We start from the raw sequence: 56,327 nt of genomic DNA, 5'->3' as shown, positions 1-56,327 counted from the left end.
CCGACGAACGTCGGGACGCCCAGCTCCGTCAGCCACGCACGTAACGCGTCGGGGCCGAACGCGTCGAGGAGCGGCGCGATCTGCTCGCGGCGCGCGCCATAGCGGCCGAGAAACGGCGTGAGCGGCTCCGAGTGCGTGATGTTCATGCCGCCTTTGCCGGCCATCAGGAACTTGCGGCCGACGGAAGGCATCGCGTCATGGACGTCGACGCACACGCCGCGCCGCGCGAGCGCCTCGGCGGCCATCAACCCGGCCGGGCCGCCGCCGATGACGGCAACAGAAACTGAATCGTGCGAAAGGGGCATGCGGCAGGCGCGAAGAAGAGGGAAGCGTGCAAAGACGCGAGGTGCGCCATTTTCACACCCACGGCGAACGGGAGCAAACGCGCACGCTGAAGCAGCGAGTCGACCTCACCACACAGTTCAAAAGTACCCAGCAGCGCCGCGCCGTTTCAGGTCACGACACCGACCTGCCACGGCACGAACTCGCTTTGTCCATAGCCGTGCAGTTCGCTCTTCGACGGCCTGCCGGACGCGCAGTCGAGCATCATGCGAAACACGGCTTCGCCGAGTTCATCGATGCTCGCCGTGCCGTCGATCACACCGCCGCAGTTGATGTCCATGTCGTCTTCCTGGCGTTCCCACAGCGGCGTGTTCGTCGCGAGCTTTAGCGACGGCGACGGCGCGCAGCCATACGCGGAACCGCGTCCGGTCGTGAAGCAGATCAGGTTTGCACCCGACGCCACCTGGCCGGTCGCCGACATCGGGTCATAGCCCGGCGAATCCATGAACACGAAACCTTTCGCGGTGACCGGCTGCGCGTATTCGTACACTTCGACGAGATTTGTTGTGCCGCCTTTCGCCACGGCGCCAAGCGATTTTTCGAGGATCGTCGTGAGGCCGCCGACCTTGTTGCCGGCCGACGGATTGTTATCGAGCGCCGCGCCGTTACGCTCGCAGTAGTCCTGCCACCAGGCGATGCGTGCGAGCAGTTTCTCGCCGACTTCGCGGCTCACCGCGCGCCGCGTGAGCAGATGTTCCGCGCCGTAAACTTCAGGCGTCTCCGACAGGATCGCCGTGCCGCCGTTTCGCACCAGGCGGTCGACGGCCGCGCCGAGCGCCGGGTTCGCCGAGATGCCGGAATAGCCATCCGAGCCGCCGCACTGCAAACCGACGACGATATGCGATGCCGGCAGCCGCTCGCGCGTCGCGCGGTTCGCGTCGGCCAGCATTTCGCGCACCATCGCGATGCCGCGCTCGATTGTCTTGCGTGTGCCGCCGCTATCCTGAATCGTGAAGCTGCGCAGACGCGGTTTATCGTCGCTCAATCCGCCGGCTTCGAGCACGCCGCCAATCTGGTTCGTCTCGCAGCCGAGGCCGACGAACAGCACCGACGCGAAGTTCGGATGCATCGCGTAACCCGCGAGCGTGCGGCGCAGGATCCGGATGCCTTCGCCTTGCATGTCGATACCGCAACCGAGCCCGTGCGTGAGCGCGATCACGCCGTCGACGTTCGGAAAATCCGCGAGTTCCTCCGGATGCACATCGCGCCTGAAATGATCTGCGATCGCGCGCGCGACCGTCGCCGAGCAGTTCACGCTCGTCAAGACGCCGATGTAGTTGCGCGTCGCGACGCGTCCGTCGTCGCGGCGAATGCCCATGAAGTGCGCTGGTTCACTCGCGTATTCCGTGGGATGCCGGTCGACGCCGAACGCGTGATCGCGCGAGAAGTCCGCCATGCCGAGGTTCTGCACATGTACGTGCTGACCGCGCGCGATGTTCTCCCGCGCGACGCCGATGATCTGGTTGTAGCGTTTGACCGGTTCGCCTTTCGCGATCGCGCGCGTCGCGATCTTGTGGCCCGGCGGAATCAGCCCGGACACGACGAGATCTTCCGCGTCGATCCGCGTGCCGGACATGAGCTGACGCGTCGCGATCACGACGTCGTCGTTCGGATGCAGACGGATCACGGCGTGCGCGGCGACGGTGTTGGGCGTTGCAAGTGTTGGGCTCGACATGGAAAACCTCTGTTCTTTCGTCTATGCGGGTGACGGTTCGCTCAGGATTCGCTCAGGCCCGACGCGTCGTCTCGCCGAGCGCGGCCTTCAGGCGTGGCTGGTCGGGCGTGATGCGCAGTTCGCGCGCGAGCTCGATGACCGGGCGCAGGCGGCGACGTTTCTTTTCCTCGTGATTGCGCGCGATATCTGAGAGCCGGTGGTCGAGAAACGGATTCCCGAAACGCTCGCGCACGTCGGTGAGATAGGCGCGCGCGGTGTCCGCTTCGCCGAGCGCATCGAAGACGGGCAGCACTTCGTCGCACCAGAGTGCTTCGAGGTCGGCGCGCAGCCTCGTGTCCTGCATCGCGTGGCGCGTGTTTTCATCGGCGGGACGGCGCCCGGACAGCCAGCGCTCCGCCAGATACGTGTGCCCGAGGTTCAGCAGCATCAGCTTGAGTCGCTCGTAGTGCGGCAGGTCGTCGGTGACGACGATTGCCGCGTGCCCGCACGGCAGCACCATGCCCGCGCGACGCTCGACGGCCCACAGCGCATACGGCTCAGCAATTGCGCCGACCGGATGGATCGGCTCCGACACGATCCGGTCGACGAGCGAATTCACCCAGATACAGCCGTGCTCGATGTACTCGACGAGCGCCGCATCCGCGTTCCATTCACGCGCGATGCCCGCGACCAGATCGCGCAACGTGTCGCCGTTACGCGTGATGAGTTCGCACGGAAAAATCGACAGCGGCGCGGCGCCCGCGAGAAAACGCGCGTGCAGCAGCACGACGAGCTTCGCCGCGAAGCCTTGCGGCGGCGTGGCGATACCGCGCAGCAAAGCGGCGGTGTCGGCGGGAAAGCGCGCGAAGCCGGCCTCGCTCGTGTTCGAGATCACGACGCGCGCGTCATGCGCGAAGCGCTCGACGACGAGCGGCCAGTCGGTGCGGGCGTCGAGCGCTTCGGTGATCGCGTCGCATTCGATCGTGGTGTCGATCACGTCGCCGTGCCGCATGCCGCGAACGCGCACCGGATAACGCGCGTCGGCGCGCAACGCTTCGATGCGCGCGCGGCTTTCGGCGCTGGACGTGGTCTGCACGACGGTGATGTTGCCGGCCGCGGCGTGACCGTCCTTAAGCGCCTGCGACACGAAGAGATCGATATGCGCCTGCAGGAAGCGGCTGGTACCGAATTGCAGAATGGAATTCGCCATCCGTCAGCGCTCCGGAAACACGGTCGTGCAGGACGAAACAGATGAGACAGGATTCATCGCGGGAGGGACGTTCTGAAGTTGGGGGGCGCCTTGCCGGCTTCACGACATGGTGTTATTTCGGCCTGACCAGTTGCCGATCATAGAAGTATATTGCTAATCTGGTCAAGCCAGTTTGGCCCACATGCACGTTCGATGGCAAAACGTCGGACCGTCCGTGGGTCTCGCTGATTACAATTCACGCTTTGCCGGGCGCGCAGCCTGGCGTCGCCGCCATCGAACCGTCCAGCCGCCCGGAGCCACGTTTGCCAGTCAAACCCGTCGAAACGCGTCGTCTCTATCTCCAGATCGCCGACAAGCTGCGCGAACTGATCGGCCAGCAAGGCTTCGCGCCGAACGGACGCCTGCCGTCCGAGCGCGAACTGGCGCAGATGCTGGGCGTATCGCGGCCGTCGGTGCGCGAGGCGCTTGTCGCGCTGGAACTGGAAGGGCGCGTGGAGATCCGCATGGGATCGGGCGTGTATGTGAGTTCGCGCCCGGCATCCGCCGCGGCCGGCGCGCCATCGCCCGATTCAGGCACGCTCGGCGAAAGCCCGCGCGAAATCATGGACGCCCGCTCGCTGATCGAAGGCGCGATCGCGGCGAGCGTCGCGCCGTTCGCGAAGCCGAAGGCGCTCAAGGCGCTGCGCACCCTGTACGAACGCATGGCAGCGGAAGTCGCCGCCGGCCAGATTCCGATAGCCGCCGACCGCCAGTTCCACCTGTGCGTTGCGCAGATGTCGGGAAACGACGTGCTGGTGAAAACAATCGCGGACCTGTTCGACGAGCGGCACAGTCCGTTGTCGTCGAAGCTGCGGGTGCATTTCGAAGGGGACGATACCTGGGCGGCGGCGCTCGATGAGCATCGCGCCATTCTGGAAGCGCTCGAGGAACGGGACCCCGTGCAGGCACATGCGGCAGTCCAGCGGCATCTGAAAGCGTCCTACGCGCGTCTGATGAGACGCGTCAAACCCTGAAAGCCGGCCGCTGCCGGCGGCCGGCAGCGTGCATCGCCTTCAGGGGCGGATCGAATCGGCCGATTCGATCAACCCGGGTACTCCTCATCGACCTTCAGACCGGCGAGCTTGAAGATCACGCGTAGCGTCTGGGGCTTGATATCACGCCGCGAAGCCAGCGTCGTCATGACGAAGTCGAGCACCTTTGCGTATTTGAGCAGCGTGAGACAGGTTTCCATGTCGACGGCGCCATCACGCATCAACTCGGCAATCCGCAGCATCTCCACCGAGATGTCGCGCGCCATTTCGAGTTCAATCTGCTGCTTTTCGGTCCACGCGGGCGTGGTGAGGAGTCGCGTCAGCATCTCCTGGAACTTCTGCTCCGCGTTTCCGTTCGGTATCGCGTCCATTGCCGCCTCATTTTCGTCTGAGCGTGCTTCTTGTCCGGTCACGGCGCGCTGCAGGTTACGTAACGTTCGGCCCGATGTTCCGGTGCCGACCTCCCACACGCTAGCTGCTCCTCTCAGAGCAGCTGCTTGTGTTGATGGTGTGTGCCGCTCCCCGTAAGGGCGAAGCGGAATTGCCGTCCGTTTGCGACCGGCGCTTTCCGCGCGCGCCGCGTGACATTCAGCATGAAATGTTCCAGGTGCATGGATGTGTCTCCGGCGGTTTTCTCGCTCTTCGCGCGGACGCACCCGGTTCCTCTCCGCGCTTTTCGGTAAACTGGCAGTATCTTTTCAATCGTTCCGTCATCTGTCGCACGTTCCCGGTGCGGTTGGCGCTGCACAAATTCGATGTCCACCCGATCCGCCAGTCCCGCAAAGCCGCCGAAAGCGGCGAAAACCTACGAAATCCGTCCGAATCAGTCGATCGAGCTGCTGAAGGAGCTGCACATCCTCACGCGCGACGGCACGATGAATCAGGACAGCCGGCGCAAGCTGAAGCAGGTCTATCACCTGTTCCAGTTCATCGAGCCGCTGCTGAAAGACCTGAAGGACACGCAGGGCAGCCTCACGCTCGTCGACCACGGCGCGGGGAAGTCCTATCTGGGTTTTATCCTGTATGACCTGTTTTTCAAGGAGCAGCACGACGCGTCGCATATCTACGGCATCGAGACGCGTGAGGACCTCGTCACGAAGTCGGAAGAACTGGCGGCGCGGCTGGGTTTCGGCGGGATGTCGTTCGTGAATCTGTCGGTGGCGGAATCGATTACGTCGGAGCGTCTGCCGGCGACGATCGACATCGTCACCGCGCTGCACGCGTGTAACACCGCCACCGACGACGCGATCCGCTTCGCGCTGGAGAAAAAGGCGAAGTACATCGTCGTGGTGCCGTGCTGCCAGGCGGAAGTGGCGGGCGTGCTGCGCAGCAACAAGAGCCGCTCGCTCGGCCACGCGCTGACGGAAATCTGGCGCCATCCGCTGCATACGCGCGAGTTCGGCAGCCAGATCACGAACGTGCTCCGCTGCCTGCAACTCGAAGCGCACGGCTATCAGGTGAGCGTGACGGAACTCGTCGGCTGGGAGCATTCGATGAAGAACGAACTCATCATCGCCCAGTACAAGGATCTGCCGCGCCGCCGGCCGGCGGAACGGCTCAACGAGGTGATGGAGACGCTCGGTCTCGTCGAACTGCGTGAGCGGTTCTTTGCGCCAGAAGTCGTGTGATTCGCGCGGCGGTTATTTCGGGCAGGTGCGTCGAACGCCTGCCTTCAGGTGATGCGCGCCTGTGTGACGTCCAGCGTCAGTCTTTAGCCGGCTCGCTCATCCATTTCCGCCAGCCATCCAGGCCAAGCCGCTGCATCGTTTCCTGATTGCGTTCGTAGATATCGGCTGCGTCGGGGAACGCATCGACCGCACGTTCGATACTCGCTTCGCGCAACAGATGCAGGACCGGATACGGCGCGCGGTTGGTGTAGTTCTCGATGTCGTCTGGCCCGGTGCCGTCGAACTGATACCGCGGATGAAAACTCGCGATCTGCAATTCGCCTTCAAGACGCATCTGCTTTAGCATCCGGTCGGCGAAGAACAGGCAGTCGTTGTACTCGAGGAAATCGGCCAGCGCGTCCGGAATGATCAGGAGCGTCGTGTCGATATCGGCCGGATCGGCGTCGGCGAGCGTCTGCAGTTCGGTTTCGAGATCGGCCAGCACGCCTTCCATGTTCGTCGCTTCGCTGATCGCGTAGCGGATCTGGTCTTTCACATGCACGCTCTTCGCGAACGGACACAGGTTCAGTCCGATGACCGCGCGCGTCAGCCAGTGACGGGTGGCGGAAAGGATCGATTCGCGGGTTTCGGCGGACAGCGGCATGACGGAAGGGCGACGTGGAAAGCCGTATTTTAACGGCCTTGCCGGCAACGGTCGTACAGGCGTTGCAGCGCTGGACCGTTTTCCCGTTGCTCGGCGCGCAAGCGGCGGCGGCCGCCGTGCCTTCAGCCCGGCGCGCTCCCGCAGGCTGCCGCGATCAGCTGTGCCGCGACGCGCGGCGCGGCGCGCACGGGCCCGCAGCCCGGACCATACGTCTGGCTTGCTGCGTAGACGCCTTCGATCAGGAGGCCGAGTGCGTCGGCGAGCGCCTCGGGATCGTCCGCGCCCGCTTCGGTTGCAAGCGCAAGGATTCGCGCCATCAGCCGCGCCTTGTTGTCGATGACGAACTGGCGCGCGGGGTGCGTCACGTCGGGAAACTCGACGGCGATATTCACGAACGGACAGCCCCGATAATCCTTCACCGAAGCGCGCACGGCCAGATCGTCGAAGTACTGTTGCAGCTGCCTTGCGGGCTCACCCGGATACTTCGCGAAGCTCTTCTCGACGTAGCTGAAAAACTGCCCGTCCTTGCGTTCGAGGTAGGCCAGCACGAGATCGTCCTTGGACGAGAACTGCCGGTACAGGCTCATCTTGTTGACGCCAGCGCGCTCCACGACCGTATCGACACCCACCGCCCGCACGCCGTCGCGATAGAACAACTCGTCCGCCGCGCGCAGCAGATGCGCCTGCGCGTCGGGACCCGCCGTCTGCGTGCGTGCGCGGCGATGCGCGGTGCGTTTTTCAGTTTCGCTCTGTGCCATGGACGTTCCACCTCCGGTTACCGACGCTTGACATGTTACCGACCAGTCACTAACATCGCAACACACATTGTGACTGATCTGTCACAAGTCCTTTACTGTATCGGTAACAATTCGCGCGAGCGGCGAAAAAACGGACGCCGCGCGCCGGCTGGAGAGACGATGAACTGGGCTGCGAGACTGATTGGCGGACGCTTCCACTATGGATGGCTGACCGTGGCGGTGGTGTTTCTGGTGCTGCTGGCCGCGGCGGGCACGCGCGCCACGCCGAGCGTGATGATGGTGCCGCTCGAGCATCAGTTCGGCTGGAGCCGCGCGACGGTCTCCCTCGCGATCTCCGTGAACATCGCGCTGTACGGCTTGATGGGGCCGTTTGCGGCAGCGGCGATGCAACGGTTCGGCGTACGTCCCACGCTCCTTATCGCGCTCGCGACGATGGCGGGCGGTGTCGCGCTTTCGTCGCTGATGACGCATCCGTGGCAGATGGTGCTGATCTGGGGCGTGATGGTCGGCGGCTCGACGGGGGTGGCGGCGTTGTCGCTGTCGGCGACGGTGGTGACGCGCTGGTTCACCACGCATCGCGGTCTCGTGATGGGCATCCTGACTGCGAGTTCGGCTACAGGTCAGCTCGTGTTCCTGCCGCTGCTCGCGGCGATCGCGGAGCATCACGGCTGGCAACCGGTTGTGCTGGTGGTGGCGGGCGCCGCCGCGATCGTCCTGCCGCTGGTTGCGTTCCTGTTGCCGGAGCGACCCGCCGACATGGCGCTGCGCCCCTATGGCGAGCCGGCCGACGCGCCTGTCGCGTCGAATCTCACGAAGCAGAATCCGCTGGCGATCGCCTTCGGCACACTGTCGATGGCAAGCAAAACGCGCGACTTCTGGCTGCTCTTCTTCAGCTTCTTTATCTGCGGTGCGAGTACCAATGGCTACGTCGGCACCCATCTGATCGCGATGTGCGGCGACTACGGCATGACCGAAGTGCAGGGCGCGTCGCTGCTGGCTGCCATGGGCATCTTCGATCTGTTCGGCACGACGTTGTCCGGATGGCTGTCGGATCGTTTCAACAGCCGCGTGCTGCTGTTCTGGTACTACGGGTTGCGCGGGCTGTCGCTGATTTACCTGCCGCACGCGTTCGGAATCGACTTCTTCGGGTTGCCGCTCTTTGCCGTGTTCTATGGTCTCGACTGGATTGCCACCGTGCCACCGACCGTGCGTCTTGCCACCGACGTCTACGGCAAGGAATCGGCGCCGGTCGTGTTCGGCTGGGTGGTCGCCGGTCACCAGCTCGGCGCGGCGTTCGCGGCGCTTGGCGCCGGCATGCTGCGCGCAAGCCTTGGCACTTATACGGTGGCGTCGATGATCTCGGGCGGATTGTGTCTCGTTGCCGCTGTGATCGTGCTGCGGATCAACCGCGGCGGGCGGCCGGTCGCCGCGCAGGCGGTGTGATACCGGCGGCCGGTTGCGCGGGTTTTGTTCCTTCGGCGGCACAGCGAGCGTGGATTGAGCGCTTCGCCCGCGCGACAGCGGACATGGCACAAAGGAAACCGGAGCGATGATCGTATCGCTCCGGTTTTTTTCCGGATGCGATGATCGCGCTTATGCGCGGGCGCAAGCAGCGCGCGGCGTAAAGGCCGGTTATGCTATGTGACCCCGGGCGTCCGCCCGTCGACTGGATTTCGATCGAGAGAAGCGCATGATGACAAAACCCGCTCCAACGACTGTCCCCATCCACGAACTTCTTGCTGGCCGCTGGAGCCCGCGCGCGTATTCGAGCGAACCGGTGAGCCGCGAGCAGTTGCATTCGGTGCTCGAAGCGGCGCGCTGGGCGCCTTCGTCGTATAACGGGCAGCCGTGGCGTTTCGTCGTGTTCGACCGCACCACCGACGAAGTCGCGTTCAAGCGCGCCTTCGCGACGCTGGTGCCGTTCAACCAGGGGTGGAACGGGCCGGCACCGGTGCTGATCGCGGTCACGACACAGACGTTGACGAGCAAGGGCGAAATCAACCGCTGCGCACCGTACGATGCGGGCGCGGCAGCGATGGCGCTCGTCCTGCAGGCGCACGCGCTCGGTCTCGCCGCGCACCAGATGAGCGGCTTCGATGTCCCCGCGTTTCGTAGCGCGTTTGCGATTCCCGCCGACGTCGAAGTCATCGCGATGATTTCGCTCGGCCATTACGGCGATGTCGACAAACTCGATCCGGTGCTGCGCGAGCGCGAGAAGTCGGTGCGCCAGCGTCAGCCGCTGGGCGAGATCGCCTATGGCGGCGCGTGGAAGAAGGCGTTCTGATACTGGTATTTGCCTTCACTCCCAGCTTTGCCATTGAAAAACGCGCGACCTCGATCGCGCGTTTTTCGTTTTCGGAAGAGTTCTTGTAGTCGTTGGCCTTAATGGTCCGCGTCGAGCGCGGAAAGCGGCGACGCGACGCTTTCCAGCGATTTTCTTTCCGCGTCGACGCCCCAGATCGCCGCGATCACCGCGGCGGCAATCATCAGCACCGCACCGACGAGATACCCCGTGAACACCTGCGCGCGCTCGTGCGTATCGATCAGGCGCCCGAAAAACGCGGGCCCGGCGATGCCGCCGAGAGCCGTGCCGAACGCATAGAACACGGCAATCGCGAGCGCGCGAATTTCGAGCGGAAACGATTCGCTGACGGTCAGATATGCCGAACTCGCCGCCGCCGATGCAAAGAAGAAGATCATCATCCAGGCGATTGTCTGCGTGGTCACATCGAGCAACTGCTGCTCGAAGAGATAGCCGCTCACCGCGAGCAGCACGCCCGAAATGGCATACGTCGATGCAATCATCCTGCGGCGGCCGATCACGTCGAAGAGCCGGCCAAGCAGCAACGGACCAAGAAAGTTGCCGAGCGCGAACGGCAACAGATACCAGCCGATGCGATCGCCCGGCACCCCGTAGAAGTCGGTCAGCACGAGCGCGTAGGTGAAGAAGATCGCGTTGTAGCAGAACGCCTGCGCGGTCATCAGCGACATGCCCACCAGCGCGCGCCGCCGGTGCAATGCGAAGAGGGTGTGAAACACCTCGCGCAGCGTCGTGCGTTCGCGCGAGCGGAGGCGCAAAGTCTGAAGACCGTCCTGCGCGAGCGTATGGCCTTCGCGGCGAAAGCGGGTTTCAATGCCTTCGACGATCGTCCGCGCTTCGTCGTGCTCGCCGTGTGTCATGAGCCAGCGCGGACTCTCGGGAATCCACGCGCGCATCGGCAGGATCACGAGCGCGAGCGCGGCGCCGATGAAAAAGCAGGCGCGCCAGCCCCAGTCGGCCGGCAGCAGGCTGTTGTCGAGCAAAACCAGCGAGCCCGTCGCGCCGAGCGCGGCGCCGATCCAGAACGTGCCGTTGATGCCGAGATCGGTCCAGCCGCGCACGCGAGCTGGAGTGAACTCCTGAATCGTCGAATTGATCGCGGTGTATTCGCCGCCAATGCCCGCGCCCGTCAGAAACCGGAACACAATGAAGCTCGCCAGATTCCACGAAAGCGCGGTTGCCGCGGTGGCGGCCAGATAGAGAGCGAGCGTGATGAAAAAGAGCTTCCGGCGTCCGAGCCGGTCGGTGAGCCAGCCGAACCCGAGCGCGCCGAGCACGGCGCCGGCGATATACGCGCTGCCGGTCAGACCGACGTCGGCGTTGGAAAAATGCAGCGCCGGGCTGGATTTCAGTGCGCTCGCCACGGCGCCGGCCAGTGTCACTTCGAGCCCGTCCAGCAGCCAGGTGACGCCGAGCGCGAAGACGATCAGCGTGTGGAAGCGGCCCCACGGCAGCCGGTCGAGCCGCGACGGCAGATCGGTTTCGATAACCGGTGGCCGCCCGGCGTGGGTTCCGGGCGCGCCGGATTCGTCGCCGGGCGACGTCGGGCTGGCCGGCGAGGCGGGCCGCTCGTGGGTCGAGGCGGAGGACGGCTCGGTCATCCCTCAAGATCTCCCGAAAATTGACGACATAACCTGCTTGACCAGGTTCACCTGGGACACTGCGGCAGCAAATTCCATTCCGTGCGAAGTCGCGCGGCCCCGGTTGATACTGCGAGCGCTTCGTGTTACAAAGCCCGTCCATTTCCGTCTTTCCGTGCGCGCCAACCGTGAGCGATTCCTGCCATGACCTACTGCGCGATTGACTTCGGCACCTCGAATTCGGCTGTTGCGCTGCCTGACGGCGCGACGTCGCGCCTGGCGCCGGTCGAGGGCGACTACACGACGCTGCCGACCGCTGTCTTCTTCAACACCGACGAGAACACCCGCGAATTCGGCCGCGCGGCGCTCGAAGCCTACATCGACGGCTTCGACGGCCGGCTGATGCGCTCGATGAAGAGCATTCTCGGCTCCGCGCTCGCCGATACGACCACGGACCTCGGCGACGGCTCCGCGATCCGCTATACCGACGTGATCGGCATTTTCCTCGACCACCTGAAACGCAAGGCCGAAAAGGTCGCGGGCGCGTCGATCGACCGCGCCGTGCTGGGCCGCCCGGTGTTTTTCGTCGACGACGATCCGCGCGCCGACCAGCTCGCCCAGCAGCAGTTGGAAGCGGCGGCGCGCTCGGTGGGCCTGCGCGACGTCCATTTCCAGTATGAGCCGATCGCGGCGGCTTTCGACTACGAATCGCATCTGACCGGGGAAGGGCTGGTGCTCGTCGCCGACATCGGCGGCGGCACGTCGGACTTTTCGCTGGTACGAGTGGGGCCGGACCGGATGCACCGTATCGAGCGCAAGGACGACGTGCTCGCGCATCATGGCGTTCACGTCGCCGGCACCGATTTCGACCGGCGCGTCGAACTCGCGACGATCCTGCGCGAGCTCGGCTACCAGTCGCTCGATCCAGAAGGGCGCGAACTGCCGAACCGCGTCTACTTCGATCTCGCGACGTGGCACCTGATCAACACCGTCTATTCGCCGAAGCGGGTGAGCGAGCTTGGACTGATGCGGCACCTTTATACGGAGACGCGCCAGCACGACCGGTTGATGCGCGTCGTCGAGCGCCGTCTGGGCCACGCGCTGGCCGCGCACGCGGAAGAAGCGAAGATCGGCGTGGCAGCGGGCGGCGAAACGGTGATCGATCTGGACGAGGTGGAAGACGATCTGCGTCTCGCCTTCGACGAAGCGCAACTCGTACAGGCGGGCAACGACGACATGCAGCGCATCGTTCAGGCCGCGCGCGACACCGTGCAGGCCGCGGGCGTTGCGACGCGCGACGTGACGGCCGTGTATTTCACGGGCGGCTCGACGGGCCTCGCGTTTCTGTCGAATGCATTGGCGGCGGCTTTTCCTGGCGCGCAAGCCGTATTCGGCGACCGGCTCGCCAGTGTGGCGACCGGTCTCGGGATTCATGCGCGGCGCATCTTTGGATAATCGGCGCTACGTTATTAAAATCGCTCACGCATGAAATTGCGGACATAAAAAAACCCCGCCGAAGCGGGGTTTTTTGCATCCAGAAGGAAGCGCGTTGCTTACACCGGCTTGATGTTAGCAGCTTGCTTGCCCTTCGGGCCCGTCTTGACTTCAAACGTGACCTTTTGGTTTTCTTGCAGCGACTTGAAGCCTTCTGCACGGATTTCCGAGAAATGCGCGAACAGATCTTCGCCGCCGCCGTCCGGCGTGATGAAGCCAAAGCCCTTTGCGTCATTGAACCACTTGACGGTACCGGTTTCCATATTACTTGTTCCTAAAGATGGTGAATAAGGCCGAAGCCCGGGTGTGCATGAAAATCAAGGAAGGGGCAATGGGACCAACCGGAGTACCGTTGATGGGCGAACTACGAAAGACCTTCACTCGCCGCTTGAAATCCTGCCCGAACGTTATACGGCGATTTCTTACGAAGGTCAACCCAATTCCCCTATTCTTTACAGGTTTTTTCGGAATGGTCTGCTTGTTGCTGTCCAGATAATCCTGCTTGCATTGGCGTTTGCCGGGGCCAGAACATTTGACACTGCGCTGACCGGGTGCAACCGGTAAACTACGCGCCCGCGTAGAGGTTGCACTTTCTGTCGACCAACCGGGCTGCGCGCGTGATGAAGCGTATATGTTCAGCTGTCAGGCTACCTGCACAGCGCTTCACACGCTTTCGATATAGGAGAAGACGTGAAAAGTTCTATTCAGAGGAACATCGGGCCAGTCGCGCTGCTGCTGACCGGCCTCGGATCCATCATTGGATCGGGCTGGTTGTTCGGCGCGTGGAAGGCGGCAAAAATTGCAGGCCCGGCGGCAATATGTGCATGGGTAATTGGCGCCGTCGTAATTCTGGCCATCGCGCTCACCTATGCGGAGCTGGGTGCGATGTTCCCCGAATCGGGCGGGATGGTGCGTTACGCGCGTTATTCGCACGGCGCGCTGGTCGGCTTTATCAGCGCGTGGGCAAACTGGATCGCGATCGTCTCGGTGATTCCGATCGAAGCCGAAGCATCGATCCAGTACATGAGCACCTGGCCATACGACTGGGCGCACGCGCTGTTCGTGAACGGCTCTCTGACGACACCAGGTTTATTGCTGTCGGCGGCGCTGGTGATCGTGTATTTCCTGCTGAACTACTGGGGCGTGAAGCTTTTCGCGCAGGCGAATTCGGCGATCACCGTCTTCAAGTTCATCATTCCTGGCGCGACGATCCTCGGCTTGATGCTGACCGGCTTCCACAAGGAAAACTTCGGCGACGCCGGTTCGTTCGCGCCGTACGGCTGGTCGTCGGTCCTGACCGCGGTCGCGACCAGCGGCATCGTGTTCGCGTTCAACGGCTTTCAGAGCCCGATCAACCTTGCCGGCGAAGCGCGCAACCCGTCGAAGAGCGTGCCGTTCGCGGTGATCGGCTCGATCCTGCTCGCGCTCGTGATCTACGTGCTGCTGCAGGTCGCGTACATCGGCGCGGTGAATCCGTCCGACGTGATGAAGGGCTGGAGCCACTTCAATTTTGCGTCGCCGTTCGCTGAGCTGGCGCTCGCGCTGAACCTGAACTGGCTCGCGTTCCTGCTGTACGTCGACGCGTTCGTGAGCCCGAGCGGCACCGGCACCACCTATATGGCCACGACGACGCGCATGATCTACGCGATGGAGCGCAACAACACGATGCCGAAGATGTTCGGCAACGTGCATCCGTTCTACGGCGTGCCGCGTCAGGCGATGTGGTTCAACCTGCTGGTTTCGTTCATCTTCCTGTTCTTCTTTCGCGGCTGGAGTTCGCTCGCCGCGGTGATCTCGGTCGCCACGGTGATTTCGTATCTGACGGGCCCGATCAGCCTGATGTCGCTGCGCCGCTCGGCGACGGACCTCGAGCGTCCGCTGCATATTCCGGGGATGCGGGCAATCGCGCCGTTTGCGTTCGTGTGCGCATCGCTGGTCCTGTACTGGGCGAAGTGGCCACTGACGGGCGAAATCATTCTGCTGATGATCGTCGCGCTACCGGTCTATTTCTACTTCCAGGCGAAGTCGGGTTTCGGCGGTTGGGGACGTGACCTGAAAGCCGCATGGTGGCTGGTCGCCTATCTGCCTGTCATGGCGCTGCTTTCGCTGATCGGTAGCAAACAGTTTGGCGGTCGCGGCATCCTGCCGTACGGCTGGGATATGGTGGTAGTGATCGCGTTCGCGCTCGTGTTCTATTACTGGGGCGTGCACACTGGCTACCGCACCGGATACCTCGACGAGCGCGAATCGCACGACGAGATTCTGGAAGGCATCGGCGCGTAACGCGGTTTCTTCAGGTCCCGGGGTCCCGAGGTCCGGCGCGCGATGTGCCGGACCGCGACGCAAAAAAGCCCACTGAGTCTGCTTCAGACGACAGTGGGCTTTTCTTTTCCCGCCGGCGAAACGGCGTCGGATCAGACGTTACCGAACACGTAGTTCGTCATCGCGAGCGAGCGCTGATACGTACCGAGCGACTGGATCGACAGCGTGAAGTCGTCGTCGGCGGCACCGAGCGCCGAGAAGACGGGCAGCAGGTGCTCGTCGGTCGGATGCATCAGCACGGCATGCGGCGCCTGCGCGCGATAGTCGAGCAACGCATCGATGTCGCGCGCAGCGAGTTTCGATTCGAACCAGTCGGTGAACCCGGCCACGCGCGGATCGGCATCTTCCGGGCGCGCCGAGAAATCGGCGGTGCGCAGATTGTGCGTGATCTGGCCGGAGCCGATCACCATCACGCCTTCATCCTTGAGCGCCCGCAGCGCGCGACCGACCCGGAAGTGGTGCGCCGGGTCCATGCGCGGCTGGATCGATAACTGCGCGACGGGCACGTCGGCTTGCGGAAAGAGCAGCAGCATCGGCACCCAGGCGCCGTGATCGAGCCCGTGCGGCTGCGTCGTCGTTGCGATGCCGTGTTCGCCGAGCAGGGCTGCCGCCTGACGGGCGACATCCGGTGCGCCGGGCGCCGGGTACTGAATCTCATACAACTGCCGCGGGAAGCCGTAAAAGTCGTGGATGGTTTCGGGCGCGTCCGATGTGCTCGCAACCGGCTGCGCCGTGCCCCAGTGAGCCGACAGCATCAGGACGGCCCGGGGACGCGGCAATTGAGCCGAAAGCGTCGCGAATTCGGCGGACGGAAGCGCCGGATCGATCGGCAGCGTAGGCGCGCCGTGCGACAGGTACAGCGTGGGTAAGCGGATCATGGCAGCGAAGCCGCGTGGTCAGCGGCCAGAAAGTTTCGTTACTACCACTATAGAGGTGCACTGCCGTTTGATAAACGGCACAAAACGGATTTGATTGTCTCGCGAATGTAGGTAATCGCGAGATTAAACGCGTTGATGATCACGTGGTCTCGATTCGCGCGGCGATTTCGCACCGGTGGGGCAAATCGCGCTGACGGCAGATTCAGTCGTGCGTTCCGCGCAGGCCCGGCCACGCGGGCGCGAGCGCTGGACCGAGCGCGAACAGATCGAGCACACGCGCGACGGTGTGGTCGATCATTTCGTCGATCGATGCCGGCTGGTTGTAAAACGCCGGTAGCGGCGGAAAAATCACGCCGCCCATTTCGGTCACGGCCGTCATGTTGCGCAGATGCGCAAGGTTGAACGGCGTTTCACGCACCAGCAGCACGAGCCGGCGGCGCTCCTTGAGCGTGACATCGGCGGCGCGGGTGATCAGGTTATCGGCGAAGCCGTGTGCGACGCTCGCGAGCGTTTTCATCGAGCAGGGCGCGATGATCATGCCGTCGGTGGCGAACGAACCCGACGCGATGCTCGCGCCGACGTCGCGCACCGAATGGACGACGTCCGCGAGCGGATGTACGTCGTCCTTGCCGAGCTGGAGTTCGTGCTGGACGTTGAGCCAGCCGGCGCTGGAAATCAGCAGATGGCTCTCGACGCCGCCCAGCCGGCGCAGCGTCTCGAGCAGCCGGATGCCGTAGACGGCACCGGTCGCGCCGGTGATGGCGACGATCAGCCGGCGCCTGGCCGGCGCGGGCGCAGCCTCAGTTTCCATGGCGTGCGCCACGCGAGCGGGATTACGCAGCCGCGAACAGTTGCTGCAGTTCGCCGGACTGGTACATCTCCATCATGATGTCCGAGCCGCCGACAAACTCACCGTTCACGTAAAGCTGCGGAATGGTCGGCCAGTTCGAGAATTCCTTGATGCCCTGACGGATGCCTTCGTCGTCGAGGACGTTGACCGTCTTGAATTCGCCGACATTGCACGCTTTCAGGATCTGGATGGCGCGGCCCGAAAAGCCGCACATCGGGAATTGCGCGTTGCCCTTCATGAAGAGCACGACGTTGTTTTCGTCGACGATTTGCTTGATGCGTTGTTGCGTATCCATGACTGACCTTGCGGTTTTCGGAAATTGCGGGATAGACCCAGATGATAGCGGAATTCGATTGCGCAGGCTGGGCGTTGCCCTGCTGGGCAGGCGTGCGGTTCGTGCGCCCGCAATACGGGTTCAGGTCGCCGCGCGCCGGCCGCCGCTGATGCGTTCGATGCCCGCGAGATCGCACGCCGAACGGACTTCGTCGAAGCCGCCGGCTTCGAGCAGCGCGCGCACGGCCTGCGCCTGATCGTAGCCGTGCTCCATCCACAGCACGCCGCCGGGCGCGAGCCACGCGGGTGCGCCGGACACGATCGCGCGGATCGCCGAGAGGCCGTCGGCTTCGTCGGTGAGCGCGCCGCGTGGCTCGAAGCGCAGATCGCCCTGCGACAGATGCGGATCGCCGCTCGCGATATAAGGCGGGTTACTGACGATGACGTCGAAGCGAAGTGCCGGGCCGGCGTCCAGTGCGTCGTACCAGTTGCCTTCGAAAAACGCGGGCGCGCCGCCAGGCCGCGCGGCGTCGAGCAGCTTGCCGGCGTTTCTGGTTGCGACAGCGAGCGCCTCGGGCGAACGGTCGACCGCCCAGACCTGCGCATCGGGCCGCGCCGACGCAATCGCGACGGCAATCGCACCCGTGCCTGTGCCGAGATCGAGCACGCGAGGTTGCTTCAGGCCTTCCAGTGCTTCGAGCGCGGTTTCAACCAGCAATTCGGTTTCGGGTCGCGGAATCAGTACATGCGGCGTGACATCGAACTCAAGCCCGAAAAATTCACGCGCGCCGACGAGTTGCGCAACCGGTTCGCCCGCGAGGCGCCGCGCTTCCAGCGCCCGATACCGCGCGATTAGCGCCGCGTCTAACGGCTCGTCGCTACGGGTGATCAGCTCTGTCCGCCGCCATCCCAGCACGTGCCCGAGCAGGATGCGCGCTTCGAGCGCCGGGAGTGCGGCGGCGCGCAACAGGGCAGCGGCGGTGTCGGCAAGGTCGGCGTTGTGCATGGCTGGGGTGCGTGTGTCAGTCGGCGTCGCCGAGCGAGGCGAGCAGTTCAGCCTGGTGCTCACTCACCAGCGCCGCGATGAGTTCGCTGAGATCGCCGTCCATGATCGCGTCGAGGCGGTAGAGCGTCAGGTTGATCCGGTGATCGGTGAGACGCCCTTGCGGAAAGTTGTATGTGCGGATGCGCTCCGAGCGGTCGCCCGAGCCGATCAGGCTCTTGCGCGTGGCGGCTTCCTTCGCGTGCCGTTCCTGCGACTGCCTGTCCATGATGCGCGCGGCGAGCACCTTGAGCGCGCGATCCTTGTTCTTGTGCTGCGAGCGGTCATCCTGACATTCGACGACGATTCCCGTCGGCAAGTGAGTTACCCGCACAGCCGAATCGGTCTTGTTGATATGCTGGCCGCCCGCGCCGGACGCGCGGAACGTGTCGATGCGCAGATCGGCCGGATTGATCTGGACTTCGGCGATTTCGTCGGCTTCCGGCATGACCGCGACCGTGCACGCCGACGTGTGGATGCGGCCCTGCGTTTCGGTGGCGGGCACGCGCTGCACGCGATGGCCGCCGGACTCGAACTTCAGCTTCGAATACACCGCTTCACCGGCGATCCGCATGATCACTTCCTTGTAGCCGCCGAGATCCGACTCGCTCGCCGACATCATCTCGACCTGCCACTTGTTGCGTTCCGCGTAGCGCAGATACATGCGCAGCAGATCGCCCGCGAACAGCGCTGATTCGTCGCCGCCCGTGCCCGCACGGATTTCGACGAAGATGTTGCGGCTGTCGTTCGGATCCTTCGGCAGCAGCATGGTCTGCAGTTCGCCTTCGAGCTTCGCTTTCTGCTCGCGCGCGGCGCGGATTTCTTCTTCGGCGAAGTCGCGCATCGATGCGTCGGACAGCAGTTCCTGCGCGGTGGCTTCGTCGGTGAGCGCCTGGCGCCACAGCGCATAGTGCTCGACAACCGGCCCGAGCTCCGCGTGTTCGCGCGTCAGCTTGCGGTACTGGTCGAGATTCGCGGTGATGTCCTCGCGGCTCAACAGGTCATTCAGTTCGGCCAGCCGGGTGGTGAGCTGGTCGAGCTTGCTTTGCATGCTCGTTTTCATCGGACGGATCGGAGCGGGCTCCGGAAAGGACGACTGCTAATGGGAAATTCGGGAAATTCGCGGATGCCGGGCGTGAAACGTGGCCGACACGCGGCGGGTGTGCTGCCGGCAATACCGCGGCGAGAGCGACAGCGTCGCTAACGGTCCGATGAACCGGACGGGTCTGACGGGTCCGACGGGCCGGGGGCGCCGCCGTGATGATAGAAGCCGCTCATCAGTTCGATGAGCTTGTCGCGATTTTCGCTGCTGGCGCGGTTGAGTGCGTGCGTCGGACCGTGGATCAACTTGTTCGTCAGCGCCTGCGAGAGCGCTTCGAGCACGACGGCCGGATCGTCGCCGCGCGCGAGCATTCTGTGCGCGCGTTCGAGTTCGGCGCGGCGCAGCGAGTCCGCCTGCGTGTGCATGTGACGGATGACCGGCACGATGCTGCGCGCGTCGAGCCACTGCATGAAGTTCTGCACGCGCGTTTCGATGATCGCTTCGGCCTGCGCGACGGCTGCCTGACGCGATGCGTTGCCTTCGCGGACGATCGCGCCGAGGTCGTCGACGGTGTAGAGAAACACGTCTTCGAGCTTGCCGACTTCGGGTTCGATGTCGCGCGGCACGGCCAGATCGACCATGAAAATGGGCCGGTGACGGCGCGCCTTCACCGCGCGCTCCATCGCGCCGAGGCCAATGATCGGCAGCGTCGACGCCGTGCATGACACGATGATGTCGAACTCGTGCATGCGCGCGGGCAGGTCGGCCAGCGGAATCGCGCGGCCGTTGAAGCGTTCGGCAAGCCGCGCGCCACGCTCGGCGGTGCGGTTGGCGACTACGAGCTCGCGCGGCTGCTGCGCGGCAAAGTGCGTCGCGCACAGTTCGATCATTTCACCCGCGCCGATGAACAGCACGCGCTGGTTCGAGATTTTGTCGAAGATGCGCTGCGCGAGCCGTACGGCTGCCGCGGCCATCGAAACGGACTGCGCGCCGATTTCCGTCGTGCTGCGCACTTCCTTCGCGACGGCGAACGTGCGCTGGAAAAGCTGGTTCAGGTACGTGCCGAGCGCACCGGCTTCCGACGCGGTGCGCACCGCGTCCTTCATCTGGCCGACGATCTGCGTTTCGCCGAGCACCATCGAATCGAGTCCCGATGCAACGCGAAACGCGTGGCGCACGGCCTCGGACTGCGGCAGCGCGTACACATGCGGCGCCAGCTCGCCAACCGGGAGATTGTGATAGCGGGACAGCCACTGGATGGCGGCTTCGCGCGCCGCCTGATCGTCGGTGGCGCAGTAGAGCTCGGTGCGGTTGCAGGTGGACAGAATGGCGGCTTCGGGTGCCGAACGGGAGGCCGGGCCGAGCCAGATGTCCTTGAACGTCGCGAGCGCCGGCTTGATCTGGTCGAGCGGAAACGCCACGCGTTCGCGCAAGGCGACAGGCGCGGTGTGGTGGTTGATTCCGATCGTTAGAAGCTGCATGGGGCGCGATTGTGGGCGGCGCTATGGTGTAGCGCAATATTATAGCGTTTCCAGGGATCTTTCATTGAGCGCGCCTGATACCGGGATGAAGTTCTGCCGCAGGGTCAGACCGCGATCCTGTCGAGCTGGTATCCGTAGCCGTAGAGCGGCGTGAGCGCATAGCCGAGTTCCGGGCGCAGCTGAAGTTTCGAGCGCAACCGCGACGCATGCGTGTCGAGGGTGCGCGACCTTACGTCGCGGCCGCGCGTCCAGACCGTTTCGAGGATGTGCGCGCGCGAAACCGGCCGCGACAGGTTGGTGAAGAGCAGCAGGGCGAAGCGGAACTCCTTTGGCGTCAGCTCGACGCGCTGGCCGCGGAACGTGACGACGTCGTGCATCGTCTCGAAAACGTATTCGCCGAAGACGTTGCGCAGCCGGCTGCGCGGCCGGCGCACGCCGGCCCGCCGGAGCAGCGCGTCGACGCGCGCCAGCATTTCGGGGCCGCGTACGGGCTTGGTCAGACAGTCGTCGGCACCGGCGTGCAGGATCGAGACGATTTCGCTTTCGCGCGGCGCCGTGATCAGCACCATGACGGGCAGGCCGGGCAGCACCTCGCGGGCGAGCGGAATGACGTCCCCGGCGGCGAGGTCGCCGGACCAGACATCCGCCAGAAGCAGGTCGAAAGTCTGGCTGGCGGCGCTCTCCAGAAACGGGGTGCTGGCCTGGAAGTGCTCGCAGGCATGGCCGCCGGCAAGCAGCAGACGGCCAATCAGATCGGCCTGGCGGCGGTCGGGCTCGACGAGCGCAATTCGCATGGGGGAAGCACGTTCAGCACATTCGGCGCGTTCCGCACGCCCAGCGAGTGGACGTTCGGAGGTCGGGTGCGTGGCCGGGTACCGGGGTGGAAATCCGGCGGGAAATCGCCCGGACATCGGACCGGATATCCGCCTGGGCAAGACCTGCGGCTTGCCTTGCGCTACCCCGGCCCCTAAACTCAACCGCTACACGCAAGGCGCCGTGCTGATCTGTTAGTTAACGAGACAAAAATGCTAGCTGTGCAAACGCTTCGACCCTATAAGAGCGGTCTTAAATCATTCGAGGCCTGTCGCTGATGGGTTGGGCAGGAATCGTGATACTCGGCGCGGTGGTGGGGCTGGTCGGCGGATGGCTGCATCCGTTGCGGCGCGCGGGCCGTGCGCGCATCCCGGTGGCGATGGTTGCAGGCGTCGCCGGGGCGGTCGTCGCCGCGATGGCCGGGAACGTCGCTGGTATCTTCCATGATGGTGATACGCTCGAATGGCTGGCCTGTACCTCCGTCGCCCTGATTGCCGTCGCCGTGACGGTCGGCCTTTTATCCCGTCGATAAGATGAATTCCCCGCAGGTGAAACAATGAACGCCCGACTCCCCGAAACCTCTTCCATTCCCGAACGCATCGCGGTGCTGCGCGGCGCCATGAAGCGCGAAAACCTCGCCGCTTATCTCGTGCCGTCCGCCGATCCTCACCTCTCCGAATATCTGCCGGGACGCTGGCAGGGGCGCGAGTGGCTCTCCGGTTTCACCGGCTCGGTGGGCACGCTGGTCGTCACCGATGATTTTGCCGGCCTCTGGGTCGACAGCCGCTACTGGGTGCAGGCCGAAGCGCAACTCGCCGGCACCGGCGTGCAGTTGATGAAGATGATGGGCGGCCAGCAGAGCGCGCCGCACATCGACTGGCTGGCGCAGAACGTCGCAAGCGGTGCGGCGGTCGGCGTCGACGGCGCGGTGCTCGGCGTGGCGGTGGCGCGTGCGTTGAGCGATGCGCTCACGGCGCGCGGCGTCGCGTTGCGTACCGACATCGATCTGCTCGACACGATCTGGCCGCAGCGCCCGACGCTGCCGGTCGAAGCCGTCTACGAACACGCCGCGCCGCACGCGAGCGTCGCGCGCGCCGACAAGCTCGACCAGATTCGCCGCGAGATGCAGCAAAAGGGCGCGCAGTGGCATTTCATCTCGACGCTCGACGACCTCGCGTGGCTGTTGAACCTGCGCGGCGCGGACGTCAGCTACAACCCCGTGTTCGTCGCGCATGCGCTGATCGGGCTCGACAGCGCGTCGCTCTTCGTCGCCGGTGGCAAGGTGCCGCAGGCACTCGCCGATGCGCTAGGGCGCGACGGCATCCAGGTGAAACCATACGTGGAGGCGGCCGATGCGCTCGCCGCGCTGCCGTCGGGCTCGACGCTGCTGATCGATCCGCGGCGTATTACTTTTGGTCTGTTGCAGGTCGTGCCGTCGAACGTGAAAATCGTCGAAGCGGTGAATCCCTCGACGTTCCTGAAGTCGCGCAAGACACCGGCCGAAGCGGAACACGTTCGCGCGACGATGGAGCAGGACGGCGCGGCGCTCGCCGAATTCTTCGCGTGGTTCGAGGGCGCGCTCGGCCGTGAAACGATCACCGAACTCACCATCGACGAACGTCTGACGGCGGCGCGCGCGCGTCGTCCGGGCTTTGTCACGCTGAGCTTCGGCACGATCGCCGGCTTCAACGCGAACGGCGCGATGCCACATTACCGCGCGACGCAGGCTTCGCACGCCACGATCGAGGGCGATGGTCTCCTGCTGATCGATTCGGGCGGCCAGTACCTGAGCGGCACGACGGACATCACGCGCGTCGTGCCGATCGGCACGATCAACGCCGGGCATCGCCGCGACTTCACGATCGTGCTGAAGGGCACGATGGCACTCTCGCGCGCACAGTTTCCGCGCGGCATCCGCTCGCCGATGCTCGATTCGATCGCTCGCGCGCCGATCTGGGAAGCGGGCGCGGACTACGGCCACGGCACGGGTCACGGCGTGGGTTACTTCCTGAACGTGCACGAAGGCCCGCAGGTAATCTCGCACTACGCGCCGGCCGAAGCGTGGACGGCGATGGAAGAGGGCATGATCACGTCGATCGAGCCGGGCATTTACCGGCCGGGCAAGTGGGGCATCCGGATCGAAAACCTCGTGCTGAACCGCGAGGCGGAAAAGACCGCGTTTGGCGACTTCCTGAAGTTCGAAACGCTGACGCTGTGCCCGATCGATACCCGCTGCGTCGATCTCGCGCTGCTGCGCGACGACGAACGCGCGTGGCTCAACGCGTATCACGAGACGGTGCGCGCCCGCGTTTCGCCGCATGTGACGGGCGCTGCGAAGGCGTGGCTGGAAACACGCACGCAGGCGATCTGACGCGCGGCATACGAGCGGCGCAGGCACGCGTGTCATAACTGGAGCCGGGCGACTGCGTCGCAGTGCGCCCGCTTTCCGACAGACTTCCCCGTACAACTGGCGATGGAGTGTGCATGGCGATCAAGGCAGTCGTTTTCGATTTCGGTGGCGTGCTGATCGACTGGAGCCCGCAGTACGTCTACCGCACGCTGATTCCGGATGAAGCGGAGCGCCACTGGTTTCTCACGCACGTTTGCGCGATGGACTGGGTCATCCAGCAGGACGGCGGGCAGACGATCGAAGCGGGCACAAACGAGCTGATCGCGAAATTTCCCGAACACGAAGCGCTGATCCGCGCGTTCTACGAGCGCTGGCACGAGATGATCCGCGGTGTGCTCGAAGACGGCATCGCCACGCTCGAAAAACTCGACGCGGCCAGCGTGCCGCTCTTCGGGCTGACGAACTGGTCGGCCGAGACGTTTCCTTACGCGTGGGACAACTTCCCGGTATTGCGGCGCTTCAGGGACATCGTCGTTTCGGGGCGCGTGAAACTCGTGAAGCCCGATCCGGCGATTTTCTCGGAGATGGCGAAGCGCATCGAGTCACATCTGCCGGGCGTCCAGCCGGCGGAACTCGTCTTTATCGACGACAACCTGAAAAACGCCGAAGCCGCGACCGCGCTTGGCTGGCACGGCGTCCATCACACCGACGCTGCCCGGACCGAAGCGAAATTGCGCGAACTGGGCTTGCCGGTCTGATCGCATCATGACGCCCGCGGCGTGCCGCGCGCGTCATGCGCCAGACAGCTACGGCGATGAGCGAGGCGGATGCGACGTGTCCGCGGGTTCCTTGCCGATCAGGTTCAGCAACGCGTTCCCCAGTCCCTTGACCGTTTCGCCGGCACCCTTCGCGACGCCCGCGACACTCACGCCGAGCGCCTCCGCGAAGCCGTTGCTCATTTTCGTCAGCAGGCTTTCGTTCAGCGAGAACTTCGGGTCTCGCAGATTGCCTTCGAGCACGAAATGCAACGTGATGTCGTCGCCATGCTTCTTGAGTGCGGCGACGGCCGCTTTGGTCGGGATTGAAAGGAACGTGTCGACGGGGCTGCCGCTGTCGGCGAGCTGCAGATGGTGCACCGTTATCACACCCGGCGCGTGAAGCTGGTAGTTGTGCACGGTCGAGTCCACTTTCATGTCGAGCGTGCCGTCCGTCACCTGCGCTCTCGCGCCGGCTTTCCTGAGCAGGTACGGATCGAGCGTCCTGATATCGACGCCGCGCAGCGTGGTGGTGGTCTGCGAATCCTTGCTGGCGATTTTTATCCAGCCACCAAATGAAACGGTGCCGGTATGCGACGGCCCCTTGATCGAGCCATTGATGGCGAGCGTCGTGGGTTCGTCCAGATCGGGCACATGGATGTGATCGATCGTCGCGCTCGCATCGGTGATGGAGATCCGGTACGCGGGATTGCTCACCGTCAGGTCGTAAAACACAAACGTGCCGTGCTGGAATTCGATGTGGTCGACGATCTTTTCCAATGGCAGCGATGATGCTTCGCTGGCGCTGGCGTCGCTCGCGCCGGTATTCGCGGGGCTGTTCAACGTCTGCCGCAGATTCGGCAGCAACTGGACGCCGCCATCCTTCGTGCGCAGCACCGTCATGTTGAATCCACTGACCACGACATTGCGCATGTGGATACGCCGCTGGATCAGGTCGCGAAGGTCGGGTTCGAGGACGACGGTGTCGGCGCGAAACGGATCGGCGGCGGGCCAGCCGTCGGGCGCGCGCAGGCGGACGTTGGTGAGGCGGATGGTTTTGAAGCCGACGTCGATTGTGTCGGCGCTGCCGCGTGGGCCGAGGGCGGCGGCAATGCGCTCTTTCACCTCGTGCTGGATGAACAGAAGGCCGGCCACCACGATGACCACCAGTATCGCCGCCACGCCTGTCAGTGCGACGGCCACGCGACTGCCTTTCGACATCGGCATGCCTGCCTCCTCGTTGCCGCGCATTGCGTGCGGCCAGACCCCAGACCGTTAGCTTTATCGTGCAGATCGATGGCCAGTCGGCGGGTGAGGTCAACCGTGCAGACCCTGCCCCGCCAACACCTGCATCAACCCGTCCCACCGGGCGCGCGGATCAGCCTCGACAGAGGCCGACCCGCTGCGCCGAAGGCGCGAGACCTAGCGCGTGATCGGCTTGTAGCGCAGGCGCTTCGGCCGTGCTGCTTCCTCGCCGAGACGGTTACGCTTGTCTGCCTCGTATTCCTGATAGTTGCCGTTGAAGAACGTCACCTGCGAGTCTCCTTCGAACGCCAGAATGTGCGTCGCGATACGGTCGAGGAACCAGCGATCGTGCGAGATCACCACCACCGAGCCCGCGAACTCCAGCAACGCGTCTTCGAGCGCGCGCAGTGTTTCGACGTCGAGGTCGTTCGACGGTTCGTCGAGCAGCAGCACATTGCCGCCCGCGATCAGCGTTTTCGCCAGATGCAGCCGGCCGCGTTCGCCGCCCGACAGATTGCCGACGTTCTTTTGCTGATCGCCGCCCTTGAAGTTGAAACGGCCGATGTACGCCCGCGACGGCGTTTCATACTTGCCGACGGTCAGCACATCCGCACCGCCCGAAATCTCTTCGAAGACGGTCTTCGAGCCATCCAGCGCATCGCGGCTCTGATCCACATACGCGAGCTTCACGGTCGGGCCCTGCACGATCTCGCCCGAATCCGGCTGCTCCTTGCCGGTCAGCATGCGGAACAGCGTCGACTTGCCGGCGCCGTTCGGCCCGATGATGCCGACGATCGCGCCCGCCGGAATCTTGAAGCTCAGGTCGTCGATCAGCAGACGGTCGCCATATGCCTTCGACACGTTCCTGAACTCGATCACCTCGTTGCCGAGACGGTCGCCAACGGGGATGAAAATTTCCGATGTTTCGTTGCGCTTCTGGTAATCCTGGCTGCTCAGTTCCTCGAATCGCGCAATACGTGCCTTCGATTTCGCCTGGCGTCCCTTCGGGTTCTGGCGCACCCACTCCAGTTCCTTCTTGATCGCTTTCTGGCGTGCCGATTCCGTTGCTTCTTCCTGCTTCAGCCGCTCTTCCTTCTGGTCGAGCCAGCTGCTGTAGTTGCCCTTCCACGGAATGCCATGACCGCGGTCGAGTTCGAGAATCCACTCGGCGGCGTTATCCAGGAAGTATCTGTCGTGGGTTACAGCAACCACTGTGCCCGGGAAGCGCGTGAGGAACTGTTCGAGCCAGTCGACCGATTCTGCGTCCAGGTGGTTGGTCGGTTCGTCGAGCAGCAGCATGTCGGGCTTTTCGAGCAGCAGCTTGCACAGCGCGACGCGGCGCTTTTCGCCGCCCGACAGATTTTCGATCTTCGCGTCCCACGCCGGCAGGCGCAGCGCGTCGGCGGCGATCTCGATCTGCTGCTCGGGGCTGCCGCCGTCGGCGGTGGCGAGAATGGCTTCGTACTTCGCCTGTTCGGCGGCGAGCGCGTCGAAATCGGCGTCCGGCTCGGCGTACGCGGCGTAGATTTCGTCGAGCTTCTTCTGTGCACTGAAGACATCGCCGAGGCCTTCCTCGACCGCTTCGCGCACGGTTTTCAGCGGGTCGAGTTGCGGCTCCTGCGGCAGATAGCCGATGTTCAGATTCGGCATCGGCGTGGCTTCGCCCTCGATGTCCTTGTCGACGCCCGCCATGATGCGGATCAACGTCGATTTGCCCGAGCCGTTCAGGCCGAGCAGACCAATTTTCGCGCCGGGGAAGAACGACAGCGAGATGTCTTTCAGGATTTGACGCTTGGGCGGCACGATCTTGCCGACCCGGTTCATGGTGAAGACGTATTGGGCCATTTGCTTGAAATCAGGCGTTGACGCCGCAGGCCGCACTGAAAAGGGCGGCCGGGCGTGGGTGAATGGGTATGCATTTCCCGGACGGCGCCGGCAACCGGCGCACAGGGAGAACTGGCATTGTACTTCGCCGTCCAGGGCGAAAGTACCGTTGCCCGCAGTGGTTATGCCGTCTGGCCAGGGTGACGCGATGTTCTTGCTGACGGACTATAGCCACTCAGCGACGCCGCCATGACGCGAACACGTTCCGCTGTGATGGCGGCTGAAGCTCCAGGAGCCGTCGCGGCAGCGCGCGGTGGCGCCTTCGGGAATCTTGCCCGACAGCGAGCGGGCCGGCGCGTGGACAGTCTCGCCGTCGCGGTTCCGGTACGTATTGTGGTTGCTGAGACCGGCCTCGTCAGGCGTGGAGGCGGGCGCCACGTAAGCCCATGCGGGCGTGAGCGCGAGCAGCAGGCTCGCGGCGAGGGCGGCGATGAATGCTGTTTTACGCCGCGGGCGGGGCAGAGCGATGCCGAGGGTCATGGTCAGAACCGTTTGTTATTTTTTCGATGCATCGCGCCGCTACACAACACAGCACCGTTATGAACCAGTGCCGTCAGTTAGCGCGCCTGCCCGTCGACGGATCGAAGAAATGCAGATGCGGGGCGGGCAACACCACCTGCAGCGCTTCGCCGCGCGCCGGGCGATGCGCATGCGGCAGTCTTGCCGCGACGTCGTGGCTGCCCCATCGGCCGTGCGCAAGATTGTCGGCGCCCAGCAACTCGCAGGAATCGACGGTGAGCGTCGCGGGTACGGCGTCCGCCAGCCCCGGCGTCATGTGCTCAGGCCGGATGCCCAGCGTCCACTCGCGTCCGGCCGCCACCTCGCGGCCGATACACGGCACGCCCGCGAGCGGGAGCCTCGGCCCGTTGCCCGCGACTTCGAAGAACGCGCCATCACCGGACACGCGGCCTTCCAGCAGATTCATCCCCGGCGAGCCGATGAAACTCGCGACGAACGCCGTCGCGGGCCGCTCGTAGACTTCGGTTGGCGCGCCGATCTGCTCCGCGTGGCCCTGGTTCATCACGATCACCCGCTGCGCGAGCGTCATCGCTTCGATCTGGTCGTGCGTGACGTACAGGCTCGTGGTTGCGAGACGCGCATGCAGGCGCTGGATTTCCAGACGCATCTGCACACGCAGCCGGGCATCGAGATTCGACAGCGGTTCGTCGAACAGGAACACGGCGGGCTCGCGCACGATCGCGCGGCCCATCGCGACGCGCTGTCGCTGCCCGCCGGACAGTTCACGCGGCTTGCGGGCGAGCAACGATTCGAGCTCGAGAATCTTCGCGGCGGCATCGACGCGCCGGTCGATCGTCGCGCGATCCTCGCCGGCGATCTTCAGCGCGTAGCCCATGTTCTGCGCGACGCTCATATGCGGATAGAGCGCGTAGTTCTGGAACACCATCGCGATGTTGCGGTCCTTCGGTTCCAGCGTGTTGACGACCTTGTCCGCGATCGAGATCGAGCCTTCGGAAATGCCTTCGAGCCCGGCCACCATGCGCAGCAAGGTCGACTTGCCGCAGCCGGACGGTCCGACCATCACGACGAACTCGCCATCGGCGACATCGACGTCGATGCCATGCAGCACGAACTGTTTGCCGTCGTACGTCTTTTTCACGCCCTTCAGGGTCAGTGCAGCCATTCGTTTTTGCCTTTCCGTGCATTCGCGGGCATTACGTCACGCGCCGTCGCGTTAAATTGCGTTATGTGGTGTTCGATCCGAAACCTGTCCCGACCGGTTTATTTTTCGGCATCCACGAGGCCGCGCACGAACCAGCGCTGCATCGTCAGCACGACGGCGAGCGGCGGCAGCATCGCGAGCAGCGTCGCGGTCATCACCAGATGCCACTCGGTCGCCGTATCGCCGGACGCGATCATGCTCTTGATGCCGACCACCGCCGTGGTCAGCGATTGCTGGCTCGTGATCAGGATCGGCCACAGATACTGGTTCCAGCCGTAGATGAACGTGATCACGAACAGCGCGGCCATGTTCGTCTTCGACAGCGGCAGCACCACGTCCCAGAAAAAGCGCAGCGGCCCGGCGCCGTCGATGCGTGCCGCTTCCATCAGTTCGTCCGGCAGCGTCAGGAAAAACTGCCGGAACAGGAAAGTCGCGGTGGCCGAGGCGATCAGCGGCAGCGTCAAGCCGGCGTAGGTGTTGCTCAGATGCATCGACGACACCACCTGCACGGTCGGAAAGATGCGTACTTCGACCGGCAGCATCAACGTGATGAAGATCAGCCAGAACGCGACATTCCTGAGCGGGAAGCGGAAGAACACGATCGCATACGCGGAGATCATCGATACGGCGATCTTGCCGATCGAAATGACGAGCGCCATCACGAGGCTGTTCATCAGCATCCGTCCGAACGGACTCGCCGCGTTGCCGCTGCCGTGCGTCCAGACGTTCGCGATGTTCTCGAACAGATGCGTGCTGGGCACGAGCGAAAGCGGCACGCTGAACACTTCATGCTCGCTCATCGTCGCGGCGCAGAACGCGATGTACACCGGAAACACGACCAGCACGACGCCGACGATCAGCACCGCGTGGCAAAAGAGGTCGAACCCGCGTCGATTCTCGATCATGAGTACTGGACCCTCCGCTCGATGAAACGGAACTGCACGACAGTCAGTGCGACGACGATCACCATCAGCACCACCGACTGCGCGCCGGAACTGCCGATATCGAGGCCCTGAAAGCCTTCGGCGAAGATCTTGTAGATCAGCGTGCGGGTCGATTGCGCGGGGCCGCCGCCGGTGGCCGCGTCGATCACCGGCAACGTATCGAAGAACGCGTAGACGATATTGACGACGAGCAGAAAGAAACTCACCGGCGACAGCAGCGGCAGCGCGATGCCGAAGAAGCGGCGCACGGGGCCCGCGCCGTCGATCGCGGCCGCTTCGATCAGCGAACGCGGAATCGCCTGCAGGCCGGCATAGAAGAACAGGAAGTTGTAGCTGACCTGCTTCCAGACCGAAGCGAGCACGACGAGGAACATCGCCTGCCCGGGGTTGAGCGCGTGATTCCACACGATGCCGCCCTTCGCGAGCGCGTAGGTCACGAGCCCGATGCTCGGATTGAAGAGGAACGACCACAGCACGCCGGCGAGCGCGGGCGCAACCGCGTACGGCCAGATCAGCAGCGTCTGATAGGTCTTTGCCCCGCGCGTCACGCGGTCGGCGCAGGCAGCGAGCACGAGCGAAATCGCGAGACCGCCGAGCGTGACGAGCGAACAGAAAATCAGCGTCGTATTGACCGACGACAGATAGAGCGGATCGGCGAACAGCTGTTTGAAATTGGCGAGGCCGACGAACTCGCTCGACGTGCCGAACGCGTCCTGACTTTGCGTGGACTGCCACAACGCCTCGCCGGCGGGCCACAGAAAAAACAGCAGCGTGATGGCGAGTTGCGGCGCAACCAGCAGATACGGCAACACGCCTGCACCAAAGCGGGATCGCTTTTCCATCGATGTTTCCCGTAGGTGATGCACGCGGGCGCTTCGTCTTTTAACAAGCGCCCGCAGGAACCGGCCGGCGGCCTAGCTGCCGGCCTTCTCGAAGCGGCGCAGCAGCTCGTCGCCGCGCGACACGGCGGAGTCGAGCGCCTCTTTCGGCGACTTCTTCTGCGTCCAGACCTGCTCGAGTTCCTCGTCGACGACCGTGCGGATCTGCGGCATGTTGCCAAGACGCAGCCCCTTGGTGAACGGCAGGGGCGGCTTGTTGAGCATCTGCCTGATCGCGGTATCGCTGCCCGGGTTCTTCTCGTAGAAGCCCTGTTGCTGCGTCAGCTGATAGGCCGCGGTGGTGACCGGCAGGTAACCCGTGTCCTGATGCCATTTGGCCGCGACCTGCGGCGAAGTCAGATAGGCGAGGAATTTCGCCACGCCCTTGTAGACGGCCGGATCCTTGCCCGCCAGCACCCATAGGCTCGCGCCGCCGATGATCGCGTTCTGCGGCGCGCCTTTCACGCTCGCGTCGTACGGCATCATGCCAGTGCCGAAGTTGAACTTCGCGAACTTCTTGATCGTGGCAAGCGACCCCGACGAGTTCGTGATGATTCCGCAGTCGCCGCTATAGAACTTCGACACCGGTTCGTCCTTGCGGCCGACATAGGTGAACGTGCCTTCCTTCGCCATGTTCTGCAGGAACTGGATGTGCGCGATCTGCAGCGGCTTGTTGAATTCGAGCTGGGCATCGGTGCCGTCGAAGCCGTTGTTCTTCGATGCGAACGGTGCGCCATGCCACGCACTGTAGTTTTCGAGCTGGATCCAGCTCTGCCAGCCTGACGAATAACCGCACGACATGCCCGATGCCTTCAGCTTCTGCGCATCCTGTCGCAGTTCATCCCAGGTCTTCGGCGGCTTGTCCGGATCGAGGCCGGCTTTCTTGAAGGCGTCCTTGTTGTAGTACAGCACCGGCGTCGAACTGTTGAACGGCATCGAAACGAGCTGGCCGGTCTTCGAGTCGCTGTAGTAGCTGGCGATGGTGGGCACGAATGCCTTTTCGTCGAGCGGCACGCCTGCCTGTTTGAACACGTCCGAGACCGGGATCACGGCTTTCTTTGCCTGCATCATGGTGGCCGTGCCCACTTCGTAGACCTGCAGGATCGCGGGCGCGTTGCCGCTGCGGTAGGCCGCGATGCCCGCTGCAAGCGTCTGGTCGTAGGTGCCCTTGAACACCGGCACGATCTTGTAGTCGCTCTGCGATGCGTTGAAGTCGTTCGCAATGTCGTTCAGGCGTTCGCCCAGCGCGGCTTCCATCGCGTGCCAGAACTGGATCTCGGTCGCGGCATGGGCCGTGGTGCTGATGCCGAACGCCAGTACCGCGGCAACGGAAAGTGAACGGAACAGGGGCTTGCAACTCATCGATTGTCTCCTTGACCGGATCATGCGCAAATTGGGGTTGCGCGATTCTAGTTGTGTTCGATGACAGTCACGCGGTGGTATTCCTTCAGCGCGTAAGGTCGCCGGAACGGGGAATTTAACACCAGCAACCGCGAAACTGAAGCGCCCCGGCAGAAAAGGACGTTGCTGACGCAACGGATTTTGACATTCGGGCGGACTGTATCAGCCACGCTCTGACGCGGGTGAACACGGTGGTCTGGGCCGCCTGCTGCCGGGTTTTATTTTGCCGATGACCTTGTCGGTTACCGGTCAGGAGTATCGATGTCCCGTTCGCTACGGCATGAAAAAACCCCGCTGTCACAGGGACATGCGGGGTTTGCAGTGAATGCGGCGAACTCGCCGCGCAGCCGTCAGACGTTGAACAGGAAGTTCATGACGTCGCCGTCGTGCACGACGTATTCCTTGCCTTCCGCGCGCATCTTGCCCGCTTCCTTCGCACCCTGTTCACCCTTGCAGGTCACGAAGTCGTTGAAGCCGATGGTCTGCGCACGAATGAAGCCGCGCTCGAAATCGGTGTGGATCACGCCGGCCGCCTGCGGCGCGGTGTCGCCGATATGGATCGTCCATGCGCGGACTTCCTTCACGCCCGCCGTGAAGTAAGTCTGCAAGCCGAGCAGCTTGAAGGCGGCGCGGATCACGCGGTTCAGGCCCGGCTCTTCCATGCCCATGTCGGCGAGGAACACGCCTTTGTCTTCGTCGTCGAGATCCGCGATTTCCGCTTCGATCGCCGCGCACACGGCGACGACCGGCGCACCTTCGGCATCGGCGAACTTCTTCACCGCGTCGAGGTACGGGTTGTTCGCGAAGCCGTCGTCTTTCACGTTCGCCACGTACATCGTCGGTTTGGCGGTGATCAGGCAGAACGGCTTGAGCAGCGCGTTTTCTTCTTCCGACAGATCCAGCGCACGCACCGGTTTCGCCTGATCGAGCTGCGCGCGGACCCGTTCGAGCACCGCGGCGAGTTTCGCCGCTTCCTTGTCGTTACCGGACTTCGCGGCCTTCGAATAACGCGTCAGCGATTTCTCGACAGTCGCGAGATCGGCGAGCGCGAGTTCGGTGTTGATGACTTCGATGTCCGACAGCGGATCGACCTTGCCCGCGACGTGAATCACGTTCTCGTCTTCGAAGCAGCGCACGACGTGCGTGATCGCATCGGTCTCGCGGATGTTCGCGAGGAACTGGTTGCCGAGCCCTTCGCCCTTGCTCGCACCGGCGACGAGACCCGCGATGTCGACGAATTCCACCACCGCCGGCAGGATACGCTCCGGCTTGACGATGTCAGCCAGCGCCTGGAGACGTGCGTCGGGCACTTCGACGATGCCGACGTTCGGCTCGATCGTGCAGAACGGATAGTTTTCGGCGGCGATGCCCGCCTTGGTCAGCGCGTTGAACAGGGTGGACTTGCCGACGTTGGGCAGGCCAACGATGCCGCATTTGAGGCTCATGGAAAACCTTTTGAATCAGTTTGTTACGGCTGTGCAGCGGGTTGCGCGGTGTCTGGCGATGGCCGGAGCGCGACAGCCGGAAAGTGAATTCGGGGAAGCGACAAACAGCACGAATCGTGGCGTTGTTGGCTCAACGATTTTGTACTGGTTTTGTACACGGAAGTGGCAATTGTAACTCTTTCGGACGCCCTGATTCGTAAGGGTCCGGGCAAGACAGGAACCCGTGATCAAGCTTCGTCAACGATCCAGATACAACCCCGCGGTTGTCGATAGATTCATTCGTGGCGGGTATGGTCGTGAAACACGGCGGTCAGGCAGCAAGGTCACCAATTCCCGCGCGACGTCAAATTTTCATCATTGCGCGCGGACCGCCGTGTAATATTAATATTGAGATTTGTCGTCGAGCTCGTCGAGCATCAGGGAGGCTAATATGAAGAAGCCCGTTCGTGCGCTGCGTGCTACGGTCGTAACAGTTGGCGCAACCTTGCCGGCCTGTCCGCAAGATGACCACCACCACCCGCGGTGTCACAAGGTGAAGATCCATCACCATTGGGAAAAGCACTGCCACTGACCCCTGCTGTCGAGTAAACCCGCGCCATGCGGGTTTTTTTATCTCCGCTCGCTTCGTGCAATCGTGGTGTCCGTGAAAGGCACTATATTGAAAACTGGTTCAGTTTCGCAAAAAAGAGGATGTTATGAGCAGACAGAGGCATCGCACCGTAGTGAAGGGGTTCCTGATCGCTGGTTTGCTGTCCATTTCCACGGCCCACGCGCAATTGAGCGGTCTTCTCAATCAGGCTGGAAACAGCAGCGGGTCGACCGGTGGACCTGGCAACCTGAGCGGGTTGAGTAACGGACTCTCGTTGCAATCGCTGACATCCAGCAGTACCGGCAACGTAGCGGGAGTTCTCGAATTTTGTGTCAAAAACAACTATCTGGGCGGCAGCGCGTCGTCGGTCAAGGACTCCCTGATGAGCAAGTTGCCCGGCGGTTCGTCTTCGTCTGACAGCGGCTACACCGACGGCTCAAAGGGCATCCTGAATAGCGGTGATGGCAAGCAGCTAGACCTGAGCGGTGGCGGCTTGCAACAGCAGATTACGAAGCAGGTGTGCGACAAGATTCTTGCCCAGGGCAAATCGATGCTGTGAGCATGAAATACACATGATGCATGACCGGTCGCAAGAAGCGCTTTCATGTCGTAGTTTGCGTGGCGTTTTCGATGCAGGCGCGTTGACGTAGCGTTCTTGCCGTTGCCTGTGCGACCGCCGCCAGGCGGCACGCGCCCTGGAGCGAGGGCAAACGCCGCGCTCGCCGCGTCAGTCCCCGGGAACACGCGCAGCTATAATGAACGGATGACTGTTCACCATCAGACCTTCGACGTTGCCGTGATCGGCGGCGGGCTTGTCGGCAAGACCGCCGCGCTCGCGCTGACGCAAGGCGGCAGACGCGTCGCACTGCTCGCGCAGACATGCGCGTCGCTCCCCGCCGGTGCCGCGTTCGACGCGCGTGTCTATGCGCTTTCTGCGAGTTCGCAAACCCTGCTTGAACGTCTGCGCGTCTGGCAGGCGCTCGACGTCGCGCGCCTTGCGCCGGTCTACGACATGCGCGTTTTCGGCGATGCGGCTGCCGAACTCCATTTTTCCGCGTTCCAGGCCTCCGTGTCGCAACTGGCGTGGATCGCCGAATCGTCGCTGATCGAACGCGCGCTCGACGCCGCGCTGCGGTTCCAGCCCAATCTGACGTGGATCGATTCGCGCGCCCAGGCGCTCGACGTGAAACCCGATGCTGCGTCAATCGGGCTTGCGAACGGTCGTGTGCTGGAAGCGGATCTCGTCGTCGGCGCGGATGGCGCGCACTCGTGGGTGCGCGCGCAGATCGGCTCGAAGGTCGATCGCCGCGATTACAGACAGACGGGCGTCGTCGCGAATTTCAAGGCCGGCCGGCCGCACGGCGACACCGCATATCAATGGTTCAGGGAAGGCGAGATCATCGCGTTGCTGCCGTTGCCGGACGGTCACGTGTCGCTCGTCTGGTCGGCGCGGACGGAGCATGCGCGCGAACTGCTGGAACTCGCGCCCGCGCAGCTCGCGGCGGAAGTGGAACGCGTGACGCAAAGCCTGCTCGGCCCGCTGGAGTGCGTGACGCCGGCGCAGGGTTTTCCGCTCGCGCTGCAAACGGTCGACCGGCTGATCGCACCGCGTGTCGCGCTGGTCGGCGACGCCGCGCATCTGATCCATCCGCTTGCCGGCCAGGGCATGAATCTCGGGCTGCGCGATGTCGCCGCGCTCGCCGATACGATCGCGAAGAAGGAAGCGTTCCGCGATCCCGGCGACACGGTGCTGCTGCGTCGCTACGAGCGCGCACGTCGTGAGGACATCCGTGCGTTGATGATCGCCACCGATGGCCTGCAGAAGCTGTTTTCCGTGCCGGGCACCGTGGCCTGGGCCGTCCGCAATACCGGCATGGCGTTCGTCGGCGCGCAGCCGCTGCTTAAACGCTGGCTTGTTTCCGCGGCGCTCGGGTAAGGGCACCTTCGTTTCACACGGTCCGCACCAACATATGAAAGGCACGCCACGCACGCGTGCAAATCGCCCAGGGATTGAACATGCAAAAACGTATCCGCATCGCGACGCTGGCACTGGCCGTCGCCGCCGCCGCACTCGGCTGCTCCGCGCAGGCCGACCAGACCACCGACAAGCTGAAGGCCACGCTGCAGTCGCGCCTTGGCGACGCCACGATCAAGAGCGTTTCGAAGTCGCCGATCGCCGGCCTCTACGAAGTGAATCTCGGCACGCAGATCCTCTACAGCGATGTCAATGGCGATTACCTCGTGCTTGGCGACATCGTCGAAGCGAAAACGCGCACGAACGTCACCGAAGCGCGCCTGGCCGAAACCAACAAGATCGATTTCGCGAGCCTGCCGTTCGGCAACGCGGTGAAAGTCGTGAAGGGTAACGGCTCACGCAGGATCGCCGTGTTTTCCGATCCGAACTGTCCGTACTGCAAGCAGCTCGAAACGACGCTCAAGTCGATCGATAACGTGACGGTCTACACGTTCCTGTACCCGGTGCTTTCGCCGGATTCGACGGTGAAATCGAAGTCGATCTGGTGTTCGACCGATCGCGCGAAGGCGTGGGAATCGTGGATGCTCGATCACCGCGCGCCGACGGCCGCCGCCAGCTGCGACACCACCGCGATCGACAAGAACCTCGCGCTCGGCCAGCAGATGAACGTCAACGGTACGCCGACGGTGTTCCTCGCCGACGGCCGCCGCCTGCCGGGCGCCGTGCCGGCAGACCGGCTCGACAAGGAGTTGTCCGCCGTCCACTAACCGCGTCGCACGTGTCGTACATGTCGAACAGGAGGCGCGTCGTGCGCCTCCTGCCGTTTTAACGCTCCGCTTACTGTCTGGATGTCCCGCCGATGAAGCCGATCCGCTACACCATTGTCCCGAAGCAACCCGCTGCCCATTTGTTCGAAGTGACCGTGACCGTCGCCGATCCTGATCCGGCCGGGCAGTCCTTCATGCTGCCGGTGTGGATTCCGGGCAGCTACATGGTCCGCGAGTTCGCCCGCAACATCGTGACGCTGCGCGCTTTCAACGAAGCGGGACGCAAGGTGCGCGTCGGGAAAACCGGCAAGCACACGTGGCGGGCCGCACCCGTCAATGGCGAGCTGACGCTGCGCTACGAGGTGTATGCGTGGGATATGTCGGTGCGCGCCGCGCATCTCGACGACACAGCCGGTTTCTTCAACGGCACGAGCGTGTTTCTGTTGCCGCTCGGCCATGAAAAGGCGCCATGCGTGGTCGACATCCAGAAGCCGGCGGGCGAGTCGTATCGCCGTTGGCGGGTCGCGACTGCGTTGCCCGAAGCGCGCGGCACGAAGCGCTACGGTTTTGGCGAGTATCGCGCGCAGAACTATGACGAGCTGATCGACCATCCGGTCACGCTCGGCGAATTCGCGCTCTCCACGTTCAGCGCGCACGGTGTGCCGCACGATATCGTGATCGCGGGACGCACCGTCGCCGTGGATATGGAGCGCCTCGCCGCCGACCTGAAGCGCGTCTGCGAAGCGCAGATCGCGCTCTTCGAGCCGAAGTCGAAGAAGGCGCCGGTCGATCGCTATGTGTTCATGACGCAGGTGGTCAGCGACGGCTACGGCGGCCTCGAGCATCGTGCGTCGACGGCGCTGATCTGCAATCGCACCGATCTGCCGGTGACGGGCCGTCCGGAAACGACCGAAGGCTACCGGACGTACCTTGGCCTGTGCAGTCACGAGTATTTCCACACGTGGAACGTGAAGCGCATCAAGCCGGCCGCGTTCGCGCCATACGATCTGACGCGCGAGAACTACACGTCGTTGCTGTGGCTCTTCGAGGGCTTCACGTCCTACTACGACGACCTGATTCTGGTGCGCACCGGACTGATCACCTCTGCCGAATATTTTGACCTCGTCGGCAAGGTGGTCGGCAGCGTGCAGCGCGGCAGCGGGCGTCTGAAACAGTCGGTCGCCGAAAGCTCGTTCGATGCGTGGGTCAAGTACTACCGTCAGGACGAAAACGCGCCCAACGCGATCGTCAGTTATTACACGAAGGGCTCGCTGGTCGCGCTGTGCCTCGATCTGGAGATCCGCGCGCAGACCGGCAACCGCAAATCGCTCGACGACGTGATGCGCCTCCTGTGGCAACGCTTCGGCCGCGATTTCTATCGCGGCAAGCCGGTTGGCGTGCCGGAGACGGAAATCGAGGCCCTTTTCGCCGAAGCGACCGGTGTCGACGTCGCGCATCTGCTCGATCAGGCCGCGTACGGCACGCGCGATCTGCCGCTCGAACCGTTGCTCGCACCGTTCGGCGTGGGTATCGCGCCGGAGCCGGACAGGAACGGCAAGCCGTCGCTGGGCGTGCGCGTGCGGGGCAACGCCGACTGCACGCTCGCCACGGTACACGAAGGTAGCGCGGCGCAGAAGGCGGGCCTGTCGGCCGGCGACGTGCTGATCGCGATCGATGGCCTGCGCGTCACCGGCTCGAATCTGGATGCGCTGCTGGCGCGTTACCAGCCGGGCGCGAAGGTCGAAGTGCATGCGTTCCGTCGCGACGAACTGCGCACCATGCAGTTGAAACTCGATGCCCCGGACGTCGCGCGCTACTCGCTTTCGGTCACCGACAAGCGCGTCGCGGCGCGGAACTGGCGCGAGCGCTGGCTGGGGAAATGACATGCTGGGGGCCGGTGGTACGCCGTCGGCCCTCTGAAAGCGACAAAATCCCGGGTTGAAGATGGCGGATTGTTCTACCCTTGCAACAATCCTTCGCTCGCGCGGTACTTTTTCCCGGGCGGGTAAAAAAACACAATGGCTCCACTCGCGCAACACTGCGCGCCCCAACTGGAGTCACCCATGACCACGATTCTGCAAATCAACTCGGCAGCCCGCTCGCAAGGCGCGAATTCGACGCTGCTTGCCAACGAACTGACCGCAAAGCTGCAACAGTCGAACCCGGGCGCGCAAGTCGTCGTCCGTAACCTGCAGGCTGAGCCGCTGCCCCATCTGGACGACACGATCCTCGGCGCGTTCTTCACGCCGGCCGGGCAACGCACGCCGGAACAGAACGCCATCGCCGCACGCAGCGAAGCGCTGATCGCCGAACTGCAGGCTGCCGATATCGTCGTCATCGCCGCTCCGCTGTACAACTTCGGCGTGTCGTCGCAACTGAAGACGTACTTCGACTTCATCGCACGCGCCGGCATCACGTTCAAGTACGGCGCGAACGGCGCGGAAGGTCTCGTGACGGGCAAGAAAGTGCACGTTGTTTCGGCACGTGGCGGCAAGTACGTCGGCACGCCGGGCGACAGCCAGACACCGTACCTGAAGACGTTCCTCGGCTTCCTCGGCATGACCGACGTGAACTTCATCTACGCCGAAGGCCTGAACATGGGCCCGGACGTCGCGAACGCGGCACTCGCCGGCGCGCGCGAAGCGATCGCCGCAGCGTAAGGCTTCATTTTCCATCCGAGGCTGATGTCCCGGTCTCGTCGGAACGAAAAGCGCCACGGGTTTTCGACCTCGTGGCGTTTTTTGTTTCTGATCCGGCTATATCGTTGTGTTCCGACTCGCGAATCGCGACGTGATGTGCGTGATGTGCGCGGTCAGGCCAGCGTTTCGGCTTCGTCGGGCAGACGCCAGTCGATCGGCGTCCGGCCGTGCTGTTCGAGATATTCATTGGCCAGCGCGAAATGCCGGCAACCGAGAAAGCCGCGGTGCGCCGACAGTGGCGACGGATGGGGCGCTTCGAGCACGTAGTGCGAACGTCCGCCCAGCAGCGCGCGCTTCGCCTGCGCATGCGCGCCCCACAGCATGAAGACGAGCCCTTCGTGTCGCATCGCGAGTTCGTGGATCAACGTATCGGTGCATTTTTCCCACCCGCGCTTCGCGTGGCTCGCGGCCGAGTCGCGTTCCACCGTCAGCACCGTGTTCAGCAGCAGGACGCCCTGCCGCGCCCACGTGTCGAGGCAGCCGTGGCGCGGCGGTTCATAGCCGAAATTCGCGGCGATTTCCTTGAAGATATTACGCAGCGATGGCGGCGGACGCACCGCCGGCGGCACCGAGAACGCGAGTCCGTGCGCCTGCGGCGTGCCGCGATCCTCACCGTGATACGGGTCTTGCCCGAGGATCACGACTTTCACGTCGTCAGGGCTCGTCAGGCGCAGCGCGCGGAACACGTCGGCCGGATAGACGGTTTTGCCGGCCGCGCGCTCGGCGTCGACGAACGCGCACAACGGCGCATAGGCATCGCTCCCGATGAACGGTTTCAGGTGCTGGCGCCACACGGGGGGTAACGCGTCGAACTGGGCTTCGAGCGCGGCGGCGGTGTTACTTGCCGGTTGCGTGGGTGACGCGGGTTGCGCAGCAGATGCCTCGCCAAAAAGCGAGGCTTGCGACGAAGAGGAGCGGGAGCGGGTGGCGGAGGTCATGGCGGGGAAGTGTCGCAGCAAACGACGTGTAGCTCAAGGTGGCGTTTGCTGCCCACCGCTTCGAGGGTCGCCGCGCCGCGCAGGTTACTGTTCGCGCAGCCTGTAACCGCGCTGTGCCTTGCTGACGTCATCCGGCGCGAGCCCCGGAATGTTTGCCGACAATGCCTGAGCCAGCGCGTGAAGCGCTGCTTCATCGCCGCTCTTCAGTTCGAGTTCGATTTCGGAAATCGGCGTGCGGCGCGTTTTGCCGTTCACATCGGCAATCACTTCGCCCAGATCGATCGCCGCTTCGATGCCGGCGCCGTCGTGCTGCATATGCCACAGCGTGCGCGTGAAGTTCGTGCGAAATAGTTCGATGAGGCCTGGCGCCGCCTCGCGCAACGCTGCCGTGACGTCCGGTGCTTCGCACGCGCGCAGCAATGCGTCGATTTCCAGCGCATCGCCCGCGACGGCCATTTCCCATTCGTGACGGCTATGCAGGCCGCCTTTCGCCGAGCCGGCTGTCTTGAACGTCTGCAGCCAGCCATCGGGCGTGCGTCGTAGCCGGAGCGCGCTTTTCGAGCGCGCCAGCGTCAGGCCGGGCGTGTCGAAATAGATGTTTTCGAGCGTGACGGCATGCCCGGCTTCGCCAGTACGCATGACGAAAAACGCGGTTGCCGCGTCGACCTGTCCGGCCGGCAGCGCCAGCTTGATTTCACTCTCGATGCTCATCCTGTGTCCCGTTCGATCCGGCCCGTCGGGTGGCTGGACGCCGTTCTGCCGTATGCGCTGCGTTAAACCTGCTGTTCGCGCTCAGAAAAACATCCGCGCGAGTTCCGCGCCCGGCTGCTCCGCGCGTATGAACGCTTCGCCGACGAGGAACGTATGCACGTCCATCGTGCGCAACCGCTCGACGTCGACGCGCGACAGAATGCCCGATTCGGTCACTACGATACGGTCGTCCGGAATCGATTCGAGCATGCCGATCGTCGTGTCGATCGACGTTTCGAACGTGCGCAGATTGCGGTTGTTGATGCCGATCAACGGTGTCTTGAGCGTGAGCGCTTCCATCAGTTCGTTGCTGTCGTGCACTTCGACGAGCACCGCGAGCCCCAGCGAATGCGCGAACACTTCGAGATCCTGCATCTGCGGCGTTTCGAGCGCTGCGGCGATCAGCAGGATCGCGTCGGCGCCCATCGCGCGTGCCTCGACGATCTGGTACGGATCGATGATGAAGTCCTTGCGCAGCACCGGCAGCGCGCAGGCGGCGCGCGCTTCTTCCAGATAAGTCGCGCTGCCCTGGAAGAACTGCACGTCCGTCAGCACGGAAAGGCACGCCGCGCCGTGGCTTTCGTACGAGCGGGCGATATCGGCGGGCACGAAATGTTCGCGCAATATGCCTTTCGACGGGCTTGCCTTTTTCACCTCGGCGATGACCGCGGCGAGGCCGGCTGCGTGCTTCGCGCGCAATGCGCCGACGAAGTCGCGCCGGTCGCGCGTCGACGCCTCGAGCCGTAATTCTTCAAGCGGCGCGCTCATTTGCGCAGCGCGGATTTCTTCGCGCTTGACCGCGATGATGCGTTCCAGAATGTCGCTCATGGGTATCTCGATACTGAAGTTATTTCTTGAATTGCTGCGTGAAACGGACCAGTTCGTCGACCTTTGCCCGTGCGCGGCCGCTCGCGATGGTTTCGCGCGCGATCTGGATGCCGTCCGCGATCGATGCCACCACGTTCGCCGAATACAGCGCCGTGCCCGCGTTCAGCACGACGATTTCGCGCGCGACGCCCTGTTTGTTGTCGAGCGCTTCGAGCAACATGGTTTTCGATTCACCGGCGTCATTCACCTTGAGCGTCCGGTTCGACACCATCTGCATGCCGAAGTCTTCCGGATGAATCTCGTATTCGTGAATCTGGCCGTCGCGCAGTTCGCCGACCGTGGTCGCGGCGCCGAGCGACACTTCATCCATGCCGTCCATGCCGTACACGACCAGCACGTGCTTCGCGCCGAGCCGTTGCATCACGCGCACCTGAATGCCGACCAGATCCTGGTGGAACACGCCCATCAGCTGGTTCGGCGCACCGGCCGGATTGGTGAGGGGCCCGAGAATATTGAAGATCGTCCGCACGCCGAGTTCGCGGCGCACGGGCGCGATGTTCTTCATCGCCGGATGATGGTTCGGCGCGAACATGAAGCCCATGCCGGTTTCCGCGATCGAGATCGCCACCTGTTCCGGCTGCAGATCGATGTTGACGCCGAGTGCTTCGAGGACGTCCGCGCTGCCCGATTTGCTCGACACGCCGCGGTTGCCGTGTTTCGCGACTTTCGCGCCAGCGCCGGCCGTGACGAACATCGTCGCGGTGGAAATGTTGAACGTGTGCGAGCCGTCGCCGCCCGTGCCCACGATATCGACGAAGTTCGAGTTGTCCTCTACTTCGACGTGCCGGGCGAATTCGCGCATTACGGTAGCGGCGGCCGCGATTTCACCGATGGTCTCTTTTTTGACGCGCAGCCCCGTGATGATCGCCGCCGACATCACCGGCGAGAGTTCGCCGCGCATGATGAGGCGCATCAGATGCAGCATTTCGTCGTGAAAAATTTCGCGATGCTCGATCGTGCGCTGCAACGCTTCCTGCGGAGTAATGGACATGTTCTTTTCTCGCTTCTTCAGGCGTTGCGTTGCGATGCGCCAGCAAGCTTCGACTGCTTCACGAAGTTTTCGAGCAGCGCATGGCCGTGTTCGGACAGGATCGATTCCGGGTGGAACTGCACGCCTTCGACCTTGAGCGTCTTGTGGCGCACGCCCATGATTTCGCCGTCGTCGGTCCACGCGGACACTTCGAGGCAATCCGGCAGCGACTCGCGTTCGATCGCGAGCGAATGGTAGCGCGTGACGGTGAAATGCTTCGGCAGGTCGGCGAACACGCCTTTGCAGTCGGTTTCGATCTGGCTCACCTTGCCATGCATTATGGTTTGCGCGCGCACGACGCGCCCGCCGAATGCCTCGCCAATCGCCTGGTGGCCGAGGCACACGCCGAGAATCGGAATCTCGCCGGAAAACTTGCGCAGCACGTCGAGCGTGATGCCGGCGTGTTGCGGATTGCTCGGTCCGGGCGAAAGGCAGATGCGCTCGGGGTTGAGCTTCGCGATTTCGTCGAGGGTGATTTCGTCGTTGCGGTAGGTCCGTACGTCTTCGCCGAGTTCGCCGAGGTACTGGACCAGGTTATAGGTGAACGAGTCGTAGTTGTCGATCATCAGCAGCATGGTCTGTCTCCGGTCAGAAGTCGCTATCGAGGCCGTCCTGCACCTGCTCGGCGGCGCGCAGCACAGCGCGCGCCTTGTTTTCGGTCTCTTGCCATTCGGATTCCGGCACCGAATCCGCGACGATGCCCGCCGCCGCCTGCACATACAGATTGCCGTTGTGGATCACGCCGGTGCGGATCGTGATCGCCAGATCCATCTCGCCGGTGAACGACAGATAGCCGACGGCGCCGCCGTAAAGACCGCGCTTCACCGGTTCGAGCTCGTCGATCAGTTCCATCGCGCGGACCTTCGGCGCGCCCGACAGCGTGCCGGCCGGGAACGTCGCGCGCAGCACGTCGAAATTGGTGACGCCCGCCTTGAGCTTGCCCTCGACCGAGCTCACGATGTGCTGCACGTGCGAGTACTTTTCGATGATCATCTGGTCGGTCACGACCACCGAACCGATCTGCGCGATGCGGCCGACGTCGTTACGCGCGAGGTCGATCAGCATCACGTGCTCGGCGATTTCCTTCGGGTCGTTCAGCAGTTCCGTGGCGAGTTCGGCGTCGCGCTCGGGCGTGTTGCCACGTGGACGCGTGCCCGCAAGCGGACGGATCGTCACGATCCGGTCCTCGCCGCGCTTTTCCTGACGCACCAGAATTTCCGGCGAAGCGCCGACCACATGGAATTCACCGAAGTTGTAGTAATACATATACGGCGACGGATTCAGCGAGCGCAGTGCGCGATACAGCGAAAGCGGATTGTCGCGATACGGTTTCGTCAGACGCTGGCCGACCTGAACCTGCATCAGCTCGCCGGCCGCGACATATTCCTTCGCCTTGCGCACGGCGGCGAGGTAATCGTCTTTCGCGAACTCGCGATAAATCTCGGTGCGCACGCTCGCCGACGTGACCGGCGGCTGAACGGTCGTGCGCAGACGCTGGCGCAGTTCGCGCAGGCGCTGCTTCGCTTTCGTGTACGCCTCGGGCAAGGCCGGGTCGGCGTAGACCACGAGATACAGCTTGCCGGCGAGGTTGTCGATCACCGCGACTTCTTCTGTGAGCAGCAACTGGATGTCGGGCAGGCCGAGATCGTCCGGCGGCGCGGTGTGCGCGAGCTTTTTCTCGATGTAGCGCACCGCGTCATAGCCGAAATAACCGGCCAGACCGCCGCTAAACCGCGGCAGGCCGGGACGTTGCGCCACCTTGAAACGTGCCTGGAACTGCTGGATGAACGCGAGCGGATCGCCTTCATGCGTCTCGACGACCTTGCCGTCTTTCACGACCTCGGACACGCCGTTGCGGGTACGCACGAGCGTGCGTGCCGGCAGGCCGATGAACGAGTAGCGGCCGAACCGCTCGCCGCCCACTACCGATTCGAGCAGGAACGAGTTGGCGCCGTTGCGCTCGGACTGCGCGAGCTTCAGATACAGCGATAACGGAGTTTCGAGGTCGGCGAGCGCCTCGGCGATCATCGGGATGCGATTGAAGCCCTCGTTTGCGAGGGACTGAAATTCGAGTTCGGTCATGTTCCGATCCTGTTCGTGCGTCCGGCACAGCGTGCGTGTGCTTCGGATAAGACGGGGGCGTTGCGCTTGCCGGCCAGGCTTTCTGTGTCTTTCGACAGGGAGACGCCGATCGGTGCGTGCTGTCCCGGGAACGCGTGCAAGCTCACATGACGCAACGGTACCGCGATGGATACACGAAGACCAGATGAAGCGATGCGACGGTTACCAGCGTAAAACTCGGGAAGCGCGCGAGAAGCGCAGCGAAGTAAAAAACGGTTGCCGAAGACGGGCTTCAGCGTACCTCAGGCGAGGTTAGCGCGACCAGCGACGCCAGGGCCAGGCTCCCCGGTCGATGCTGCTCAGACTCCGTTTTTTATTCAGAAACATGAGGATGATGGACTTATAAAGTCGGTGATTGGTGCGCTGCGATGGCCTTGGCGGCCTCGAGCAGCGAAGCAACTATACCATCCGATTTTATTGTTTGTACAGACTGACCATGGTTGTAGCCATACGGCACAGTCAACGTAGCGAGACCGGCGGCGCGGCCGGCCATCGCGTCGTTTTCCGAATCGCCGATCGCCACCGCTGCCTGCGGCGCGACCTGCATTTCGGCGCACGCGGTGATCATCGGCAGCGGATCGGGCTTCTTTTTCGCGAGCGTGTCGCCGCCGATCACGACGCTGAAATAGCCGGTCAGCCCATATTGCGTGAGTAGTTGCACCGCAAAGCGGCGCGGCTTGTTCGTCACGCACGCGAGCTTGAGGCCGGCGTCGCGCATCGCCTTCAGGCCCGCTTCGACGTCAGGATAGAGACGCGTGTGCGTGCCGTTGATCTTCGAGTACTCGTCCTGATAGATCGCGAGCGCCTCGTCGAAGCGATCCTGCGCGTGCCCGGCCTCGAAACGCGGCGCGAGCACGCTGCGAATCAGATGTTCCGAGCCCTTGCCGACGTATTCGACCACTTCCTCACGCGACGTTTCCGCCGCGTCGAGCTGCGCGAGCATGCCGTTCAGCCCGGCGGTGAAGTCGTCGGCCGTATCGACCATGGTGCCGTCGAGGTCGATAATCGCGGCCTCGATACGGGGGCCGCTGAATACCGGTGCAGGAAAGGAGGGCTTCGCAGTCATGTTCGGAGGTCGCCGGGTATGGGTGGTAGACGCGTGTGATGACTCATTTGCTGTGCGACGGATGCTTGATCTGGGCAAGTGCTGTGCGCATCTGGTCGATGACGGTCTTGTAGTCGGGTTTGCCGAAGATCGCCGAGCCCGCCACGAACGTGTCCGCGCCTGCCGCTGCGATTTCCGCGATGTTGTCGACCTTCACGCCGCCGTCCACTTCGAGATGGATTTCACGGCCGGTCTTTTCCTTGTATGCATCGATACGGGCTCGCGCCTCGCGCAGCTTGTTCAGCGCTTCAGGAATGAACGACTGGCCGCCGAAGCCCGGATTCACTGACATGATCAACACGAGATCGAGCTTGTCCATCACGTGATCGAGATAGCTGAGCGACGTGGCGGGATTGAACACGAGGCCGGCCTTGCAGCCATGATCGCGGATCAGCGACAGTGTTCGGTCGATGTGATCCGAGCCTTCCGGGTGAAAGCTGATGACGTTGGCGCCCGCTTTCGCGAAGTCCGGCACGATACGGTCGACCGGGCGCACCATCAGATGCACGTCGATCGGCACCTGCACGTGCGGGCGGATCGCCTCGCACACGAGCGGGCCGATGGTCAGGTTCGGCACGTAGTGGTTGTCCATCACGTCGAAGTGAATCCAGTCGGCGCCGGCGGCGACAACGTTGCGGACTTCTTCGCCAAGCCGCGAGAAGTCGGCGGACAGGATGCTGGGAGCGATTCTGAATTGCGTCATGGCGTGGGGAGCGGCAGGCGGAAAATCGCTATCTTACCGGTTTGCACGGCGAGAAACCCCTGTCCGGACGGGATAGCTGGTTGCGGGCGTCCGCTGCATCAAGCAGAATGCGAAACCAGAGCCGCTTCCCGCCGACAGGCCGCAAACCATTGGCGCATGGGCTTCCCGCAGCGTGCATTCACACCGGAATCAGGATGAGCCAGTACGAATTCAGCGTATCGGTGCAGGTCGCGTATCTGCCCGAAGAATCGGACCCCGAGCGCCGCAAGTATGCGTTCGCATACACGCTGACCATCCGCAACAGCGGGCAGGTTCCGGCTCAACTGATCGCACGCCACTGGGTCATCACGGACAGCGAAGAGCATGTGCAGGAAGTGAAGGGCCTTGGCGTGGTCGGCCACCAGCCGCTCCTCAAACCGGGCGAGCAGTTCGAATATACGAGCTGGGCGTTGATCGCAACGCCCGTCGGCACGATGCGCGGGGAGTATTTTTGCGTCGCGGAAGACGGCGAACGTTTCGAAGCGACTGTGCCCGAGTTCATGCTGCGCATGCCGCGCACGCTGCATTGAACCGGCAAGCGGCCCTTTCAACCGTAAGGCTTACGGCTGCGGCTGCTGGCTGTCGCTGTTTTCGCCTGATGTCTTGTGCGTGCGTTGTGCATTTCGCGCCTGCTTCTTCTTGCCGGACGATGTCCAGACAACGATGAAAATCAGCAGGCCCAGCGCCAGAAGCGACTCCAGCGCAAATATCAGCATCGGGTATTCGTCGAACAGATCAGACATGGCGGTTTCCATCAAGAACGAACATTGTATGCGTATTGTCCGCACGGCCGCAGGCTGGGTCAGCGCGGTGGCGGTAGCGGCGATGCTGGCAGCGTGCGGAGGCGGAGCGTCGTTGAAGTCTGTCTCGCCACCGACGGGCGCCGCGATCATTCCGGGCCAGATTGCGTCGACGCGGCTCACTCCCGTCGCATGGCAGCAGGTGCCGGGCTGGCAGGACGATTCGCTGATCGGAGCGACGGCCGCGCTCCGGCAGAACTGCACCCGGCTTGCGCGTCAGCCGAACTGGCAGCGGGCGTGTGCCGCGGCAACGCAACTCGACGACCTCGATGTCGCGAGTGCGCGCACGTTCTTCGAAACGTATTTCACTCCTTTTCAGTTCGCCAATACCGACGGCACGCTCGATGGCCTGGTGACGGGCTATTACGAACCGTTGCTGCGCGGTTCGCGCGTGCGGCACGGCGTCTATCAGACGGCGCTGTACCACTGGCCGGCCGGCTATCGCGCCGGCGCGCCGCTGCCGGCGCGCGCCCAGCTCGAACGCAGCGGGGTGCTGACAGGTAACGAACTGGTGTGGGTCGACGATCCGATCGAAGCGTTCTTCCTGCAGGTGCAAGGATCGGGGCGAATCGTGATGGAGGATGGCAGCGTGATGCGCGTCGGGTTTGGCGGCACGAACAACCAGCCGTACAAATCGATTGGCCGTTCGCTGCTGGATCGCGGCGAGATCACGCCCGCGCAGGCGACGATGCAGGGCATCAAGGCCTGGGCGCGTTCGAATCCGGCGAAGGTCGACGCATTGCTCGATACGAATCCGCGGTTTGTGTTCTTCCGTGAAATGCCCACGGGCGATACGGCTCAGCAGAGTGGCGCCGACGGTCCAATTGGCGCGCTGGGCGTTCCGTTGACGCCCGAGCGGTCCATTGCTGTCGATCCGTCTTCGATTCCGCTCGGTACGCCGGTGTTTCTGCAAACGACGCGTCCGTTGACCAATTTGCCGATGAATCGTCTGGTGTTTGCACAGGACACAGGTTCGGCGATCAAAGGCGGTGTGCGCGCCGACTATTTCTGGGGACTTGGCGACGACGCGGGCGATCTCGCCGGCAAGATGAAGCAGGCCGGCCGCATGTGGTTGCTGCTGCCGAATTCGTGATCGGGCGGGTCAGGCGTGACCGGGGCGCACGCCTGATCCTCCATCTGGCAACCGTACGACTGCATCGCGATCAGCGCCGCCATGCCGCCGCTGATCACTTTTCTACATTCATTTCAATCCAAGTCGCGCTGGCTTGTGCTGCCGGCCAGGCTTCCGGTTGTCGGAACGTCAGCTTCCGGAAAACCGTTTGTCGACGACGCGCCGTGCCTTGCCAACCGAGCGTTCGATACCGTTTACCGCCAGCACGTTCACCACTGCGCTCACGCCGATCAACGCCTTGATATCGTAGACGAGGGCCTGTTTCGCGGTATTGAGCGCGCCCGTATCCGGCGCGGTTTCGGGACACGGTTCGACATTCAGCGTCAGCACATCGAGCGGGCCTTCCTTCGTGAGGATGATCTGATAGTGCGGCGCGAGCGCATGTTGCTTCAACAGCAGCTCTTCGATCTGCGTCGGGAAAACGTTGACGCCGCGCACGATCATCATGTCGTCCGAGCGGCCCGTGATTTTCTCCATACGGCGCATCGTGCGTGCGGTGCCGGGCAACAGACGCGTAAGGTCGCGCGTGCGATAGCGAATGATCGGCAACGCTTCTTTCGTCAGCGAGGTGAAGACGAGTTCGCCAAATTCGCCTTCTGGCAGTACTTCGCCGGTTTCGGGATTGATGATCTCGGGGTAGAAATGGTCTTCCCAGATCGTCGGGCCGTCTTTCGTTTCCGCGCACTCCGATGCGACGCCCGGGCCCATGACTTCAGACAGCCCGTAGATGTCGACAGCGTCGATGCCCATGCGCTGTTCGATTGCCCGCCGCATGTCGTTCGTCCACGGCTCCGCGCCGAAGATGCCGATGCGCAGCGAACAGCTGGCTGGATCGACGCCTTGTCGTTCCAGCTCATCGGCGATCGACAGCATGTAGCTGGGCGTCACCATGATGATGTCCGGACGGAAGTCCTGGATAAGCTGGACCTGCTTTTCCGTCTGACCGCCGCCAAATGGGATCACGGTGAGGCCGGCGCGTTCGGCGCCATAATGTGCGCCGAGTCCGCCGGTAAAGAGACCGTATCCGTAGCTGACATGCACCTTGTCGCCGCGTCGGGCGCCGGCCGCACGGATCGAACGGGCGACGAGGTTCGCCCATGTGTCGATGTCGCGCGCGGTGTAACCGACAACGGTCGGTTTGCCCGTGGTACCCGACGATGCGTGAATCCGCGATATCTGCTCCTGCGGCACAGCAAACATGCCGAAGGGATAGCTGTCGCGCAGATCCTTCTTGGTGGTGAACGGGAAGCGCGAAAGGTCCGCCAGCGTTTTCACCTCAGACGGATGGACGCCAGCTTCGTCAAACTTGCGCCGATACACCGGCGAATTTTCATACGCGTGCGTGAGCGACCATTTCAGTCGTTCGAGCTGGAGGGCGGCGAGTTCGTCGCGGCTCGCCGTTTCGATCGGGTCGAGCGGTAGATCGGTCGTCATGCGGATGTCTCCTTTGCTGCTTTTCAGAATAGATGCGCTGCGTGTAACGAACAACGAACGAAGCGTTACGTTGCGTTGAGTGTTCGGCGCGAAGCTTCAGTCAGTAACGGGAATGACCGTGCCGCGAATCTGTGCGGATTTGCCACGGAACATCGCGACCGTTTCTCCGGTGCGATTCGTTACCCGGATGTCGTAGATGCCGTTGCGACCACTCAGCGTCTGCTCGACGGCTTCGGCGGTCAGCTCTTCGCCGCCGGGAACCGGACGCAGGAACTCGATCGAACAGCCCGACGCCACCGTGTTGATGTTGTACGAGTTGCACGCGAAGGCAAACGTCGAATCGGCCAGGGTGAAGATCAGGCCGCCGTGGCAGATCTGGTGTCCGTTCAGAAAATCAGGACGGACCAGCATCCGCATGCGTGCGTACCCGGGGCGCACTTCCAGAAGTTCGAGGCCCAGCGCCTGGCTGCAGGCATCCGCTTCGTACATCGATTGGGCGGTGGCGCGGGCGAGTGCTTCTGGTGACATCGTGTCGTCGTGCTGTGGCTGGCTGGACATGTCAACGGCCCTCGAAGCGTGGTGCGCGTTTTTCCATGAAGGCACGCACGCCTTCCTCGTAGTCGTGCGATGCACCCAGTTCGCGCTGCAGATCGCGTTCGAGATCGAGCTGCGCGTCCAGCGTCTGGGTGACGCCTTCACGCATGGCGCGCCTGATTGCGACGATGGCGAGCGCGGGCTGCTGCGCCAGTTGCGTGGCCAGCTTCGTTGCGGTTTCCTGCAAATCGGCGTCGTCGACGGCCTGCCAGATGAGGCCCCAGCTTTCGGCTTTTTCCGCGGGCAGCCTGTCGCCCGTCATGGCGAGCCCGAGGGCTCGTGCCATACCGAGGCGCTGCGGCAGGAACCACGTCCCACCCGAATCAGGAACGAGGCCGATTTTCACAAAGGCCTGAATGAAGCTGGCCGATCGGGCTGCAATGACGAGATCGCAGGCGAGCGCGAGGTTGGCGCCTGCACCAGCAGCGGTGCCATTGACGGCTGCGATGACGGGCATCGGCAGCGCCTGAAGCCGGCGGATCAACGGGTTGAAGTGTTCATCGATCAGCTCGCCGAGGTCTGTCATCGCACCCGGCGTGAAATCGAGATCGGCAAGGTCCTGGCCTGCGCAGAATCCGCGGCCCGCACCTGTCAGCACCAGCGCCCGGGTGCCTGCGGCTTCGACTTCATCGAGCGCCGCCCCCAGTTCCTTGTGCATCACCCGCGTGAAGCTGTTGAGCTTGTCCGGGCGATTCAGTGTCACTGTGGCGACGCGGGATGAGGCGTCAAGCTCTACGCTGATCGTTTCATAGGACATCGGTTGTCTCCTCTTTGTCTCCATGATCTGCAATTGCAGATATCGAGGTATTCAGACGCGCTCGATCGCGAGCGCAATGCCCTGACCGACGCCAATGCACATCGTGCACAGGGCAAATCGCCCATTTGTGCGTTCCAGCTGATGGAGCGCGGTTGTGATGAGCCGCGCGCCCGATGCGCCAAGCGGGTGACCCAGCGCGATTGCGCCACCGTTGGGGTTGACGCGCGGGTCGTCGTCCCGCAGACCGAGTGCGCGAAGCACCGCGAGACCTTGCGACGCGAACGCTTCATTCAGTTCGATGACGTCGAACTGGTCGAGCGACATGCCCGTCTGCTTCAGCAGTTTCAGGGTAGCGGGCGCGGGGCCGATGCCCATGATGCGCGGTTCTACGCCGGCTGTCGCCATGCCGGCGACACGCGCGCGCCGACGCAGACCATACTTCTCCGATGCTTCATGACTTGCCAGCAGAAGTGCACACGCACCGTCGTTCACGCCCGAAGCGTTGCCAGCGGTGACAGTGCCATCGGCGCGCACGACGCCGTTGAGCTTGCCGAGTGATTCGAGCGATGTTTCGCGCGGATGCTCGTCGACGCTCACACGAATAGCATCGCCTTTCTTCTGCGCGATTTCGACAGCTACGATTTCCTGCGCCAGCGTGCCATCACGCTGGGCGCGTGCCGCCTTTTGCTGGCTGCGCAGTGCGAACGCGTCCTGATCCGCGCGGCTGATGCCGAACTCGACCGCCACGTTCTCTGCCGTTTCCGGCATGGAATCGACACCGAAGTCGCGCTTCATCAACGTGTTGACGAAGCGCCAGCCGATTGTCGTATCGTGAATCGCGGCCTGACGCGCGAACGCGCTGGTGGATTTGCCCATGACGAACGGCGCGCGGGTCATGCTTTCGACGCCACCCGCAATCATCAGATGCGCCTCGCCTGCCTTGATCGCGCGAGCGGCGCAACCGACGGCGTCCATGCCGGATCCGCATAGCCGGTTCAACGTCGCGCCGGGTGCGTCGATTGGCAAGTTGGCAAGCAGTGCCGACATGCGTGCGACGTTGCGGTTGTCTTCGCCGGCCTGGTTGGCGCAACCGTAGATGACGTCGTCGACAGCGTGCCAGTCGACGCCCGGATTGCGTTCCATCAGTGCCTTGATGGGCACGGCGCCGAGGTCGTCGGCGCGGACATCTTTCAGGGCGCCGCCGTAGCGGCCAAACGGGGTGCGAATTGCATCGCAGATAAAGGCGTCGGTCATGTTGGATTCCACTGAGTGACGGCCGGGTTCGCAGGCCGCTCCGTCAACTCATATTAGGGGGATGTCGGATCGGACTCCAGTCGGCCACATGGCATATGCCGTTCGGCCGGCTTACGCCGGAACCGCCTTCGGTTCAACATGAACCCGGCTCTGAATTACACGGAAACGGTTTGCGACAAAAGCGGCGTCTGCAAGGGCAGCGTTCGCTGCAGGGTTGGCGCCCGTGCCGTGAAAGTCTGAGAACGCTGCGGACTGGTTCACGAATACGCCACCCGTGAGATTGATCGAAAGCGCTACGCCCCCCCGGATCGATGCTTCGTGGGCGGCTTCGAGCACTATGTCGTCGATGCTGTAAACAGAGAGCGTGAGCGCGCCATGCTCAGCGGCGATAGCGCCTGCAAGGTCGAGCGATTGAGCGGTCGAGTCGGTTGCAATGACGAATGAGATCGGGCCGAACCATTCGCGGGTGAACTGCGCGGCGTCGCTTGCGGCATCGAGTTGCAGCAGGAGCGGCGTGCGGACGCGTGCGCCTGCAAACGCAGGGTGTTCGAGCGACTGGCTTTCAGCAAGCACGCGCCCGAGCTTGCGGGCTTCGTCGATACGCTGCGTGATGCCTTCGTTCTGGATTGCGCCAAGCAGTTCGACGGCCCGCGCCGGGTCGGCCACGAGTTTTTGCACCGCGCCGGCGATCGCTCCGGCGACTGCATCGAAGCTCAGCGGGCCTTCGGCCGTGCGAATGCCGTCGCGTGGCACGTAAATGTTCTGCGGTGCCGTGCACATCTGGCCCGAGTACAGGGCGAGCGAAAAGGCAATATTGCGGGCGGCCGACTTGATGTCATCGACAGAATCGATAACGATCTGGTTGACCCCGGCCTTTTCCGTGAACACCTGCGCCTGGTGGACGTTTCGTTCCAGCCACGTGCCGTTTTGCGAGCTGCCGGTGAAGTCGATCAGCTTGATTTCCGGGCGTTGGGCGAGCTCCTGTACGAGCGCGCCGTCATTGGGATCGGTGGCGAGCAGGGTCACGACGTTCGGGTCAAATCCCGCTTCGCGGAGCAACTCGCGTGCGATGCGCACGGTAATCGCGAGCGGCAGGATCGCGCCGGGATGCGGCTTGACGATGACCGTGTTGCCCGTGGCCAGATCGGCGAAGAGGCCGGGATAACCGTTCCACGTCGGGAACGTGCAGCAGCCGAGCACGAGGCCCGTGCCGCGTGGCACGACGGTATAGCGCTTGCGCATCGCCAGCGGCGGATTCTTGCCTTGTGGTTTTTCCCAGTGAGCGTCGGCCGGAATCCGGCGTAGCTGGTCCCAGGCGTACACGACGGCTTCGAGTGCGCGGTCCTGCGCGTGCGGGCCGCCCGCCTGGAAGGCCATCATGAAGGCCTGGCCAGTTGTATGCATCACGGCGTAACCGATCTCGAAGCTGGCGCGATTGATCCGTGACAGGATTTCGAGGCTCACGCCAATCCAGGCCCTCGGACCGGCTGCTCGCCAGTCGCGCTGCGCGCGGGTTGCCGCGTCGATCAGCGTGTTGGCGTCCGCTTTGGGATAGCGGATGCCGAGTGGAAATCCGAATGGCGATACTTCGGCGCCGACGGTTTCCTGAGTGGCCGGCTGGTCAAGTTCGAACGTCCGGTTCAGGTGAAACTTGAACGCGGCCTCTCCATCCGCGTTCGCTGTTTCCCCGTACACTTTCGGACTGGGCATTTCGGAGAAGGGACTCCAGTAGCCGCGTGTTTCAATGGCGGCGAGCGCCTTCTGCAGCGTGTCTTCGTGCTTCGTGAATAGCGGATGTGTCATGGCGGAAGGGATGCTGAGCGTTAGAGGAGGCTATTGTCGAATAATTGACCGACCGGTTGGTTGGCGAATGTTAGCATTATTGAGATGGTCACGCGAAGCGTTTTTGCTTTTCATTCCAAACAAGGAGGATGCATGGTTTACGAAAACATTCTGGTGGAGACGCGCGGCCGGGTTGGGCTGGTGACATTGAATCGCCCGAAGGCGCTAAACGCACTGAACGATGCGTTGATGGACGAGCTTGGCGCAGCGCTCAAGGTGTTTGACGCCGACGAGGCGATTGGTGCAATCGTGGTGACGGGCAGCGAAAAGGCGTTCGCCGCGGGTGCCGATATTGGCATGATGGCCACGTACACCTATATGGACGTGTACAAGGGCGACTACATCACTCGTAACTGGGAGACCGTGCGCTCGATCCGCAAGCCGATTATTGCCGCGGTCGCGGGCTTCGCGCTGGGCGGCGGCTGCGAGCTGGCGATGATGTGCGACATCATCTTCGCCGCCGATACCGCAAAGTTCGGCCAGCCTGAGATCAAACTCGGCGTCATGCCTGGTGCTGGAGGCACGCAACGCCTGCCCCGCGCGGTATCGAAAGCGAAGGCGATGGACATGTGCCTGACGGCGCGCTTCATGGACGCGGTTGAAGCGGAGCGGGCGGGTCTCGTATCGCGCGTCATTCCCGCAGCCTCATTGCTTGACGAAGCAGTGGCCGCCGCAGCCGTGATTTCCGGGTTCCCGTTGCCGGCAGTGATGATGGTGAAAGAGTCGGTGAATCGTGCATACGAAACAACGCTGGCGGAGGGCGTGCATTTCGAGCGTCGACTGTTCCATTCCCTGTTTGCAACCGAGGATCAAAAGGAAGGGATGGCCGCGTTCGTGGAGAAGCGCAAACCCGTGTTCAAGCACCGCTAAACAGGCTTATCAAAATAACGCTTGCCAGGCATGGAGGAGGTGGCTAGAATCTCGATCTTTCGCGCTTTCGGCAAGGGAGTGCGGGGGAGGCGGGAA

Annotated in this window: 54 protein-coding genes (1 of these 54 running past the window's edge); 17 read left to right on the top strand and 37 right to left on the bottom strand. The window is 63.4% G+C overall.

All coding sequences use genetic code 11. The features are described 5' to 3' along the window. The 3 genes from LPA37_RS21675 to LPA37_RS21665 all read right to left on the bottom strand — a co-directional run. Positions 1–305, bottom strand: partial view of a BaiN/RdsA family NAD(P)/FAD-dependent oxidoreductase gene (locus tag LPA37_RS21675; protein ID WP_228980382.1) — the beginning only. Its footprint begins 976 nt before the window's first position; the window shows 305 of its 1,281 coding nt (coding positions 1–305); the start codon lies at positions 303–305; its stop codon lies off the left edge, out of view. Between the two features lie 146 nt (positions 306–451). After that, positions 452–2,017, bottom strand: a complete 1,566-nt coding sequence (locus LPA37_RS21670) for a UxaA family hydrolase (RefSeq protein ID WP_229013690.1) — start codon at positions 2,015–2,017, stop codon at positions 452–454. 52 nt (positions 2,018–2,069) lie between these two features. Next, entirely contained in the window at positions 2,070–3,206 is a 1,137-nt protein-coding gene (locus LPA37_RS21665) for a mannitol dehydrogenase family protein (protein WP_229013689.1), read from the bottom strand. A 302-nt stretch (positions 3,207–3,508) separates the two neighbouring features. On the opposite strand from LPA37_RS21665, the gene LPA37_RS21660 reads away from it, so the two are divergent. Continuing rightward, on the top strand, positions 3,509–4,219 hold the full coding sequence (locus LPA37_RS21660; RefSeq protein ID WP_229013688.1) for a FadR/GntR family transcriptional regulator: 711 nt from the start codon (positions 3,509–3,511) through the stop codon (positions 4,217–4,219). A gap of 68 nt (positions 4,220–4,287) precedes the next feature. On the opposite strand, the gene LPA37_RS21655 is transcribed toward LPA37_RS21660, so the two are convergent. Then, the gene (locus tag LPA37_RS21655; RefSeq protein WP_228980390.1) at positions 4,288–4,608 is read right to left on the bottom strand and encodes a type II toxin-antitoxin system HicA family toxin; all 321 of its coding nucleotides are present in this window, start codon (positions 4,606–4,608) and stop codon (positions 4,288–4,290) included. 384 nt (positions 4,609–4,992) lie between these two features. Between LPA37_RS21655 and LPA37_RS21650 the strand changes: the two genes are divergently transcribed. Beyond that, positions 4,993–5,865 (top strand): class I SAM-dependent methyltransferase, encoded by an 873-nt coding sequence (locus LPA37_RS21650; RefSeq protein WP_229013687.1) that lies wholly within the window; start codon positions 4,993–4,995, stop codon positions 5,863–5,865. Between the two features lie 76 nt (positions 5,866–5,941). Here LPA37_RS21650 and LPA37_RS21645 read toward each other — a convergent pair whose 3' ends face one another. Together LPA37_RS21645 and LPA37_RS21640 are read right to left on the bottom strand one after the other, a co-directional pair. Next, positions 5,942–6,508: a DUF1415 domain-containing protein gene (locus tag LPA37_RS21645; protein ID WP_229013686.1), complete on the bottom strand. Its 567-nt coding sequence runs from the start codon at positions 6,506–6,508 to the stop codon at positions 5,942–5,944. Between the two features lie 122 nt (positions 6,509–6,630). Next, complete coding sequence (locus LPA37_RS21640; protein WP_229013685.1) at positions 6,631–7,266, bottom strand: TetR/AcrR family transcriptional regulator; 636 nt, start codon at positions 7,264–7,266, stop codon at positions 6,631–6,633. Positions 7,267–7,425: 159 nt separating this feature from the next. On the opposite strand from LPA37_RS21640, the gene LPA37_RS21635 reads away from it, so the two are divergent. Then, positions 7,426–8,709 carry an MFS transporter gene (locus tag LPA37_RS21635; RefSeq protein WP_228980397.1) on the top strand — a complete coding sequence of 428 codons (1,284 nt, stop codon included), beginning with the start codon at positions 7,426–7,428 and terminating at the stop codon, positions 8,707–8,709. 247 nt (positions 8,710–8,956) lie between these two features. Next, complete coding sequence (locus LPA37_RS21630; protein WP_228980398.1) at positions 8,957–9,550, top strand: nitroreductase family protein; 594 nt, start codon at positions 8,957–8,959, stop codon at positions 9,548–9,550. 98 nt (positions 9,551–9,648) lie between these two features. Here the strand turns inward: LPA37_RS21630 and LPA37_RS21625 are convergent, their stop codons facing one another. Next, positions 9,649–11,187 carry an MFS transporter gene (locus tag LPA37_RS21625; RefSeq protein WP_229013684.1) on the bottom strand — a complete coding sequence of 513 codons (1,539 nt, stop codon included), beginning with the start codon at positions 11,185–11,187 and terminating at the stop codon, positions 9,649–9,651. A gap of 183 nt (positions 11,188–11,370) precedes the next feature. Between LPA37_RS21625 and LPA37_RS21620 the strand changes: the two genes are divergently transcribed. After that, a complete protein-coding gene (locus LPA37_RS21620) occupies positions 11,371–12,621 on the top strand; it encodes an Hsp70 family protein (RefSeq protein WP_228980403.1) in 1,251 nt (416 codons plus the stop codon). A 98-nt stretch (positions 12,622–12,719) separates the two neighbouring features. Here the strand turns inward: LPA37_RS21620 and LPA37_RS21615 are convergent, their stop codons facing one another. Further along, a complete protein-coding gene (locus LPA37_RS21615) occupies positions 12,720–12,923 on the bottom strand; it encodes a cold-shock protein (RefSeq protein WP_090537350.1) in 204 nt (67 codons plus the stop codon). A 427-nt stretch (positions 12,924–13,350) separates the two neighbouring features. On the opposite strand from LPA37_RS21615, the gene LPA37_RS21610 reads away from it, so the two are divergent. Further along, positions 13,351–14,943 carry an APC family permease gene (locus LPA37_RS21610; protein WP_229013683.1) on the top strand — a complete coding sequence of 531 codons (1,593 nt, stop codon included), beginning with the start codon at positions 13,351–13,353 and terminating at the stop codon, positions 14,941–14,943. A gap of 131 nt (positions 14,944–15,074) precedes the next feature. Here LPA37_RS21610 and LPA37_RS21605 read toward each other — a convergent pair whose 3' ends face one another. The 7 genes from LPA37_RS21605 to LPA37_RS21575 form a co-directional block, all read right to left on the bottom strand. Continuing rightward, positions 15,075–15,860, bottom strand: coding sequence for a DODA-type extradiol aromatic ring-opening family dioxygenase (locus LPA37_RS21605; RefSeq protein ID WP_228980408.1), 786 nt, complete (start codon positions 15,858–15,860; stop codon positions 15,075–15,077). 202 nt (positions 15,861–16,062) lie between these two features. Next, positions 16,063–16,671, bottom strand: coding sequence for a UbiX family flavin prenyltransferase (locus tag LPA37_RS21600; protein ID WP_228980412.1), 609 nt, complete (start codon positions 16,669–16,671; stop codon positions 16,063–16,065). 22 nt (positions 16,672–16,693) lie between these two features. After that, the gene (gene grxD, locus LPA37_RS21595) at positions 16,694–17,005 is read right to left on the bottom strand and encodes a Grx4 family monothiol glutaredoxin (protein ID WP_228980415.1); all 312 of its coding nucleotides are present in this window, start codon (positions 17,003–17,005) and stop codon (positions 16,694–16,696) included. 120 nt (positions 17,006–17,125) lie between these two features. Then, the gene (prmC, locus tag LPA37_RS21590; RefSeq protein WP_229013682.1) at positions 17,126–17,989 is read right to left on the bottom strand and encodes a peptide chain release factor N(5)-glutamine methyltransferase; all 864 of its coding nucleotides are present in this window, start codon (positions 17,987–17,989) and stop codon (positions 17,126–17,128) included. A gap of 16 nt (positions 17,990–18,005) precedes the next feature. After that, positions 18,006–19,088 (bottom strand): peptide chain release factor 1, encoded by a 1,083-nt coding sequence (prfA, locus tag LPA37_RS21585; RefSeq protein WP_228980418.1) that lies wholly within the window; start codon positions 19,086–19,088, stop codon positions 18,006–18,008. A 137-nt stretch (positions 19,089–19,225) separates the two neighbouring features. Next, positions 19,226–20,548, bottom strand: a complete 1,323-nt coding sequence (gene hemA, locus LPA37_RS21580) for a glutamyl-tRNA reductase (RefSeq protein ID WP_228980419.1) — start codon at positions 20,546–20,548, stop codon at positions 19,226–19,228. A gap of 104 nt (positions 20,549–20,652) precedes the next feature. Beyond that, a complete protein-coding gene (locus LPA37_RS21575; RefSeq protein WP_228980420.1) occupies positions 20,653–21,342 on the bottom strand; it encodes a response regulator transcription factor in 690 nt (229 codons plus the stop codon). Between the two features lie 296 nt (positions 21,343–21,638). Between LPA37_RS21575 and LPA37_RS21570 the strand changes: the two genes are divergently transcribed. From LPA37_RS21570 to LPA37_RS21560, 3 genes are all read left to right on the top strand, one after another. Continuing rightward, the gene (locus LPA37_RS21570; RefSeq protein WP_228980421.1) at positions 21,639–21,893 is read left to right on the top strand and encodes a hypothetical protein; all 255 of its coding nucleotides are present in this window, start codon (positions 21,639–21,641) and stop codon (positions 21,891–21,893) included. Positions 21,894–21,917: 24 nt separating this feature from the next. Beyond that, entirely contained in the window at positions 21,918–23,732 is a 1,815-nt protein-coding gene (locus LPA37_RS21565; RefSeq protein WP_229013681.1) for an aminopeptidase P family protein, read from the top strand. Positions 23,733–23,845: 113 nt separating this feature from the next. Beyond that, positions 23,846–24,469, top strand: a complete 624-nt coding sequence (locus LPA37_RS21560) for an HAD family hydrolase (protein WP_229013680.1) — start codon at positions 23,846–23,848, stop codon at positions 24,467–24,469. A 48-nt stretch (positions 24,470–24,517) separates the two neighbouring features. On the opposite strand, the gene LPA37_RS21555 is transcribed toward LPA37_RS21560, so the two are convergent. The 8 genes from LPA37_RS21555 to ychF all read right to left on the bottom strand — a co-directional run bounded on the left by LPA37_RS21555 (position 24,518) and on the right by ychF (position 33,944). After that, on the bottom strand, positions 24,518–25,693 hold the full coding sequence (locus LPA37_RS21555) for a DUF748 domain-containing protein (RefSeq protein WP_229013679.1): 1,176 nt from the start codon (positions 25,691–25,693) through the stop codon (positions 24,518–24,520). Positions 25,694–25,888: 195 nt separating this feature from the next. Beyond that, positions 25,889–27,556, bottom strand: coding sequence for an energy-dependent translational throttle protein EttA (gene ettA, locus LPA37_RS21550; RefSeq protein ID WP_229013678.1), 1,668 nt, complete (start codon positions 27,554–27,556; stop codon positions 25,889–25,891). Positions 27,557–27,760: 204 nt separating this feature from the next. Then, positions 27,761–28,075 carry a DUF3761 domain-containing protein gene (locus LPA37_RS21545; protein WP_228980432.1) on the bottom strand — a complete coding sequence of 105 codons (315 nt, stop codon included), beginning with the start codon at positions 28,073–28,075 and terminating at the stop codon, positions 27,761–27,763. 73 nt (positions 28,076–28,148) lie between these two features. Further along, the gene (locus tag LPA37_RS21540) at positions 28,149–29,237 is read right to left on the bottom strand and encodes a sn-glycerol-3-phosphate import ATP-binding protein UgpC (RefSeq protein ID WP_229013677.1); all 1,089 of its coding nucleotides are present in this window, start codon (positions 29,235–29,237) and stop codon (positions 28,149–28,151) included. A gap of 98 nt (positions 29,238–29,335) precedes the next feature. Beyond that, positions 29,336–30,181, bottom strand: coding sequence for a sn-glycerol-3-phosphate ABC transporter permease UgpE (gene ugpE, locus LPA37_RS21535; protein ID WP_228980437.1), 846 nt, complete (start codon positions 30,179–30,181; stop codon positions 29,336–29,338). After that, positions 30,178–31,062, bottom strand: coding sequence for a sn-glycerol-3-phosphate ABC transporter permease UgpA (gene ugpA, locus LPA37_RS21530; protein ID WP_228980443.1), 885 nt, complete (start codon positions 31,060–31,062; stop codon positions 30,178–30,180). Before ugpA ends, ugpE begins: the two co-directional genes overlap by 4 nt. 72 nt (positions 31,063–31,134) lie before the next feature. Further along, the gene (gene ugpB, locus LPA37_RS21525; RefSeq protein ID WP_228980446.1) at positions 31,135–32,460 is read right to left on the bottom strand and encodes a sn-glycerol-3-phosphate ABC transporter substrate-binding protein UgpB; all 1,326 of its coding nucleotides are present in this window, start codon (positions 32,458–32,460) and stop codon (positions 31,135–31,137) included. Positions 32,461–32,849: 389 nt separating this feature from the next. Beyond that, positions 32,850–33,944, bottom strand: coding sequence for a redox-regulated ATPase YchF (gene ychF / locus LPA37_RS21520; protein ID WP_228980448.1), 1,095 nt, complete (start codon positions 33,942–33,944; stop codon positions 32,850–32,852). Between the two features lie 695 nt (positions 33,945–34,639). On the opposite strand from ychF, the gene LPA37_RS21515 reads away from it, so the two are divergent. From LPA37_RS21515 to LPA37_RS21495, 5 genes are all read left to right on the top strand, one after another. Beyond that, a complete protein-coding gene (locus tag LPA37_RS21515) occupies positions 34,640–35,092 on the top strand; it encodes a DUF2501 domain-containing protein (protein WP_228980451.1) in 453 nt (150 codons plus the stop codon). Between the two features lie 204 nt (positions 35,093–35,296). Then, positions 35,297–36,469: a UbiH/UbiF family hydroxylase gene (locus LPA37_RS21510; RefSeq protein WP_229013676.1), complete on the top strand. Its 1,173-nt coding sequence runs from the start codon at positions 35,297–35,299 to the stop codon at positions 36,467–36,469. 80 nt (positions 36,470–36,549) lie between these two features. Continuing rightward, positions 36,550–37,275, top strand: a complete 726-nt coding sequence (locus LPA37_RS21505; RefSeq protein ID WP_228980454.1) for a DsbC family protein — start codon at positions 36,550–36,552, stop codon at positions 37,273–37,275. A 92-nt stretch (positions 37,276–37,367) separates the two neighbouring features. Beyond that, complete coding sequence (locus LPA37_RS21500) at positions 37,368–39,158, top strand: M61 family metallopeptidase (RefSeq protein ID WP_229013675.1); 1,791 nt, start codon at positions 37,368–37,370, stop codon at positions 39,156–39,158. 180 nt (positions 39,159–39,338) lie between these two features. Continuing rightward, complete coding sequence (locus LPA37_RS21495) at positions 39,339–39,935, top strand: FMN-dependent NADH-azoreductase (RefSeq protein WP_228980458.1); 597 nt, start codon at positions 39,339–39,341, stop codon at positions 39,933–39,935. 152 nt (positions 39,936–40,087) lie between these two features. Here the strand turns inward: LPA37_RS21495 and LPA37_RS21490 are convergent, their stop codons facing one another. From LPA37_RS21490 to rpe, 8 genes are all read right to left on the bottom strand, one after another. Next, positions 40,088–40,912, bottom strand: coding sequence for a uracil-DNA glycosylase (locus LPA37_RS21490; protein ID WP_229013674.1), 825 nt, complete (start codon positions 40,910–40,912; stop codon positions 40,088–40,090). An 84-nt stretch (positions 40,913–40,996) separates the two neighbouring features. After that, a complete protein-coding gene (locus LPA37_RS21485) occupies positions 40,997–41,623 on the bottom strand; it encodes a CYTH domain-containing protein (protein WP_229013673.1) in 627 nt (208 codons plus the stop codon). An 81-nt stretch (positions 41,624–41,704) separates the two neighbouring features. Then, a complete protein-coding gene (trpC, locus tag LPA37_RS21480; RefSeq protein WP_229013672.1) occupies positions 41,705–42,490 on the bottom strand; it encodes an indole-3-glycerol phosphate synthase TrpC in 786 nt (261 codons plus the stop codon). 19 nt (positions 42,491–42,509) lie between these two features. Further along, a complete protein-coding gene (trpD, locus tag LPA37_RS21475) occupies positions 42,510–43,541 on the bottom strand; it encodes an anthranilate phosphoribosyltransferase (protein ID WP_228980468.1) in 1,032 nt (343 codons plus the stop codon). A 17-nt stretch (positions 43,542–43,558) separates the two neighbouring features. Next, the gene (locus LPA37_RS21470; protein ID WP_228980469.1) at positions 43,559–44,155 is read right to left on the bottom strand and encodes an aminodeoxychorismate/anthranilate synthase component II; all 597 of its coding nucleotides are present in this window, start codon (positions 44,153–44,155) and stop codon (positions 43,559–43,561) included. A 13-nt stretch (positions 44,156–44,168) separates the two neighbouring features. After that, entirely contained in the window at positions 44,169–45,662 is a 1,494-nt protein-coding gene (gene trpE, locus LPA37_RS21465; protein WP_228980474.1) for an anthranilate synthase component I, read from the bottom strand. A 379-nt stretch (positions 45,663–46,041) separates the two neighbouring features. Next, positions 46,042–46,767: a phosphoglycolate phosphatase gene (locus LPA37_RS21460; RefSeq protein WP_228980480.1), complete on the bottom strand. Its 726-nt coding sequence runs from the start codon at positions 46,765–46,767 to the stop codon at positions 46,042–46,044. A 43-nt stretch (positions 46,768–46,810) separates the two neighbouring features. Beyond that, positions 46,811–47,509 (bottom strand): ribulose-phosphate 3-epimerase, encoded by a 699-nt coding sequence (rpe, locus tag LPA37_RS21455; protein ID WP_229013671.1) that lies wholly within the window; start codon positions 47,507–47,509, stop codon positions 46,811–46,813. A 194-nt stretch (positions 47,510–47,703) separates the two neighbouring features. Here rpe and apaG point away from each other — a divergent pair, with 194 nt between their 5' ends. Continuing rightward, on the top strand, positions 47,704–48,078 hold the full coding sequence (gene apaG, locus LPA37_RS21450) for a Co2+/Mg2+ efflux protein ApaG (protein ID WP_228980484.1): 375 nt from the start codon (positions 47,704–47,706) through the stop codon (positions 48,076–48,078). Between the two features lie 30 nt (positions 48,079–48,108). Here apaG and LPA37_RS21445 read toward each other — a convergent pair whose 3' ends face one another. Further along, positions 48,109–48,291, bottom strand: coding sequence for a hypothetical protein (locus LPA37_RS21445; protein WP_228980486.1), 183 nt, complete (start codon positions 48,289–48,291; stop codon positions 48,109–48,111). Between LPA37_RS21445 and mltA the strand changes: the two genes are divergently transcribed. Beyond that, positions 48,212–49,441, top strand: coding sequence for a murein transglycosylase A (mltA, locus tag LPA37_RS21440; protein WP_228980488.1), 1,230 nt, complete (start codon positions 48,212–48,214; stop codon positions 49,439–49,441). The genes LPA37_RS21445 and mltA overlap by 80 nt on opposite strands. 168 nt (positions 49,442–49,609) lie before the next feature. On the opposite strand, the gene paaK is transcribed toward mltA, so the two are convergent. The 5 genes from paaK to paaN all read right to left on the bottom strand — a co-directional run bounded on the left by paaK (position 49,610) and on the right by paaN (position 55,322). Beyond that, positions 49,610–50,914: a phenylacetate--CoA ligase PaaK gene (gene paaK, locus LPA37_RS21435; RefSeq protein WP_228980490.1), complete on the bottom strand. Its 1,305-nt coding sequence runs from the start codon at positions 50,912–50,914 to the stop codon at positions 49,610–49,612. A 96-nt stretch (positions 50,915–51,010) separates the two neighbouring features. Then, the gene (paaI, locus tag LPA37_RS21430) at positions 51,011–51,442 is read right to left on the bottom strand and encodes a hydroxyphenylacetyl-CoA thioesterase PaaI (RefSeq protein WP_407672595.1); all 432 of its coding nucleotides are present in this window, start codon (positions 51,440–51,442) and stop codon (positions 51,011–51,013) included. A 31-nt stretch (positions 51,443–51,473) separates the two neighbouring features. Further along, on the bottom strand, positions 51,474–52,265 hold the full coding sequence (paaG, locus tag LPA37_RS21425) for a 2-(1,2-epoxy-1,2-dihydrophenyl)acetyl-CoA isomerase PaaG (RefSeq protein ID WP_229013693.1): 792 nt from the start codon (positions 52,263–52,265) through the stop codon (positions 51,474–51,476). 51 nt (positions 52,266–52,316) lie between these two features. Further along, a complete protein-coding gene (gene pcaF, locus LPA37_RS21420; RefSeq protein WP_228980495.1) occupies positions 52,317–53,519 on the bottom strand; it encodes a 3-oxoadipyl-CoA thiolase in 1,203 nt (400 codons plus the stop codon). Positions 53,520–53,630: 111 nt separating this feature from the next. After that, a complete protein-coding gene (gene paaN, locus LPA37_RS21415; protein ID WP_229013670.1) occupies positions 53,631–55,322 on the bottom strand; it encodes a phenylacetic acid degradation protein PaaN in 1,692 nt (563 codons plus the stop codon). A 132-nt stretch (positions 55,323–55,454) separates the two neighbouring features. On the opposite strand from paaN, the gene LPA37_RS21410 reads away from it, so the two are divergent. Next, a complete protein-coding gene (locus LPA37_RS21410; RefSeq protein WP_228980509.1) occupies positions 55,455–56,231 on the top strand; it encodes an enoyl-CoA hydratase in 777 nt (258 codons plus the stop codon). Positions 56,232–56,327 lie beyond the last annotated feature (96 nt).

The organism is Paraburkholderia gardini (genome assembly GCF_907164545.1).
Taxonomy (GTDB): Bacteria; Pseudomonadota; Gammaproteobacteria; order Burkholderiales; family Burkholderiaceae; genus Paraburkholderia; species Paraburkholderia gardini.
Note: the sequence above shows the minus strand (reverse complement) of the source record. Positions and strands in the feature narration are given on the sequence as shown.

Bases quoted from the DNA above. Each gene is read 5' to 3' on its own strand.
- paaG (WP_229013693.1), bottom strand. From the start codon at position 52,265: ATGTCCTATGAAACGATCAGCGTAGAGCTTGACGCCTCATCCCGCGTC.
- LPA37_RS21650 (WP_229013687.1), top strand. From the start codon at position 4,993: ATGTCCACCCGATCCGCCAGTCCCGCAAAGCCGCCGAAAGCGGCGAAA.
- trpE (WP_228980474.1), bottom strand. From the start codon at position 45,662: ATGACCGAACTCGAATTTCAGTCCCTCGCAAACGAGGGCTTCAATCGC.
- LPA37_RS21635 (WP_228980397.1), top strand. From the start codon at position 7,426: ATGAACTGGGCTGCGAGACTGATTGGCGGACGCTTCCACTATGGATGG.
- pcaF (WP_228980495.1), bottom strand. From the start codon at position 53,519: ATGACCGACGCCTTTATCTGCGATGCAATTCGCACCCCGTTTGGCCGC.
- LPA37_RS21410 (WP_228980509.1), top strand. From the start codon at position 55,455: ATGGTTTACGAAAACATTCTGGTGGAGACGCGCGGCCGGGTTGGGCTG.
- LPA37_RS21625 (WP_229013684.1), bottom strand. From the start codon at position 11,187: ATGACCGAGCCGTCCTCCGCCTCGACCCACGAGCGGCCCGCCTCGCCG.
- LPA37_RS21615 (WP_090537350.1), bottom strand. From the start codon at position 12,923: ATGGAAACCGGTACCGTCAAGTGGTTCAATGACGCAAAGGGCTTTGGC.
- LPA37_RS21515 (WP_228980451.1), top strand. From the start codon at position 34,640: ATGAGCAGACAGAGGCATCGCACCGTAGTGAAGGGGTTCCTGATCGCT.
- trpD (WP_228980468.1), bottom strand. From the start codon at position 43,541: ATGTCCATTACTCCGCAGGAAGCGTTGCAGCGCACGATCGAGCATCGC.
- LPA37_RS21470 (WP_228980469.1), bottom strand. From the start codon at position 44,155: ATGCTGCTGATGATCGACAACTACGACTCGTTCACCTATAACCTGGTC.
- LPA37_RS21575 (WP_228980420.1), bottom strand. From the start codon at position 21,342: ATGCGAATTGCGCTCGTCGAGCCCGACCGCCGCCAGGCCGATCTGATT.
- LPA37_RS21500 (WP_229013675.1), top strand. From the start codon at position 37,368: ATGAAGCCGATCCGCTACACCATTGTCCCGAAGCAACCCGCTGCCCAT.
- LPA37_RS21505 (WP_228980454.1), top strand. From the start codon at position 36,550: ATGCAAAAACGTATCCGCATCGCGACGCTGGCACTGGCCGTCGCCGCC.
- LPA37_RS21665 (WP_229013689.1), bottom strand. From the start codon at position 3,206: ATGGCGAATTCCATTCTGCAATTCGGTACCAGCCGCTTCCTGCAGGCG.
- LPA37_RS21560 (WP_229013680.1), top strand. From the start codon at position 23,846: ATGGCGATCAAGGCAGTCGTTTTCGATTTCGGTGGCGTGCTGATCGAC.
- prmC (WP_229013682.1), bottom strand. From the start codon at position 17,989: ATGCACAACGCCGACCTTGCCGACACCGCCGCTGCCCTGTTGCGCGCC.
- LPA37_RS21605 (WP_228980408.1), bottom strand. From the start codon at position 15,860: ATGATCCGCTTACCCACGCTGTACCTGTCGCACGGCGCGCCTACGCTG.
- grxD (WP_228980415.1), bottom strand. From the start codon at position 17,005: ATGGATACGCAACAACGCATCAAGCAAATCGTCGACGAAAACAACGTC.
- LPA37_RS21460 (WP_228980480.1), bottom strand. From the start codon at position 46,767: ATGACTGCGAAGCCCTCCTTTCCTGCACCGGTATTCAGCGGCCCCCGT.
- LPA37_RS21620 (WP_228980403.1), top strand. From the start codon at position 11,371: ATGACCTACTGCGCGATTGACTTCGGCACCTCGAATTCGGCTGTTGCG.
- paaK (WP_228980490.1), bottom strand. From the start codon at position 50,914: ATGACGACCGATCTACCGCTCGACCCGATCGAAACGGCGAGCCGCGAC.
- LPA37_RS21445 (WP_228980486.1), bottom strand. From the start codon at position 48,291: ATGTCTGATCTGTTCGACGAATACCCGATGCTGATATTTGCGCTGGAG.
- mltA (WP_228980488.1), top strand. From the start codon at position 48,212: ATGAAAATCAGCAGGCCCAGCGCCAGAAGCGACTCCAGCGCAAATATC.
- LPA37_RS21600 (WP_228980412.1), bottom strand. From the start codon at position 16,671: ATGGAAACTGAGGCTGCGCCCGCGCCGGCCAGGCGCCGGCTGATCGTC.
- LPA37_RS21630 (WP_228980398.1), top strand. From the start codon at position 8,957: ATGATGACAAAACCCGCTCCAACGACTGTCCCCATCCACGAACTTCTT.
- LPA37_RS21570 (WP_228980421.1), top strand. From the start codon at position 21,639: ATGGGTTGGGCAGGAATCGTGATACTCGGCGCGGTGGTGGGGCTGGTC.
- LPA37_RS21565 (WP_229013681.1), top strand. From the start codon at position 21,918: ATGAACGCCCGACTCCCCGAAACCTCTTCCATTCCCGAACGCATCGCG.
- LPA37_RS21495 (WP_228980458.1), top strand. From the start codon at position 39,339: ATGACCACGATTCTGCAAATCAACTCGGCAGCCCGCTCGCAAGGCGCG.
- prfA (WP_228980418.1), bottom strand. From the start codon at position 19,088: ATGAAAACGAGCATGCAAAGCAAGCTCGACCAGCTCACCACCCGGCTG.
- LPA37_RS21670 (WP_229013690.1), bottom strand. From the start codon at position 2,017: ATGTCGAGCCCAACACTTGCAACGCCCAACACCGTCGCCGCGCACGCC.
- ugpE (WP_228980437.1), bottom strand. From the start codon at position 30,181: ATGATCGAGAATCGACGCGGGTTCGACCTCTTTTGCCACGCGGTGCTG.
- LPA37_RS21555 (WP_229013679.1), bottom strand. From the start codon at position 25,693: ATGCCGATGTCGAAAGGCAGTCGCGTGGCCGTCGCACTGACAGGCGTG.
- ugpB (WP_228980446.1), bottom strand. From the start codon at position 32,460: ATGAGTTGCAAGCCCCTGTTCCGTTCACTTTCCGTTGCCGCGGTACTG.
- LPA37_RS21485 (WP_229013673.1), bottom strand. From the start codon at position 41,623: ATGAGCATCGAGAGTGAAATCAAGCTGGCGCTGCCGGCCGGACAGGTC.
- trpC (WP_229013672.1), bottom strand. From the start codon at position 42,490: ATGAGCGACATTCTGGAACGCATCATCGCGGTCAAGCGCGAAGAAATC.
- ugpA (WP_228980443.1), bottom strand. From the start codon at position 31,062: ATGGAAAAGCGATCCCGCTTTGGTGCAGGCGTGTTGCCGTATCTGCTG.
- apaG (WP_228980484.1), top strand. From the start codon at position 47,704: ATGAGCCAGTACGAATTCAGCGTATCGGTGCAGGTCGCGTATCTGCCC.
- paaI (WP_407672595.1), bottom strand. From the start codon at position 51,442: ATGTCACCAGAAGCACTCGCCCGCGCCACCGCCCAATCGATGTACGAA.
- hemA (WP_228980419.1), bottom strand. From the start codon at position 20,548: ATGCAGCTTCTAACGATCGGAATCAACCACCACACCGCGCCTGTCGCC.
- LPA37_RS21655 (WP_228980390.1), bottom strand. From the start codon at position 4,608: ATGGACGCGATACCGAACGGAAACGCGGAGCAGAAGTTCCAGGAGATG.
- LPA37_RS21645 (WP_229013686.1), bottom strand. From the start codon at position 6,508: ATGCCGCTGTCCGCCGAAACCCGCGAATCGATCCTTTCCGCCACCCGT.
- LPA37_RS21545 (WP_228980432.1), bottom strand. From the start codon at position 28,075: ATGACCCTCGGCATCGCTCTGCCCCGCCCGCGGCGTAAAACAGCATTC.
- LPA37_RS21540 (WP_229013677.1), bottom strand. From the start codon at position 29,237: ATGGCTGCACTGACCCTGAAGGGCGTGAAAAAGACGTACGACGGCAAA.
- LPA37_RS21640 (WP_229013685.1), bottom strand. From the start codon at position 7,266: ATGGCACAGAGCGAAACTGAAAAACGCACCGCGCATCGCCGCGCACGC.
- paaN (WP_229013670.1), bottom strand. From the start codon at position 55,322: ATGACACATCCGCTATTCACGAAGCACGAAGACACGCTGCAGAAGGCG.
- rpe (WP_229013671.1), bottom strand. From the start codon at position 47,509: ATGACGCAATTCAGAATCGCTCCCAGCATCCTGTCCGCCGACTTCTCG.
- ychF (WP_228980448.1), bottom strand. From the start codon at position 33,944: ATGAGCCTCAAATGCGGCATCGTTGGCCTGCCCAACGTCGGCAAGTCC.
- LPA37_RS21510 (WP_229013676.1), top strand. From the start codon at position 35,297: ATGACTGTTCACCATCAGACCTTCGACGTTGCCGTGATCGGCGGCGGG.
- ettA (WP_229013678.1), bottom strand. From the start codon at position 27,556: ATGGCCCAATACGTCTTCACCATGAACCGGGTCGGCAAGATCGTGCCG.
- LPA37_RS21490 (WP_229013674.1), bottom strand. From the start codon at position 40,912: ATGACCTCCGCCACCCGCTCCCGCTCCTCTTCGTCGCAAGCCTCGCTT.